We start from the raw sequence: 57,671 nt of genomic DNA, 5'->3' as shown, positions 1-57,671 counted from the left end.
TAGGTTCTGTATAACACCTTCACGACATGCCAACCGAATTTTGTCTTCACTAGGTGCGGGACCAGCACTTCCCCAGAAAAACAAACCTTATCAAACTGAGGGACCATTTGGCCGCGTCGGAATTCACCGAGATCACCGCCGCGCTTACCTGATGGGCAAGTCGAGTACTTCTTAGCTAACGCTTGAAACTTCGCGCCTTTCTTAAGTTGAGCAATAATATCTTCTGCTTGCTCTTTATGCTTTACCAAAATATGTATAGCTGCCGCTGTATTTGCCATGATTTTCTTACAATTGCTAATTTCTTAATGGTGACGATTGTAACCAACATTTCTGCGATCTTCATCATACCTTTTCACCATTATCAGATCGAAATTACACTGATTAGCCAATCTCTGATCTATTTCAACGAAAAATCAAGTATTTGCACTAACATGTGACTACAAGTATCAAATTTGGGAAAGATTGATGGCAGTAAAAAGTAAAGCGAACCAGTCACAAGGTATGTTGATGTTTAACCTAACGACAAATCAGCAATTATTTGCGATAGGAACATTGAAGGTTCGTGAAATAGTACCCTACTTGCCTATGACCCAAATCCCATATTCGCACCATCATGTTGTTGGTACAGTAACGATACGAGATTTCAATGTTCCCGTGATCGATATGCCAGCGGCGATAGGCTTTCGCCCGATACAACCGGAAGAATACTCCTCCTGCTTTCTAATCGTTACAGATTGCTTGCGCACCGTGGTGGCCTTTATGGTTCGCAGTATCGAGAAAATCATTGACTGTGATTGGCGAAATATAGAGCCGTCCCCTACAACGGCGGGAAGCAATGTCTTTGTCACCGGTATTACTCGCTACGACGAGCAAATAGTACAAATGCTCGATGTTGAGCTATTACTATCAAAAATATATCCATTATCGGAATCTGCACGTATTCCTATTTTAACCGATGTCCAAAGGGAAAGGCTAAAAGCGCTCAATATCCTTTTAGTCGATGATTCAACTATTGCCCGCAGGCAGCTAGCGAATGCACTTGATAGTATCAACATTCCTTACCAAATCTGCACCAATGGCGATGAAGCCCTTGATTGTATGCGTGAAGGCGCCTCACAAGGTAAAGGAATCGACTTGTTAGTTAGTGATATCGAAATGCCGGGGTTAGATGGTTATGAACTCGCTTTTGAAACTCAAAGTGATCCTGAACTTCGTCATGCTTATATCATTCTGCACACATCTTTATCGAGTGAGATTTGTGTCAATCGAGCAAATCAAGTAGGTGCGCATGAGGCTTTAGAAAAATTCAACGCCGGTGATCTCATCAAAGCAATGCTGCGCGGAGCGGACAAAATTGCCAAAGAAAAAGAAGTCATGAATGACTAGTTTGCAACTATGAGCGTATGTAACAGCGGTTTCAATCACAAATATAGGCATGTTGGATGAGTCTCCTCTGTACCTAGTCATTGTGATTGTTTACTGTTAGTTCACTAGTTCTAGCCTCGGTGTTAGCCACAATAACAAATACCAAGTTTACTTAACCCATGCAGATTTACTGATGCCATGACTTCATACCTGCATTTATAAAGATTGACACAGTAAAATGACAGAAGACGTTTTTAAAAAGTCGACCGCTAACTTGAAAAAAGCGGTCCCTTTAATGATGAAGAATCATGTCGCTGCGACACCAGCCAACTATGCGCTATGGTACACGTATGTCGACAATTCTATTCCAAACCTCAATCATGAACTTGAAGGCGTGATTGAAAGTTATGGTATTTGCCCTCCAACCACTGGCGATCAGCTCTATCATAAATACGTTGCCTCACAAACTGAAACCAAGCTAAGTGATCTGCGCGCAAACATTGAAATTCTAGTAACTGAAGTCGCTAGTTCAATGAGTGACACACTCAGTGATACGTCACAATTTTCTGAGATGATCGACAAAAGCTTTAAGAACTTAGAAAGAGTTGAAGATGAAAGCATGTCACTTGATGAAGTGATGGCAGTAATTCGTCAACTTGTCTCTGAATCTCGCGATATTCGCCATTCCACTAGCTTTCTTTCTAGCCAACTCTCTACCGCTAGCAGTGAAATAAGCCGTTTAAAAAATCAATTAGCTGAAGTTCAACGTGAGGCATTGTTTGACGGATTATCTGGCTTATACAATCGTCGTTCATTTGATAACGACATTCATACTCTTTGTCAAAGTGAACAAAATTTCTGCTTGATTCTCGCAGATATTGACCATTTCAAAAATTACAACGACAACTACGGGCATCTTTTCGGAGACTCTGTCATTCGTGGACTTGCCAGACGCCTACAAAGCAGTTGCCGAGATGGCATCACCGCTTATCGCTTTGGTGGCGAAGAATTTGCGCTCGTGGTGCCAAACCGTAACCTACGAGTAGCGCGTCAATTCGCTGAAAGCCTGCGACGTGCAATAGAAAAGCTTTCAATCAAAGATCGTCGAAGTGGTAAGCAAGTTGGCAATATTACCGCTTCATTTGGTGTGACAGAACGTGAAGAAGGTGAAAGCGCAGAGTCCGTTATTGAACGCACAGATCAACTATTGTATGAAGCAAAACAACTGGGACGTAACCGAGTGATGCCAATTTAAGCAGTGTTTTGAAAACTCGTCTATTCTTTAGCCGTAAAGTATTGCTGGAGATAGATAATGACAAAATTACCAATGACATTTGCTGGCACACTCTCTGTACTTGTTGGGTCAACACTCGTCGGTTGTGCCTCTGATGATTCCCCCTATAAAAAAAGCGAGTATCAAATGGCGTCAAATCCTGCCGCTGTCTATTGCGTCCAACAAGATGGCAAATTGGAAACCGTGTCGCAAGATTCTCAACGCATCACTTTCTGTGTGCTACCGGATGGAGAGCGTATCGAGCAATGGCAATTTTATCGCCAAAACCATCAAAAAAAGTAGGCACAATTCGCAGTAACATGACTTAAGCCCCTTCTGGGTCGATGCCTCTATTTAGTACGAGTAGCAGTTGGTTAAATTCAGCGAGCAAAGGTATAAGCCGATGAACCGAAATGCTGGCTGGGGTTTGCTCGATAATAGCTCTCAGCCTAAGCAATGTATTGAGGTGTTGCAGTGCAATTTCCATTGTAAGTAACTGCTCGAGAGCAACCACTGAAATCATGTATGGTTGCTCTCTTACCTCACTCAGAGATCTTCGGAATACATCCCCCGCCACTCCTTCTAAATACACCCGATAAATTGTGAGTTGATCAACCAATAAAAATGCTTCACCACACAGAGTTTTGTGTGGATATGCTGCCGTAATGTGCTGCGTAATATCGAGTGATACATTGAGTATCAATCCAACTTTTTCTGCGTTTTTCTTTAAGCCATTTAGCAAACCTTGCTCAGGCATCAATTGTTCTATTTTGATGATGCGTTCAATATGATACTCATTGGAAACTAATCTCACATTGACCGGAATATCAGTCACACACAATTTGCTTTTTATCAGTTCAGAACAAGCATTGGAGAAATTTTCCACACTCGTAGTCGATTGATCTTCGATCAAGATCTGACTGTCGATAAGACATTCAGCATCTTCTAGGAATTGCTCATCTAGATAATCAACCATCGCTTGAGCTTCAGATATATATTGATTTTCTAGCTTACCTCCGCAAAAAATCATCACTCGATTTCTGGTAGCAAGTGAAGGTAATACTTTAGCTAATACTTCAATCCTTGACCTACCTTCCTCCGTTAGATGACTATTAACCAAACGCTTTCCCAGAACAACAACGACTTCAGTCACATTCCCTATTGTTTTATTCATCAATAAATCTACTGTCACTGCCCAAAGTTCCTCACTATAGCTATAGTTTAACAAGAGATTGTTTGTTTATGACACAAGGATACCGTGATGCTGTCGATATTCGATATTTTTAAGATAGGTGTTGGACCTTCCAGCTCTCATACTAATGGTCCTATGCTCGCTGGCTTTGATTTTTCTCAAGAAATGTCTCAGAGCCAAATCCTTGATCAAGTCGCACGCCTTCAGGTAAATCTCTATGGCTCATTGTCACTGACAGGAAAAGGGCACCACACTGATCGAGCTGCCATTCTCGGTCTACTTGGCAATCGTCCAGATACCATCAAAATAAGCAGTGCCAAAGAGACCTTGAATAACGCTATTGAGCAAAACTGTCTGAGCCTTTCTGATCACCACTCAATTTCGTTTAACTATGAAACCGATATTGTTTTCCACGAGACTAATTTACCATTGCATGAAAATGGCATGTCTATCGTCGCTTATGATGCCAACGAGCAGCCAATTTTAGAACAAACCTACTACTCTATCGGTGGGGGCTTCATCGCAACAGAACAACAATTGCTGCATGGAAAATCCGAAGATTCAATCGAGGTTCCATTTCCATTTTCCAGTGCAGAGCAACTACTCGATGATGCCGATAAATCTGGGCTAAGTCTCGCGGGCTTGGTGCTACGTAATGAGATTTGCTTTCAATCGATGAGTGAAATTGATCAGCAGACCGATAAAATCTGGAAAGTAATGCAACTCTGTATGCAGAGGGGCTTTGACACTGAGGGCATCCTAGAAGGTGGTTTGAATGTTACTCGCCGCGCACCCAATTTGCAGAAAAAACTTGAATCCAACAATGAACTAGAAACAGACCCAATGGCAGTTATGGATTGGGTTAATCTATTCGCTTTTGCGATAAGCGAAGAAAACGCGTCGGGTGGTCAGGTGGTTACCTCGCCAACCAATGGCGCGGCGGGTGTGATCCCTGCGGTTTTGATGTATTACCACCAATTTATTTGCCAGCTTGATACTAAGCAGTTGAAAGATTTCATCGCAGTCGCGGGGGCTATTGGAATTTTGTACAAAATGAACGCCTCCATTTCGGGCGCTGAAGTGGGTTGCCAAGGAGAAATTGGTGTCTCTTCATCGATGGCCGCAGCAGGGTTAACCTCATTGCGCGGCGGAAGCAATGAACAAATATGCATAGCCGCAGAGATCGCGATGGAGCATTCACTCGGTATGACCTGCGACCCTATTGGCGGGCTAGTTCAAGTACCCTGTATTGAGCGAAATGCTATGGGTGCAATTAAAGCGATAAACGCTTCAAGAATGGCGCTTAAAAGAACCAGTAAATCAATAATTTCATTGGATAAAGTCATTGAAACCATGTATTTAACCGGCAAGGATATGAACCGAAAATATCGAGAAACATCGCTGGGAGGACTAGCACTAATTCATCTTGCACCACCTTGTGAATAGCTTTGTGAGCCACGAGCTTAATTTTCATTAATTAGAACCACAATGGATCTTTCCATCCTTTACTTTTAGAACCTACGCTTTACAACGTCTTGCTATTCAAGACGTCTGGCATCTTTTCCTTTAGCCCTCCCCGCAGCAAACGTTTGCCTGTCAATTCAGAAGAATCTCCTGCCGGATTGTGGGGAAACTTCGTGCATCAATTTTTTTTTCTGACATAATCGTCCGCCTTTCTGTTTCTTTGAACCAAATCACAAGAGAAAACTATGTGGAATAGGCTTAACAAGTCGATGATGTTCTGCCAAATGATGTTTGGCTTATCTTTCTACGGTGTCATGATAATCTTGACTCGCTTCTTCCTAGAGGATCTAGGCTATAGCGAAGCAGACACTATGATGGTTGTAGGGGCTTTCTCTTCAATTGGTCCGCTTTTTGCCATTGCGGGCGGCTTTATTGCTGACAAATTCTTAGGTGCTTACCGCTCATTAACCATTGCATATGCCACATTTATTATTGGCTACGTGCTGCTTGTTCTGGGCTCTTCAACAACCAACGTTCCAATGAGTTTGGTTGGTCTCGCACTGGCAAGTTATGGGCGCGGTTTGATGTCACCATCATACCCTAGCCTATATAAACGCACCTTTGCTTCTCAAGAAGACTTCGAGAATGGCTACCCTGTTAACTATTCTGTGAACAATATTGGTGCACTGTTAGGCCAATACCTATTCCCAATGTTTGTTTTAGTGATAGGCTTCCATGGCAGCTTCTCTCTTTCTGCTGTCCTGGCAACGTTAGCACTAATTACACTTATATTTTTCAAAAAACCACTTGTTGGTGTCGCCGCACAGCTCGACCAAAAGCCAGTAAGTATCGCCAACTGGGGCGCCTTCATTACGCTTTCAGTCGCTATGGTTGGCTTAGTATTCTTCATGTTTTCAAACATGGATATCGGCCAAAATATCGTATACGGCATTGGTGGTGCAGCGATCCTGTACTTCATATCTTTGATGTTTAAAACCAGTAAGTCTAACGCACTGAAAATGGGTACCATCTTGATCATGACAGTGTTAACCACTTGCTTCTTTGTCTACTACGGACAAATGATGACATCTATGACGATGGTAACCATCAACACAATGCGTGGTGACTTGTTTGGATTCATTCCAATTGCACCAGAAGGATCAATGGCGATGAACCCATTGTGGTGTATTGTCGCAGGCCCTGTGATTTCTTACACTTTCTCTTCATTAGAGAAGCGAGGCATTGCGTTCTCGACAGCAAGTAAGATTGGTATCGCATTCATTTTTACTGCAATCGCGTTTGGTATTTTAACCATGGCGGTAATGAACGTAGGTGAAGATGTCTTGATCCGTCCTGAGACCTTCTTTGTTATTCACTTCTTCCAAGCCTTCGCGGAAGTTATTGTGGGTAGCTTAGTTGTGGCGTTTATTCTTTCTGTTGCGCCAAAACGTATCGAGAACTTCTCTGTTTCGTTGTTTTATATCGCTATGGCTCTGAGTGGCATTATTGGTGCCGTTTTCTCAACGTCCATCGCACTAGAGAAAGGGCAAGAGATCACTCAAGAAGTGGTGCAAACTGTCTACGGCGATTACTTCCAGATGCTAACCATCCTCGCAGTAGTAATGGTCGTGATTGCTTTTGCCTCTTCTTTCATCATTCGCAAGATGTTAGAACGTGCTGATAGCCATGAGCAAGAACTAGTCGAGGCGGACACAACCGCATAACGAAAAAGCCCCAGACATCGTCTGGGGCTTTTTTTATTTGTCCGTAAGGGCATTCAAAATATACACGCAAAACCTTACTAAACCTTATCTAAACATTCGGTGCTAGCGAATACAGAATTAGTCACGCTCTCTTGCGCGATATTCATAACTCACTTTAATCACTGGTTGATACGCAATTGCCCCTTGGCTAGTGACAATTTCTTCAATTTGAACTTGTGAATTGAGCAATTCAAAAGAGTTAATATCTACTTGATCGTTAGTATTCCAAAATACATTACGACTTAACTCAACCGAACCCATACGATTTACATCCACGATCATCGCTTTACCAACTTCTAATGCAGCTGCTTTAGAGTCGTATGTATGACCTGTCATAGAGCTGCTTTTCATTACTGTTGCATAGGGACCGCTTAACCCTGCCATCGCGATAGAGCTGAATAGCAATACGCTGGCTACACTGGCTAATTTAATCATAATTATCTCCTTTACTTACCAAAAGTCGGACTCTCTCACTGCTGCCCGAGTACCTAAATAGTACGTTAAAGGAGACCTATTCAACTTAGAATTAATTGCACGTGTTCATCGATTTTTTTGACGTTAGATATGCTACAAAGTATTTCGTGAATTGTGTGCTAAATTGGCCTGTTTTCTGCATACCATGCAAACAAGATGATTTCTAATGGTTATTTTAATTCGTGAAGCAAACGATGATCGCGCTATGAACTTACGCTTTAGAGTAGATTGTTATATAGATCACATTAAATCTTCTTAAAAAATAACGTCAGATTGAATCTACAGCCATCAAAAAAACCAATTCTAGCCAGAGATAGACAACTCATGCAATTGAATCCATTTCCTGCTATGATCCGCGCCCAACAAAACTAGGGTGTTCACATGAACCGTAAAAAGCGCATTAACCAAATTTTAAAAACTAAGCAGAAAAAAATGAACGCCAAACTACACGGCAGTAATAAGCCACGTTACATTTCAAAGGCCGAGCGCGCCAAAATGGAATTAGAGCAACAAGAAAATGCGGTTAATGAACAAACTGAGCAAGAAGCTCAAACCGCAGACTAAATTTTTATGTAAGCCTCAACTGAGGCTTACAGCAAAATCACTGACGAGCATCGCTCTCATTAAACGAGCACGAGTCAAATCAAGACCATCGAGTGAGTAATAATTGATGATCGATAGGCGTATAATGGTCACACACTTCAATTAAATTCTGCGCGGTGAGCTCAGGTACCGAATAAACCTCAACTTTGGTGTTAAATCGTTGCTGAATTCTTTCTACCAGCACCTCAAAATCCCCATCGCCGGAAAGAAGAATCACCCTATCTACACTCGAAGCTGTTTCAAACACATCAAGTGCAATACCGACATCCCAATCCCCTTTGGCACTGCCATCACGGCGTTGAATCAAAGGCTTTAAACAAACTTTAAAGCCTATACCACGCAAAATGTGATGAAACTGACGCTGCTTAGGATCTTGGGAAGCAATCGCATAAGCGTTAGCTAAAACAATATCAAACTCCTGGCTTACCTTTGCCCAGAACTTGTTGTAATCAAAATTTGCTTGATAGCTTTGTTTCGTCGTGTAGTAAATGTTCTGAACATCTACAAAAATCGCCACTTTTTCCATGGATAAAATTCTCTTAGCTAATTCGGTTCCATAGTAACAGCCTTATAGAACGAACGCACTTTGTCCAACGGCTGAATTAAGCTCTTTACCCTTACAGTAATGGTGCCGAGGTACCAAAAACAGAATCCAGCACGACAAACCCTAAGCTATCAATCATCACCGGTACTCCCCCAACGCTCTGGTTCCGGGTATTTATGTATCACTTTCTTTAGGTAATTTTGACGACTGCGTAAGGCATCGACACATTGTGCGTCTATTTTCCCCGACAAAACCATCTTTTCTAACTCCAACAATGCTGACGTAACGGAGCAAGCCTGACGATAACTCTTATGTGTGGTCATGGAATCAAAGATATTCGCAACAGCCACAATACGAGCAGCCAAAGGCACCTCGTCTTTCTGAAAGCCGTACGGGTGACCACTGCCATCCAAATACTCATATTGAAAACGCATGATTTGGTTGAGTACAGTAATGCTAGGATGATTCGGATTGCCAACTGAAGAGACGATCTCGTCCATCATTTTTATACCGTTATCAATATGAGATCTGGCAGACATGAGTTCCTGTGAACCAAATTGCTTTGAACCGTACATCATGCTTTCTGGCAGTTGGGTTTTACCGATATCATGGATTTGAGCAAATGAGGCAATTGCCTCTACTTGCTCGTCATCAAGCCTGTAATGCTCAGCGACATATTCCGCAATGACTTTGGTGTACGCGCGCATACGACGACCATGATAATAAGAATCTCGACTGAACAGTGTGCTGCCCGTTCTCAACCGATCGGCAAAATCAACAATAGTCTTCACCACTTGGCTATGTGACTCCACCGAGAATTGCAGCATTTCAATGTAAGGCATCAAGGGTAACAATGATTTATTACTAAATATATCGGGTTCATAGGCGTTGAGAAATACAAAGCCAGAAAAACGATGATTTTGAAAACAAGGGATTGCCGCAGACGAACGATAACCTTTATCCAAAAGAAACCCAACGCGCTCACAATGAGACATGTAAGCCAGATCATCGATAACTCGAGGGATCCCCATGGCTGCCGCACGTTTTAAATGGTTTAGTTTACTCAAGCGTTTTTCATGGTGTAGTTCACTCCAAAGCTGGAATTCACTGTCCGCGTACGTAACGAGCGTGTCCGTATTGCGGTTATACTTCGCATAAGAAACTCGCGCAATTGCAGGCGCATACACATGCATCCTTTGCATCAATTGCTGTAACTGTTGATTGAGCGGTTTTGCAGTTTGAAAATAGTGGTTGTTCATCTTATCCTCCTGCACCTAGCCCACTAGGTACATTGAGCAAGAAAGCACTCTCGGTGAGAAAACTGTATTATTCCATTCGCTAATCGAATTCTTTCACATACGAGCGCCATTTGACGTCTATAACAAACATACAAAACAACCGCTGGTTTCAGCCAGTAGAAACGGTCAACTTTCACTCATCTCGTGATCGCAATCAAATAGATTGCCCCATTATGAGCGCTAATCGATCAAGTATTTAACACGACTCGAACCAATCGAGTTTTTCATGTAGCGTGGTGACGCTACCTACCACGATCAAAGCTGGACTTTGAGCTTGTTTGGCTAAAATGGCTAAATCGACCAAATCACCTCGATGAACTTTCTGCTCGCGACGTGTACCGTTCTCAATAATTGCACAAGGCATATCTTGTGATAATCCATGTGTCAGTAACTTATCGGCAATGTAACCACTTTGCTTTAAGCCCATGTAAAACACCAAGGTAGCGTTTGATTGCGCCACCGCATGCCAATCGATTTCTTGACCATCTTTTTGCACATGACCTGTAATAAACTGAACTGCTTGAGCATGCTCTCTGTGAGTGAGTGGAATACCCGCGTAGGCTGTAGCGCCTACCGCTGCAGTAATTCCAGGAACCACTTCAAAACGAATATTGTGTTCGGCTAATATTTCGAGCTCTTCACCGCCACGACCAAAAATAAACGAATCACCACCTTTTAGCCGCACAACTCGTTTACCTTCTAGGGCTTTATCGACCAATAGTTGATTGATCTGCTGTTGTGGAACGCAGTGGAAATCTAACTTCTTACCCACATAGATCATTTCAGCTTTGTCGTTCGCGAGCGCTAGTATCTCAGCAGAGACCAAGCGGTCATAAACCACCACATCCGCTTGCCCAATAACTCGGTAACCCTTAACTGTTAGCAGCTCTGCATCTCCGGGACCAGCTCCCACAAGAGAAACAAAACCGCGATTCAAAGACGTTAGATTGTTGGTCATAGTCGTGCCCGATAATAAATATTTTAGATATAACAAGTGTCAGTCTAAGTAAACTAACACTTGTTATAGCAAAGCTATTTGAAGAGTTTCACCCCACACCAATGCGTGGGGCGAGTTTGTGAGGTTACTTGGATATAAACGCGGGTACTGCGTTTACTTGTCCTTCAACGTCAACCGTTGGTGCTGTTTTTGCGTGAGTCAGGTATAACGGCACACAAGTGAACAGTAGACCACCAACAATATTGCCTAAAATAGTGGGAATCAGATTGTAGTTCAACCAAGTCGCAATGCCAAAGTCAGCACCTAGCATCATGCCTAATGGGAACAAGAACATATTTACTACTGCATGCTCAAATACCAAAGCAAAGAAAATGAAAATAGGTAGCCACATTGCGGCAATTTTTCCTGCTACTGTACGGGCAGACATATTGCCGATAACACCAAGACAGACCATCAAATTACATAGGATGCCGCGTACAAAACAGGTGATCCAGCCATCAAAACCTAGGTTTTCAAAACCAACAGTACGAGCAGTAGCCACTGCAATAAACTTTTGCCCCACAGCATTAGGGTCAACGCTAAAGTTCATGGTTAGTGATAACGCAATAAGCGCAGCTACCAAAAGTGACCCAATCAAATTACCTAAACCAACTAACCCCCAACAGCGCAGTATGCGACCCCATGTAATTCCCGGGCGGTTATCGAACTTAGCTAAAGGTGCTAAACCAAACACACCAGTCACTAAGTCGTACCCCATTAGACTTAATATGCAAAATCCAACGGGGAATACCAACGCACCAACAATACCAATCCCAGTTTGAGTAATGGTGGTAATCGCTACCACAACCGCTAATGACAAAATAATACCCGCCATGATCCCGCGTAAGATCAAATCACGCGTTGAGGTGCGCACTTTCGCTTCGCCCGTATCAATCATGGTTTGTACGAATTCCGCTGGTTTTAAATAAGACATCATGTCTCTCCAAAAAATTAAACATAAAAGTTGAAATCAAATAGTGAAAGACTCCCAACCTCTCCATATTTCTCGAGGGTAGAAGCCTTTAAGCTATTGAATCTCTGTTACTTACCCTGCAACTTCGACCACACCAGAGGTCACACGAGCTTGATAAGGTTTCACACTGAACCGCGAATCTTCCATACATGCACCAGTGGTTAAATTAAAACGTTGTTTCTTTAACGGGCTTGCCACCCAAAGCTCGCCTTGGTGCTGACAAATCAGACCACGCGATAAGACATTCGATTGAAAGAAAGGATCGGTGTTGCTAATAGCGAACACTTCTTCCGCTTCAGACGGACGAAAGATCGCGACTTGCTGATCGCTCACTAGTGCGCATACACCCGTACCCGGCACGATATCGCTGATTTGACAGATTTTCTCAAATGACATAATTATTCCCCCCTTTTAATCTGCAAGTGCCACGTGAAAAATGTCGCCTTTTGCTTCCGGGAATTTCTCCGTGAACCTTGCCGGGCGATGTTGTTCACGCTCTGGCACAAATACAACATTCTCATCACGCTTGTCTGCGTTAATAAAGTGAGCAAAGCGGTTTAGTTGGGACTCATCGTTAATGGTGGCAGTCCACTCACACTCAAACTCTTCCATCAGCTTAGCGACATCAAGTTCCAACTGCGCATTGATGCCGAGCTTGTCACTAGCGATCACTTCACGAAGGTATTCCACACCACCTTCCATATTTTCCATCCATACTGAGGTCCGCTGCAGAGGCGCGGCAGTACGAATGTAGAACATCATGAACCGGTCAATATATTGGAGTAGGGTTTCTTGATCTAAGTCGCTGGCAAATAAATCCGCATGGCGTGGTTTCATGCCTCCGTTACCACAAACGTACAAGTTCCAACCCGCATCCGTTGCGATAATGCCAATGTCTTTCCCTTGCGCTTCGGCACACTCACGAGTACAGCCTGATACACCAAACTTCATTTTGTGCGGAGTACGAATGCCTTTGTAGCGATTCTCAATCAGTGCTCCCAACCCTACTGAATCTTGTACGCCGTAACGACACCAAGTCGAGCCAACGCAAGTTTTCGCCATGCGTAGCGCTTTGGCATACGCTTGACCCGTTTCAAAACCCGCATCAATTAACTTACGCCAAATCTGGGGGAGATCATCTTTGTGAGCTCCAAACAGACCAATTCGCTGCGCTCCAGTTACTTTGGTATATAGGTTGTACTCTTCCGCGACTTTCGCCAACACCCCTAATGCTTGAGGTGTCACTTCCCCGCCTGCCATGCGTGGTATAACTGAGTAAGTACCATTTTTTTGAATGTTGCCGAGGAAGTTATCGTTGGTGTCATGCAATTTAACCAATTGCGGCTTAAGAATGTGCTCACCCCAGCAAGAAGCCAGAATTGAACCGACTAACGGCTTACAAACTTCACAGCCGTACCCTTTGCCATATTTTTCAAGCAGCTCGTCAAAGGTTTTAATCTCTTCAATACGGATCAGATGGAAAAGCTCTTGGCGCGAATAGGCAAGGTGCTCACAAACCTCATTTTTCACTTCAATGCCTGATTTAAGCAGCTCTGCATTTAGCACCGAAGTAACCAGTGGTATACAGCCACCACAGCCCGTACCGGCGCCAGTGACTGCTTTTATCTCAGCGAGGGTGTGATTTCCTTCCACTACAGCTTGTGCAATCTTACCTTTCGTCACATCAAAACAAGAACAGATCACTGCGCTTTCTGGCAGAGCATCAGCACCTAAAGTAGGTTTTTCTGCACCAGCATGAGCAGGAAGGATGAGCATGTCTGGATGCTCAGGCAAATCCATTTCATTAAGCATGAGCTGAAGCAAATCACCGTAGTCAGCGGTATCACCGACCATTACAGCACCCAGTAACTTCTTGTTGTCTGCCGAAACAATTAGGCGTTTATACACTTCTTGCTCTTCGTTTTGGTAAACGTAACTTTTACAACCTGGCGTGCGACCATTTGCATCACCAATCGAACCCACTTTGACACCCAGCAATTTCAGTTTGGCAGACATGTCTGCCCCTTCAAATTTGCTTTCGCTGTTACCAACTAAGTGATCAACTGCCACGGTCGCCATTTTGTAACCTGGAGCGACCAACCCGTAGAACACGTCGTTCCATGATGCACACTCACCAATCGCATAAATATGCTCATCAGACGTTTGGCAGTAGTCATTGATTGCAATTCCACCACGTGGCGCGATTTCAAGACCCATTTGACGAGCGAGTTTGTCTTGTGGGCGAATACCTGCGGAGAAAACAATAAAGTCAGTTTCAAGCTCTGTACCATCAGCAAAACGCATCACATTGCGTGCATACTTACCATCCGCTGTGATCTCTAACGTATTTTTCCCGGTGTGGACATTCACCCCCATACGTTCAATTTTTTGCCGCAGTTGGTTACCGCCTGCAAGATCGAGTTGTTCAGCCATTAACTTAGGTGCAAACTCAACCACATTGGTTTCCATACCTAAGGCTTTTAAAGCGCCAGCCGCTTCCAATCCAAGTAGACCGCCACCAATCACAACCCCTGATTTACTCTTTTTTGCACAAGCTTCAATCGCTTTCAGGTCTTCGATGGTTCGATAGACGAAACAATCTTTACTTTCTCTGCCTTTAATTGTCGGGACAAATGGATATGAACCAGTCGCTAAGATCAATTTATCGTATTGGATTTCACGACCCGATGAAGAATAAACAATTCGGTTTTGACGGTTAATATTAATTGCACGTTCACCGAGTAAAACTTGAATACCGTTTTTCTCATAGAACCCTTCCTTAACTAAAGAGAGTTCTTGAGCAGTGTGATGAGAGAAATAAGATGAAAGGTGAACACGGTCATAGGCGACACGTGGTTCTTCACAGAAAACAGATATTTCGCAATTCGAAATATCTGTTTTCTCAACCAAATCTTCGATATAGCGGTGCCCAACCATGCCATTACCGACGATCACTAGCTTGAGTTTGCTCATAATCCGTTCCAGTTTAAAAGTCATATCTAAACAGGATTCTTAATTATGAAGAAAAATTAATACATGATGTAAATCAATTACCAATTCAAACTACCCTAAAGGGGTAGTGATACCACTTTAGGGTAGTTTGCAATACAATTAGAGCGACATAACGTTATTAATTTTCATATTTTGTCATTAAATGACTTCAAATCTTAGTTAAGTATAAAAAAAAAGATGCTTCATCAGCATCTTTCTCTATTAGTATGTAATGTACTACTGAATGAGCAATATCGATTGTAGTTCAGATAAACACTTCACTGTGTAACTAGGAGTTATTTCATGACAGTCAGGCTGCTTGGTTGCGTTTAGCCAACAAGTATCAATACCAAAATTCACGCCACCCAATACATCAGAGTGGAGGTTATCACCCACCATCAATACTTTGCTTTTACACGGTTGCCCCATTTGTTCCATTGCGTGAGTAAAAATACCAGTATCCGGTTTAGCAACACCGACTTGTTCAGAGATAATCACGTGTTCGAACATCTCACTCAAGCCCATCTTTGCCAAACGCACTTGCTGTAGTTCCGTAAAACCATTGGTGATGATACCCAGCTTAGCTTTACCTTTGAGTGCATCCAGCAACTCACGAGCATGTGGGATCATGCTGCAAATATCAGCCATCGCATCAAGAAAGGCAGAGTTCAAAGCTGACGTTGTAGTATCGAATTTTTTTGCGTAGCCTTTGAAGCGAATATGCTTGATGTCGTCAGCGGTAATGGTGCCATTTTGATAATCAACCCATAAAGGCTTATTAAGCTTTTGATACTGTTCAAAATCGTTACGAGTGTATTCCACTCCCATACGTTCAAACATTAATTGCATACCTTTAAATGCATCAAATCTAAATAGAGTTTCGTCTGCGTCAAACAGAACCCAATCATACTTCATGCTCTACCTACCTTAAAAAAGAGAAAAGCCAAACTGGCTGAGAATGCGTGCGCATTATACCGTTTACTCGCTAGAAAACAAAAAAGGAGTTTACAATGTAAACTCCTTTTTATTCATTTAGTTACTGTTATTTGTAGAAGATTTTTCCAGTTTGCACATTTAAATAAATCTTATTTGCCAGTTTCAAACCACCGCAATAAACAAAATAAACATCTTGTTCGTACTTCACAGACTTAACCCAACCTTTTAACTCTTCAAAATCCGGTGGAAGGCAAATACCTTCTTCTATTAAGTCATCTGTTGTTTGAATAAATACATCAAAATGCAGTTTGAAATCATCAGAGTCTTCAACATAACTGCTGATGGTTTTAATTCGCTCTTTTCTAGTAATCGTCGGCGGTACTTCTAAAAGCGCTTCCATCGGGATCCACTCTGCAACTTCCGGATCGCCCTCGTTATAAACGTAATATGGTGATATTCGTCCCCAACCATCACGTTTTTCGAGTATGTGCACTTTATCTCCTCGATACAATATCGACTCGATAAAGGCACTCTTGTCCGGCATTTCTCGCACACCTAATTTCTCTGGACTAACGTAGTAATCTGTTTTTTCAACGATTGGAGTCGGCAGTGGTGTGGGTTCAGATTGACCAAGCTCGATTGGTGGTGTTGGTTTTTGTAGAGCTAGTTTTGCTGCGTCCTGCTCTGGTTTAAGATAAAACATGTAATAGCCACCTCCCGCCAAACCAATACCGACGAGTAACAATATGACCATTAATATTTTTTTCATGTACGCATCCAAGAACTTGCTTATGGGTCTCAATCTATTTTATCGGCAAGATGGCGATTTCTTTAGTGCAAACGAAAAAGTTGGAACCAAGTTAAGGTTCTATTAAGTCACACTTAGCCGCACATATGAAATCATTCTTATGTAATCCTTTGATTGAATGGCTCCACCACGTAACAGTGACCTTCCCCCACTCTAATAGAATTGCAGGATGATGGAACTCTTCCTCCGCTAATTCCGCCACTTTGTTAGCGAACGACCAAGCCGAGAGGAAGTTACGGAACTTGAATTGTTTCTCCAATTGAGGAACTCCCTCTCGCTCGATGACTTGCCAATCTTGAACCGCTGCTAACAATTCTTGTTGTTCATCATAAGTTAAAGGCAGCGCCTCTGATGTACATGCTTCACATCTTAATTCATTCAACATTTTGTGCTTCCTTTGCTACAAACATTGGGGGGAACAAGCCTGACTCAATAGCTTGGTCTATCTCTTTGATTAAATCTAGGTGGCTTAACTGGTAGAGTTGCTCAATATCCTTAAGAACATAGTAAATCGGCTGCATAATATCGATTCGATAAGGGGTGCGTAGCACTCGATTTAGTGTAAACGGCTCACGTAGTGGCTTATTCCCCTCTAACGCATGAATCGTTTCACCCGGAGAAGACAGGATCCCGCCTCCATAGATTTTTAGCTGTTCGTTTTGCTTGACTAAACCAAACTCAACAGTAAACCAATACAACCGTGCTAAGTAAGCTCTCTGCCTCGCAGGTGCGGTATAACCTAACTTTCCGTAAGTATGGGTAAAATGAGCAAATTCTGGATTGGTTAGCATAGCGCAATGACCAAAGACCTCATGGAAGAAGTCTGGCTCTTGAAGATAATCAAACTCCTCGCGACTTCTTAGAAAAGTAGCGACCGGAAAACATTTGTTCGCCAATAGCTCAAAGAAACGGTCGAAACTAATCAAGGCAGGTACTGGTACTACTTGCCACCCTGTTTCTCGTTGCAAAACTTGATTTATTTCAGGTAACTGTGGCACGCGATCGATTGGTAGATCAAGCAGCTTCAATCCATTTAAGTACTCGTGGCAAGCGCGCGTTTGTACCAGTTTTTGTTGCCTTTCAACCAAATCATGCCAAATTGCATTTTCTTCCTTGCTCCATGCAACCATTCCTTGCTTATCAACTGGATTTGAATGGTATTTCGTCATCTCGCTCCTCCCTTCCTTGTCGGTGAGCAATGGCTACGAGCAATTCAGAAAATGCTCTGCGTGACAACATCAGCGACTAAGCAGGTTATCTCTACTCCCTTAATCATATTGAGTGTTACATCAACAGGCAAAGAATAATCGAACAATAAATGCAGCAAATTTGTAACGAATATTTTACATAATGATTTCTACTTTAGTAACTATACCCAAGAAACTTGAAGGTGCAGGTAGGCGGCAAGTAAGAAAGCCCCCTGAGCATAGGTGGATTATGTGATTGGGGCGCACGAACACAGACAACATCGCTGTAACTTCAAGTATGACGGGTATAAGGTAAATAGACTTAGGCGTGAACTGAAACGAAAACAGGGCGCTTAACGCGCCCTGTTTGTATTAATCGTATTAAGTGAGTATTTATTTAACAGCCACTGCCATCATTACTTTAAATACACCTTGTTCCGTCGTTATCTCAAAAGGAACTGATGTTTCTACGTGCTTAAACCCAACCCCAGTCAAAACGCGTTCTACATGCGCAGGCTCCATCGCCATCTCTTCATCTGAGTGAGCGGCTAGCCAATCCCAATGAATAAAATGACCACCGTCTTCCAATAGTGAATACACAATATCGGAGACATCTGCGTAATTAGGTAAAAAACCACAAACAGAAGAAGCAACAACCAAATCAAATTGGTTACGAAATGCAGGGTGGATTGCAACCAAACCACGAGTGAGCGAATCGACCACCGCTTCTACATTCGGTAGTGATTTATTGTCCAATTGCTCAATCATTGCCTCAGAAAAATCTAACGCGACGATATCTTTAACCTCTGGCGACATTTTTTGACTTAACAAGCCAGTACCGCTGCCAAAGTCGAGCACGTGCTTGCCTTTGATATTGAATGTTTTAATTAGCGAAGAATATGCTTCCTCTGCATAGATAGATGTCACTTCATCAGTATCCCATGTGTCAGCATGTTCATCCCAATTGATCGTCATTGTGCTCTCCCTAAACTGCTCTCGAAGCGAAGATATGTAACTCAGTCATTATATTCTACCCTTAGCCACGTGAAAACAGACATTTAAGATAATTTACATTACCATACAACTATGTCCTAAAGCGCAGCAAAACTTTATGAACTTGTCGCAAATTGAAGCTTTCTGTACTGTCGCAGATACTGGATCTGTCTCAGAGGCAGCTCGCCAGCTCGCCTGTAACCGTACCAAACTGAGCATGTCGGTTAAAGCATTAGAAAAAGAATTATCTGTCGATCTTTTTCTTCGTTCAGGTAATCAACTTGTGCTATCCGAAGCAGGAAAAGCGATATATCGTGATTGCCAAAACTTATTAGTAACTGAATCACGCATTCGGCAAACTTGTTTGCAAGCATCTGGAGAGTTCAGTGCTGAAGTATGGATAGCACGTGATGACTCGCTGCCTGACGAACTTTGGCAAACTCTGTCTCCGCGTTTAAATAGCGACTTCCCGTCCACATCATTTAATATTATCCTCGCGTCATCTGGTGACCTAGCCAACCTAGTCGTCACTGGGCAAGTAGACTTCGCATTTGGCGTTGATTACGAAAGGACCGATGATCCCCATGTCACGTACCAGCCATTGGGTAAAATTCGCATGATGTCCGTTTGCGAAGCATCAAACCCATTGAGCAAGATGCGACGAGTAACTGACAGCGATCTGCGTAATTCAATGCAGGCCGCCATGGTTTACCTCAATGAGAAAGATAACCCTGAGTTAAAACCGCTCTCCCTTCGCCACTTTGGATTTTCAAGTTTTGACTACATGCTTCACTGTATCCTCAACGAGAATGCTTGGGGCGTGTTGCCCGAGCCACTCATTAGACATCACTTGCGTAAGCAAGAGCTTGCGGTAATCAAACATATCTATGGTCTAACTCAGGAAGATTACTGCATGTTTACCCCGGTAGGAATGCATGAACACCCTGCCATGTCTTGGCTAGCTGACAAGTTGAACGAGTATTTATTTGATTTCTAAACAATCTTTTGGACACAAATCAGTCAGCGCCAATTAAATTGGCAGCAAATATCAAAGCTAACAGTATGAAAATTAACGCTTTTAATTAAAACACCATTTAATCGGTGTGTGTTTCTGAATATGTAGTTTGTAAAAATGCTTAGAACTCTCAAGAATAGAGTTAATTCTTAGGAGATTTTTAATCATGTGTGCCCAAACCAGCTTAAACGAAAAGCGAATTTTATCCTTCTCAGCCCTTTTAGCATCGGGCTTTGCTGTTGGAGGACTCGTTGTTGGCGTTTGGATGGGTTCACTAGTTATCATCTTTGATGGTGTTTACTCACTAGTCAGCTTACTGTTAACTTTATTGTCACTTGCCGCATCACGTTACATCAGCCGCCCCTCTCAAGATCACTTCCAATTTGGTAAAGCGACCATTGAACCTATCGTAATTGCGATTAAAGGCGGCGTTATTCTTACCATTGTGCTCTATTCCTTGTACTCAGCTGTGACTGCCATGTTCAGCGGAGGTCGAGAGGTCGATACGTCTATCGCCTCATTGTTTGGTTTGGTTAATGTAATTGGTTGTGGCTACGGTTGGTGGTACATCAATAAAAAATCGAGATTGTTTTCATCAGGTCTTATCGCCGCTGAAAGCAAACAGTGGAAAATGGATACTTTGCTCAGCGTTGCCGTAACATTAGGCTTTATAACAGCGTATGGTTTAACCCTGACACCCTTTGCCCATTACAGTATTTATGCCGATCCAATGATGATGATCTTAATGTCGTTCTATTTTATTAAAGTTCCTTCAGAAATGGTCATTCAAGCGGTTCGAGAGCTACTAATGATGAAACCAGACAAAAAGATCCACGATGCCGTTGATCATGAAGTAACCGAGGTAGGCAAACAGTTTAATCAGCCCATCGAGCTCAATGGTGTTGCTAAGGTTGGTCAAGAGCTGTGGGTGAATATCGATATCCACTGTGAAACAAAGCAGTTGGAACTGGCTGAAGTTGAAAAAGCGAGTCGACTGCTAAAGCAAAAGCTATCTTCACTGAACTTAGAGCTTCAACTCACCATGAATGTCGCAATTTAATCTCCCCCCCACTAAATGGCACGTAAATCCGTGCCATTTTTGACCCCAATAAGTAAGATATAAACCTCTATTTTCATCTGTAAACTCGTTGAATTCGCCTGCTTTGTGGTTATTATGAAACTAGTGGTCTAAGCTCTACTTTATGAGCATGAATCATAACGATTTACTCATCTTTGGAGGCGAGGGTGCGAAAGATTAATACTAGCTTTTTGAAAACCATGCGTGTGCTAATCGTAGATGATTCAAGCACTGCATTGGTATTGATAAAGCAACAGCTAGTAAGCTTAGGTGTATTGCATGACAATATTGTGGCTGTCGAACGATACCAAAGCGCAATTAAAGCGATGGAAACACATCAATTTGATGTATTAATTTTGGATTACCACTTAGAGCAGCATTTAACCGGTTTTGAACTTGCGATGCTACTGTATCGGAACCGATTGATCAGTAATGCGACTGGCGTACTCATCATTTCAGGTGACGCCCGACAAGAAACGGTATTAACAGCCCTTTCCGGTAAAGTCCGACACTTTATTACCAAACCTCTCAGTAATAGCTCCCTCGCGGAAAAACTCTATACCATCCATAGAGAAAAACAAAAACTCGCACAAATTACCGAAGCACTTCAGTCTGGGCATAAGCTTTCAGCCGCAACCATGTTTGAACTGATTAACCGCTCTGGTTTTAGCATTAGCCTTGAGGCTTATCTACTCGATCACTTAATATCAAACAATCAATGGCAATTTCTCGATATCTACATCACGATATCTTCCACTCCATGCCATGCTTCCAAAATGTGTGCGATAGCCGGGTTGCTGCATAGAAATAACAATACAAAACAGGCGCTGGAAGAATTACATAGTTTTCTAACGGAAAACCCGCTTTCAATTCGTGTTATGGATTTAATTGCTGATATCTATGCTGAAAATCAGCAAATCGAAAACGCAGCATTGTGGGCAACAAAAGCATTTGAATTAACACCCAGTATCGGTGAACGAGCTGCGAAAGCCAGTAAACTAAACATGCTTGCAAATAAGCGAGCTTCATTGCTTAGAGTTGGGCATATCTACTCTCAACATATCTCACTGGCCGATATAAACTGGCTAAAAACTGTCATTGTTCACTTCCAGTCATTACAAGCCATTTACACTCTGACAGAAAGCACAGCAGCGAAAACGGATCTAATGAGGCATGCTAATAAGTTTTCCCGTTTCGCTAGTCGTAAGCTGACGCCAAAACGATTACTCCATTTACAAGCTATTGTGCAACTGTCTCAATGTCATATATTGATTCACGAAAATAATGAAATGCTAGCTCATCAAAAGTTATTAAAATCTCTTTCATGCTTTTACGATGAGCTATTTGAATGCCCAGCGATTTTACTTATTGAGTACCTACCTGCTTTAGAGTTTTTCGGCGAACGACAAATTCATTCCACAATTAGCAGTGTTATAGAATCTCGAGGTGTCAATAACTTGCCCAGCTTAGTGTCAGGCAAGCTTTCATCTAGCCATCAACCACATTCACATTTCCAAATGCCCTTAAATGAAGAGCAGAGTCACTTATTCCTTGTACATTACCCCCACTCTAGTGAGGCGAAAATTCATTTTTTGCACTGCTACAGTCAGAAACTGAACATTAATGAGAACGACAAATTACACAAAATGGTGGCTGAACTCACGGTTTTGAATCTACCGCCTAATTGGCACAATTGGCTCGTAACGGGTAAACAACACGGTTTCTCTATGGCACCACCGATTGCTTTTTCACTTGCAGCAAAGGGGCAAAAAGGCGCTTAAGGACCAAAATCAGCTTATTGCTACGTCGAGTAATGGCTAACACTGTCGGGGGAGAGTGTATGAGCAGTAATGAGAAAAAAGACATCTACAAACTGATAGGTTCACTATCAAACGATGAAAGAACGCAATTGATCGCCTATCTAAATGAAAGCATGAACACAGAGAAGACAGTACCTGTAATCACCCAAGAAGAACTCGATTTAATTTATTCCATGGCAAATCGAGGCACACGGAAATGAATCATTTGGCTATTATCAAACGACAAATCGCCTGAATTCATTCAGGCGATTTCAATATACAACTATTATGCAACTATGCTTGTTGCGCTCGTAATGCTTTGGCACTTATTATCCAGTGACGCACGGCTTGAGGAGACATTACATTAGGGTTTCCTAGCTCTTTATCTGAAACAGCAGCCAACTCTGGCGGTAAAACATCAATGATCAATTCGAGATCTTTATGTGAATCAATTTCTTTAACAAACACATCTGCCATCTCCTTACTATACTTCGCTTTACGCGCTTGAGCCGATTTAACTAGACCATCCAACAGCACATACCAAGTCGTCATCGGTCCTTGAACAACTGAAGCCGATTCTGCGGCAGAATCAATAAAAGCAAAAGGTGTTGTGGCAATAGATTGATTCATTTCCATAGCAGCAAAGATCCAATCAGTGTCAAAAGAAAAATCATAGACAGTAGGTTTTTTGAGAATTTCTTCTAGTACAGGTCTGCTATATAGCTTAAAGGCAGCTTGTGTATCTTTAATACCCTGTTCGAAGATCTGTGCCCCTATCATACGCTGCATATGACGCAATGTTTTGATCCCAACTCCCCAACGCTCTTCCTGTTTGACCAAAATAGAATCTGGGTGTTTGCGGTTGCCTAGTACCACTTGCTTTCCTTGCTCTACAAATGGCGCTAATAACAAACCTAATTGACCCAAATGCACCGAATTGTCTGCATCAGTATAAACGACCGCATCCACACCTGACGCGAGTGCACATTCACAGCCAAGGATGATCGAGCCACCTTTACGCGAGTCATCAACACTATTAAGGTTTTTTAGCGGGCCAAATTTTGCTGGTATCACCGTTGATAGTTGTAACACATGTACTCTATCACTTATTTCTCTAGGCTGTTGATTGGCAATCCGTTTGGCAATATGCGCACTATCATGGGGGCAGCCATCATCGACGCAATAAAGCTGCCAATCAACTTGCGAATCTTTTGTTACCCAGTTCAATTGACGAATTTTGGTTCTCAACGAGTCTTCGCCATTGGGATTTCCCGCGCTTTTTTCTTGTAATCGGTTATGCTCACCCCACATAGCAAATACGACTCCAACCTCAATAGGCTGAGTTATTGCTAAAATATGTCTTCGGGATTCAACCAATTTAGCGGCTAATTTGAATTCTAATGGCGCGTTGTGTTGAGCAATAACGTATTTAATCTGCTCATTTGATACGCTTTCTAATGCAAGCAGTTTATCTGCTAATTCCAGTAATCTTGTTTGGTGATCGTTGTTAGTGAGTTCGAAGTCTACACTTGAATTGTTAAGTAAATGAATTGCTAGCGAAATAGATGGATCCATACTGATACCCCAGACTGACGTAGTTATAATTCTCGTTCTTATCCAAGTCTAGTATGCAAATCGTTGAATACAAGTAAGTAAGGTGACTGATTTGAAACGGACTAATCATGGGTAATGTATCGATTAATGTCAGCGTAGAGTGGCTGATGTGAATTATTCATTTACAGCGTATATCAGGGGTAAATGAGAAATTCCTATACTCTGCTTTGTAGCGAGTTCGTTTATCGGTATCGAATTGCCCAACCCAATTCGACACACCATGATCGGCTGCCCACACATTGACCATAATGCGCATATTGGAATGGTCCGCATTAGGGATAGGATCATATCGACTATTGTGTACTTTCAATACTGACTTGCCGTCAATAAACCATTCAAGAGAATCCTTTCCCCAATAAATGCCATATCGGTGAAAGCGCTTTGAAGCATCAAACCCGAGGAAGATTAACGTTTCATGACTATTGCCATAATCATCATCGTCCGTCCAAAAATTCAGTTGAACCATGTTGGTGTTATAACCTAAAAATTCGATATCGATTTCATTATGTAGACCACTACCATTGTCAGGTTTGTCATATGGACCAGCAAATAGAAAAAATGATGTCACGACTCCTGGAGCTTTGATTGGCTTCATATCTATTTCGTAACAACCAAACGCATAAAAATCATGGCTGCGCAACTCACCCGAAAAAAAAGTTCGTTTCCCTTGTTCATCCAACACTCGATCTGGAGCCAATTCAATACTCATGCCTTTTCGACTAAAACTGATCGCTTTTGATTCCCAACGATTAGCAAACGGATAACCATTTTCCCAACCGTCGGCTAACTGCCAGCGACTGGCATCATAATGATTCAACGCATCATTGAATGCCTCTGCATGACTATTTGAAATCACAGGGAAAAAATTAGCGCAAGCTATACACACTGCACATAGAGGGAGATGTCTAAGCATAGTCTTTAATCGGCAATCTATTTAATATGGATAGTTTAAGCGTAATGCAATTTATACACTTTGCACGCAGCTAAACGACTTAATCACCTAATCACTAGTCTCAGGGGAAAAACTTCTTCTTTGTGTAGCAGTGATACCTTTACCACTTTCTGCACCAAGATTTGCTCGAAATTTACCGGTCTCATCAAGAGCATCGTTAGATTTTTTTTCTTCGGCTTCAAAGGTGGGACTTTGAGAACTTTTAGCATCTTGTTCTATGATTTCTCGACCAATAACTATTGGTGTAGTAACAACAATAGGCTCAGGAACCCCCTTAGCTTGTTCAGGCTGTTTTACCAATGCTGCTTGTGGAATATTTGTTGATATTGATGTCGCTGCTCTCTGTATTAGAAAACTTTGTTTTCCTTTGTCCTCAGCCTCTGGTCTAAATGTTTGCTTAGATTGAAATCCAGCATTAATTTTCAATTTACTGTTAGGAGAATACTGCCGCAACTGCGAGCCATTTGAAGTCACATTTCGGCGATCGTTACGTTGTGATTGCAAAACCTGATCCGCGAGTTCGGATGAGGGAGAGCGATAGGTAAAGTAACCCAACTTCTCTTGCCATACTTCCACCAGCGAAAATAATTCAAGCCAAGCATTACCAACTGACACGCCCGAATCTCCCGGAGACATATTAACTTGCAAGCGACTACTTGATTGCTCAAATTCTAGATGAAGTTTCGACTGTAATTCTTCCCAGCTACTGCCCGACATCAAAAAATAGCGTACGCTATTTGCCCAATACTCATAGGCGATTGGGTCTTTGTCTTTTTCTGCTGCAATCGCAGCAAGCCCGTCTGCTAGCCCCGCAGCTTGCCACATCGCTTTGCTACCCAGTTTTCTCTCAAGTGTTAACGCATAGTTGCTTTGACTATGAAAGCTGTCAGCCGCTTGCGCATAACGTCCTTGCCCTAAGATTAAAGTTGGGGCAACTAATATATCGATGGCTGGTTTTTCCAGTGCGCTTTGGGCAAAGGTTATTGTTGAAAACAAAATGAGGACAAGAACAACCAACAGGCTTTTTTTCATCGAAAAGTCTCCACTAAACAGTTGCCTGGGTGGCTAAAACGTGAATTAAATTTCACGTCTCGATACTCTTTTTCTTCTGTGTTTTGATATAGTTTTCCGCCTTGCTTGTAAAGTAGAGCCTCTAACACCCCTGCATTGGTTTTTAGGCTGATGCTTTTTTCGTACGCACTGGTCATTTCAAAACGCCCTTCATACCATCCCCTCTGAGGATCATACAGCTCCTTTACTAAGGTCATTAAGCGATCGGTATAATCAGTTTTCCATAGCGCCCACATTTGAAAGGCAACACGAGTTGAAACCAGAGCTAAGTGATCATGAGAGGAGCCATCTTCAGCGAGTGTTATCCATGGTGTGCCCAATCCATATATCGCGTCATAAACAAAAAAGGGCTCACCTGAGACCACATGCTCGCCTCTAGCGGTATATATTCGCTCATTTTCCCACCGCAGTTCTTGGATCTGATAGATAGCATCTGCCATCGCGGAAAGGGTCCCGTTGCTGTGGTTGGCATCATTTGAGCTATCATCACCAATATCATCCCAATTAAATTCAAGTCCCATCCACAGATAAGGGGTGCTATAGACCGGTCTTAACACATTGAAAATTCGCGGGTCTCGCCCATCAAATATTAAGTCGATGCCATAGATAGTTGCCACATCATACGGCTCTATATTAAATGCTTTTTCAGGTAATATGTGCCAATCCAAATAACCATAAGATGTATATTCTTCAACACCCAAGCGCCCTTCTTTGTAACGATGAACTTGTCCATCACTGACTGCGGCACCATAAAGCTCACCATCTTCACTCACCAGTTCACAGAAATTCCAGCGTAATACTGCCTTATCGATATACTCTGAAAACTCAGGAGAATGGCGCTTTACTATCGCCAATACAATTAATAGCCGCCCCATATCTAATGAAGACCAACCGATATCTTGTGGTTGATTACCATAGTTGACCATTTGACCATGCTGAGTGCTATAAACTTTGTTGGGGGCTTGCCCTTGACTAAGCGGCATTTTATTAAGGAAGCTAAGTACTAGGGATAAGCGCTCGTCATACTCCTTGTTGGAGATAAATTCGAATTCTTTCGCTGCAAGTAACGCCACAAGATAGTCAGCAATGCCTGACATGTTAGTGGTTGGATAATTATCAAGGTTGTTGACTAAACCTGTAGAGATCTGAGTATTATTGCTGACGTACTTCCAAGCCGTTGTCGCCCAAGCCAGTTCTTGCTCTGTCAATTGACCATAGCGACCTTGCCGTAATACCTGCGATTGGCTTATCGCATCAATACCATTATTCACGCCTTGGTATAAAACACCACAAGCTGCTAACAAATAAAGGCACGCTAAAACCGCTACACTCTTTAGCATATCGCGCCTCTCTATTCTACGGGTTCAATCTTCTTACGTGGTAAGCATTGCCCTTCGTATCCAAATGGCGATTCTAGCGCTTTCTCCCACAGGCTAGGGACCGAATCTTCCTTATAAGTCAGTAGCTTACCTTGTTTCTTATAAAGCAATATTTCGAGGGTGATACCATTGTTGTTCGAGGTAAATGTGTTAATTAAACCGGTACCATTTTCAAATATACCTTCATAAAACCCTTTTTCTCTATCATATGCGGTGGAGACATGATCAAACAACAAATCTGTGTAATCGGTATCCCACAACACCCACATGCCCATCGCACCTTTTACCGCGACCGCGGAATATTGAGGCAGAAAGTCACCAACTTCTGAAATCGTGTTCCATGCAAAACCATCGGTGTAGATAGTGTCATAAACAAAATATGGAGCGCCGGCTAATTGGTGCTCAGTTCTTGCGGTGATGATACCCGTTTGTTTATAACGTTCTTCCTGAACGCGATAAATCTGTAGTGCAAATTCCGCTACCCAATCATGGGTGTAAAAATCATCATGCGCCGATCTGTCTGCAACCACATCCCAACCCAATTCAATGCCATCCAACACATAGCTCTCCGTTACAACGTAACTATGTGCTTTAAGCTTACGTGGGTCACGGGTGTCATAAGGCACATCATAACCAAATAGGTTAATCGTAGAATAAGGTTCAGGCATAATAGCCTGCGTTACGTCAAAGCCCCACAATTCAAAGCCTTTCGCGGCATATTCCTCATAGCCCAATCGACCTTCTTGTAGGTATTGCACCTCTTTACCCGGTTCTAGAAGTGCACCAAACATGGTGCCATTCTCATCCACTACGTTACAGAAATTCCAACGAAGAACCACCGAATCAATACTTGTCGCAAACTCAGGGTAGCGATTTTTGACGATGTGAAACCAAATCAGCAGGCGCCCCAAATCAAGCGCTGAATAACCGATTTCTCCCGGCTGATTGGCGTAATCTACTTTCGCCGCATTCTGCGTGTTATATGCCTTATTCGGCAACTCTCCTCGAAAAAGATCTAGCTTATTCAAAGTCGCAAGAAAGCGAGTTAAGCGAGAGTCCATCTCTTCTTTTTCAATAATTCCCAATTCATACGCACTGACCATACCCGCGAGATAAGAGGAGGCATCCCACCATGTTACCGATGGGTAATCATTTACCGCATTTACCAAACCTGTCGATTCTTGGTAGTTATTTTCGAAGTAAGTCCATGCTATTCGAGCCATGTCCATTTCTTTCTCAGTTAACTCTCCCGAACGAGGCTGGGGAATGTCCCAGTGGGATTTTCTATCTATAATGTCATCTGAAAAATGGTTGTACTTATTACCACAACCAATCAGAGCAACCGTGATTAAGCCTAAACAAATGCCGCGCATACAACCTTCCTTACTTATTGTTATTATTTTTCACCTATCGTTAATAACGGCCCATTTTCGATATAAGCTAATGACTCCAAAATAATCCCGTTGGTATTGGCTGTAATTGCTTTGTTAGTTCGACCATCTACCTCATAGCGCCCCGAATACCAACCTTTATTGCTGGAGTAAAGTTGCCCAGCTTCCTCAATCAACAATTCGGTGTAGTCTGAATCGTATAATGCATACCAACCAAACGCGGCTTTTGTGGAAAGCGTTTTCAAATGTGATTGATCTTTGCCATCATCTGAAATAGCGTTCCAATTTTTACCGTTAGAAAATACCGTGTTATAAACAAAATAAGGTGCTTCATCGACATTGTCTTCGCTCACTGCCGTGACAATGCCTGTTTCTTCATAGCGTCGCTGTTGCGCTTCGTAAACTCGATGAGCGAAAATTTTAGACACGCTGTCAGCTCCAAACTCAATACCGTCCAAAATATAAGATTCGCTCACCACATAGTTGTGAGCATGGAACTGAGCCGGATCACGCTTATCTGTCGGAATTTCAATGCCGTACACATCCACCATCTGTAAAAAATCAATGTATTTCATTGAATTGAACACATCTCGCCCCATTAGAGCAAGGGACTTTGAAGCGTACTCTTCATATCCAATACGCCCTTCTTGCACCAATTCCATCTGCTTATCATTTGGGGTTGGGCGAGCACCGAACATATAGCCGTCAATCAACATGTCACTGACACTCCAATGACTCAGCACATTGTTAACCTGTTTATTAAAATGGGGATATTGCCAAATCAGAATGTTCATTGGCACCAAAATTCTTCCGATATCAATCGCTGACCAACCAATACCATTCTCTTTAGGGTTATTTTCATAATCCACCATTTGCAAGGTTTGCGTATTGTAGGCTTTGTTCGGCAACTGACCGTTCACCAAGGGTAATCTAGCCAATGTGATTAACGCTTTTTCCATGCGAATATCGAAAACATCTTTAGTTATTACATTGAGTTTTTCAGCAGCGATCAATCCCATTAGATAAGAAGCCGTATCCCACATAGTCGTTGAAGGATAACCATCAACTGAATTGACTAAACCAGTATTTTCTTGGTAGTTATTTTCAAAATATTGCCATGCTACACTCGCCCATTCATACTCTTGTGCGGTTAAAACACGGCTCTCTTTTAGCGGAATCGACTCTGGGGCATCAAAGGTTATATTACCTAATACCTGCCCATTCTCACGAGTTTCAATACTAAAGGCGATCGCCAAAGCAGTGACTAAACCTAAAATGAAAACCACGTGATGACGTGCATTTACCAATGCTTTCTTAAACTCCATATTTAAACTCCTCCGCATCCGATATCTCTTCTTGACCTTCATCAGTTGAAGGTGGGGCCCAGAAGGCTGCAGCCATCATCCCCCACATCGCCATCATATTATTGATAATCCAAAATGTATTAAGTACTAAACCACCGAAAGAGTAGTTGCCCCACATGCCTGTTTGATGACCAACCCATGCATACATCAACGCAAACAAACTAACAAAGAAAACGATGGCTTGCGGAATAACCAGCTTGAAGAAAGTGCCCGTTTGACGCTCTTTAGGTGTAGTAGGGAAACTTATTTTCCGACCACGCAACACAGTCCACAAAGCTCGAAGATTCACAGGGAAAAAGGACAAGAAATTGGTTTTTCCTTTATAGCCTGCCACTCCCCATGTCCCTATCATCATGGCAAGTTCAGCAGTCAAAACAAAAGGCAAGAAGTGCATATAGAAAGTCACGTCATAGGCACTCACCGGAGCGATAGACGTAAGGAAATACACTATCGGGCACGCCAAGAAAATAATATTCCAAATCGCGGATAAATTTGACCAAAAACTCGCGCCGTACATGAGCTTTTGTTTTAAATTCAACCCTTTTCTCAATATAGGGTTGTCATTCATGAAGATGTCGATTGCGCCACCTGAATATTTGAAACGCTGCACCGTCCAAGTTTGTAAGTCTTGTGGGGATAACATTTTGCTTTCCACTCTAGGATGCTGAACTGAGCGCCAATTTCTCTCACTATCAGAATGGAGCACAATCGATGTATACAGATCTTCCGAGACGTGGAATTTATAAGGGGTAAACTCAGTATCAAATAAAATTTCATCACGTAGATTATCTGAAATGTCTTTATCTACTTGTTTCTCTTTAGTTAAGCGACGTATCTGATATTCGACTTCATCCTGCTCTTTAGTAATCTGCTCCGCATAGGCTCTTAACGCTGCCTCCATTACCGCTTCTCGACGATGAATGGAGCCAGCTCCACAACAAAATGAAGCGTTAACCCAATTCCTACGGCGTTGGATAACGTCATAGAACATTTGCGGATCATTAACGAAAGGATCCTCTCCAAGCGTCACCGGACCATAAATCTTTTCAAAACCTGCCCCAATTGACGCCATCCATTTGCCAAATTTTCGTTGCAAAAATTTCGGCAGGCGCTCGCCTTCTGGTAAGTCGAAAAACCATTGCGGTGTTTGCACCCAAGCAACCGTTGGATCGCGAAAATAACCTAGCGTGTTTTCTAGAATCGTCGGGAAAGGGCGAGTATCTGCATCACAGATAACGACAAAATCGCCATAAGTTTGTTCCATCGCGTTGCGTAAATTACCCGCTTTAAAGCCAATATTACCATCGCGGGTGATGTAGCCTATGCCCATCTCTTCAGCCATGGCTTTCATTTCTGGGCGATTGCCATCATCAAGAATGTAGATGTTTATATCGATAGCGTGTGGATAGCGAATATTTTTAGCATCAAGAATACTGAGCTTTACTAGCTCTGTCTCTTCATCATAACTAGGGAAAAAGACATCAACACTGATGGGACGATCTTCATCGGTTTCTCGTAAACACTCCGCCAACTTAAAAGGAGGTTCGCGGACAGGCTCATCTTTTACTTTCCACAGATTATAGGTAAATAAGATGGAACCGATAAATGCACAAGATTCAGCAAAGGCGAGAGGAAGAGAAAACCACAGAGCTTCATAATTCAATGCGAATGTCCAACGCCACCATAAATACCAAATGCCTAACGTCAAATTACAGGTTGCCAAATATTGATATAGCAACTCGCGAGGAATGCTATGAGGTACAGGCTCTGGCGGGACACGATGTTCGAAACGCTTAAAATAGTGATCCATCCTTGTTCTCCCTATTGTAATTATTTTTCTCTAGCCAATCTGTTTTTGTGATATTCACGTTAGGGGTTGATGAGCAACTCTTTCACCATTACAAACGTGTTTTTGTCGCCATCGTTTATTAGTGCAATCGAATCCATCAAGCTTGATACGATAATGAATCCCCTTCCCGAAGTGGTCCATGTTTCCTCATCGTCAGGATCCGCTTCAATAAAGCTGTTGTTTAACTTCTTGTCCAACTCTTGCTGCGACATGCAGCTTCCATAGTCAGAGATATTTAACATCAACTTTTTGGGATGGGTTGAACAAACCTCGCAAAGCAAATCGATTGGTAAGCCTTCTTCCTCTTGGTATGCATGAATAAAGGCGTTATTTACCATTTCAACAACACACAACTCGACTTGCGAAGATAACGATGGGTCTATCTCCACCGTCAGCCAAAAGTCGTTAAGTTCCTTACATGCCTCGCGTGAAGCATCTAAAGAACTAGAGTAAGTACTGACAAAACGCCTCGTATGGCCATTGGTCATCCTTATCTCCCTTATGTAATTAGATCAATCGACAATTAGATCGATTTGAGCGCATCTGAAACTCTTCCTCTAGGGCTAGAACGCATATGCTTCCACCGTAAGTCGCCACATGGTTTACCATCATGACCGATACAGTAATCGCCAAAGATTGTTTGCTGATCGACGAATGTGCCGTCATTAATATTGATGTTGTCAAAAATAAGCGATTCCTGAACATGACAACCTTTATCCAGTATGCAGTTAGCGCCGATCAATGCAGGACCGACTATGGTCGCACTATCATCAATCTGGCAACCGCTACCTATTACAACAGGTGGTTGGATATTACATTTATCTAAATCCACGACTGTATTAATTCCCAGCCAAATACCCGCTTTAACCTGCGTACCGGGAATACGGTAGCCGGGAACTTTTCCATCGAGAATGTCTTTAGTAACGCCCCAAATATCGTGAATATTGCCGACATCAAGCCACTGGAACCTCAAATCAACGGCATAAAATGGCACATGTTTTTCAACAAGAAGTGGGAAAAGTTCGCTACCAATATCGAACTCATGATCTTTGGGGATATAATCAAAAATCGCTGGTTCAAAAATATAGATACCGGTATTAATTTGCGTAGATAACGCTTCTTCTTTCGACGGTTTTTCTTGAAAGCTGGTTACCTTTCCGCGAGCATCGGTAACAACCACACCATATTTTTCTACCTCATCCGCGATAACATTCTTAGTAATGATAGTGGCAATACCGCCCAGTTTTTTATGCTGGCGAACAGCATCAGTTAGATCAAGATCTATCCACGCATCGCCACACACCACAACAAATGTTTCATCAAAAAAACCCGAAAATTCTTGGATTTTTTTCATTCCTCCAGCAGAGCCAAGCGCTTTATTAACGTATTCGCCATTCACTAACTCCCCTTCATAGGAATAAGACAGCTGCACACCAAAATGATGACCATCGCCAAAGTAGCCTTCAATAACTTCAGCTAAATGACTGGTGTTGATCATGATTTTGCTAACGTTATGCTGCGCGAATAGCTCAATCATTGACTCCATAACTGGTTTACCTAGAATAGGAATCATAGGTTTCGGGATTGACTGCGTAATCGGACGAACTCGAGTCCCTTTACCTGCAGCTAAAATCATTCCTTTCATTACCTTCTCCCTTACGCCGTCGTTTTTAGCGCTGAATCGACACTATCGTAGGTTTTAATTAGACGATCCATTCGGGTTAGCTTGAATAAATCTTGTACTGATTTTTGTGGGTTAGCGACACTGATTTTTTTCTCTCGTAATAACTTGTACACCCCCATTACCGCCCCAAGACCACTGCTATCCATAAATTTCACTGAAGCAATATCCAATACCAGATGAGGTGAGATTTCACTCATTAGATTTTCAATTTGAGCTCGAAACTCTGGTGCAAGTTTGGCATCAAAACGTTCTTCATTTATTTGAAGAATTGTACTGTTTCCTTTTTCACTAATCTCATATCGCATTGGTTCTCTCCTTCAATAAATCCTTTCCATTCAGCGACTAACAAACTGACATCATCATCAAAATTATCTGACTGACGCCAATTCTGTACTGATTTAACAACTAGAGCACTTTGTTGCTGAGTTGGGTGTTCGTTAAGGTTTTCTATCGTGGTACACAAGCCATTTTCTGAGAACTGGTTAACCCCATCATCTGCTTCAGTGATGCCATCGGAGTAAAACCAAACTTTGTCACCCGGCTCGAGTTGAATAGTGGAAGACTGATAATCCACATCATCAAATGCGCCAACAACAAAATTGTCATGCCCAACCAGTTCGGCGGTACCTTGTCTTTCTCTAAACCAAACGAGAGGCGGATGACCTGCGCAGCAGTAAGACAGCAAACCACTTTTGGTATTTAGAACGGCATAAATCATGGTGAAGTACAAAACACTGCTTTCACCGCTCATATAAATTTGATTAAGTTTTTCAACGACGTGTTCAGGCGAGACTATCTCTTTTTCATTGTCGATTGAGCGCATGACAATTGAAGAATCACCACTGACAACCGATAAGCTTTGTTGTACAGAAAACGACATTAAGGCAGATGACACGCCATGCCCCGCTACATCAAACAGGTAAAACGCGACATTTTCAGGGTCTAGCTGCATGTAACCCAACATATCGCCGCCTATCTGTGCGCTTGGGATCGATATATAACTGAGCTCTAAACAAGGGAAATGTTTTTGTTTTGGTAGAATTTGTTTAATTAACTCGCCCGCAGATTCTAGATCTCGCTTAATGGTTCCATACGCTCGATCTAGCTCATTATTTTTTTCGACTACATCGTTGTGGAGTGCCAGCGTTCTAAAACCCGCATGTATACGAGCTTCAAGCTCCTCAACTGAGGTTTTTTTGTCGACAAAATCGTCAGCACCAGCATCAATACCAACGACTATCGATTCTTGATCATTTTTTGAAGAAAGGAGAACAAAGAAGATATAGCGCCCAAAATTACGGCACTTTAGGGTTTGGCAAAGCTCAATTCCGCTCATGCCTGGCATTAACCAATCCGACAATACAAATTGAATACCATCTTGTTCAGCAAGCACTCTCAATGCTTCTTCACCGCTTATCGCAGTGAAAACGTTAAACCCTCGAGCTTTCAGCACTGAACTCATATAAATCAGAATGGTTCGGCTGTCATCCACCAGCAGAATTTCTTTCATTCCTAGCCTTATAATTATTTGTTTTGTTATATTTCTTATCTAAATTTAATTTTCAATCTAAATAACAAATGGTTAAGCCTGTCACCATTTGCGTCTTTATTTAGCAAGCCATATAACTTTAGGTTAGACTCAATTAGTGGCAATGCAAATAATTTGATATATTTTTCTACACCTTATCTGATTGATCACCATTCACTTTATTACCATTAACAGCTCAAGGTACGGTATATTGACTCATTGGAATACGTGGCAGTGGATTATTATTGCGTACGTCGCAAGCACCAATACCTCATTCGCAGATCAATACCATGCGAACACTAGCCCTTATGCCGTAAAGCCATCGCAACACGTATTAACGCAATCAAGTGCTAAGCCTAAGAAAGCCGAAGGTCCTGATGAAATAGATGAAATTTGGAATGGTGTAAGCTCCTCTTTTGAGTTCCCGGTAAAACAATGGCAAAACCGAACTTTTCTTGACGGTCTAAGTGGTAACATTGGCTATCATCATCCACTCGCGGAAACCGAGTCTGCAAATCTACCTGCAGGGGCGACAAATGGACCAACTAACACAAACAAGACCTCGACACTCTCTCTGAAGTATTCCATTGCGGGAGCATGGTTTATGTCGGGAACGGTTTACTATTATTGGGACCAAGAACAGCAACAAGCATGGAATCCCGATTACACCTATGTATTTGGTTACAGCGACTGGCGTCCGTACACACTTAGCCTTGTCTATTCAAACTATGGCGGTAATCGTTTTAATCCCAGTGGCGAAGAGAAAACGACCAACTTCAAACAAGGAACGTGGTCGCTCGGCTGGAAGTTCCCAATAACTTCACCATTTAAGGATTGGATAACCTTTACGCCTGATGGCGCAATCGGTTGCCAGCTCGACTTCAACTATACGCCCGAATACTTCGACCTAGCGTCGATTTCATATAAAGACGCTCACCAAACACTTAGTCTAGGCTGTAAATACTCGATTTATGGTAACTGGTACGTCAACGCGACCGCGTTTTACTATTTTGACAAAACGCAGCAGCAGCCTTGGAACCCTGATTATACCTACGGTTTTGGGTATTTTGATTGGCGACCGGGCACCATTACTTTGCAATATAACAATTATTCTGGGAATCGATGGCGCTCTTCAGAACGCGGTGAAGATACCGGAAGATTCAAAGATGGCTCAATAACACTCGCCTATAGCTTCGCTTTTTAATATTGATTTCATTAAGAAAATAAACTTTCGTGGCAATTCTCTCGTCGACGTCTAATCTTTTCTATATAAGAAAATATGAACTTGGTATCACATTTGCTTGGTTCAAGTTTCATGTCAATTGGCTAGGAGAAGGCTTATGGAAGGTACCAAACACGACGATGTAATCATTGGCACCGCTGAAGACGATATGGTTAATAGTCGTTCTGGTAATGATGAAATATCGACATTGGCTGGTGACGATTTTGTCGCCGCTGGTGAAGGTAGCGACACCATCTTAGCGGGTGATGGTGCTGATACCATTTTCGGTGATATTGAATATGAACTAAGTGAAGAAGAACCCACTCAAAGCACAAATGATGACTCATGGGGTACGGCGGCTACTGTCTACGAGTATGATGCTGAGGAAGGCGAAAAGTCCAGCCATGCACTAAAACTCGACGGGTTTGCTGTCAATCAAGCTGTGCAAACATCAACCAGCGCGAGTGGTTTCACCAACAACTCTGATGTGACGATTGAGATCACTGACGAGCAAGGTAATGTAATCGCGACAGAATTAGTGACAGTGTCTGAAAATGGCACCATTAATGTTGATATCAATCTTGCCGAAAGCAACCTTCCTGACGATGGCAGTGTCATTCTCACTTTCCTTGATGAGCAAAATAATCCAATAACTCACATCAACGATATGGATGTGCAAGTCAGAAACATCTACAACGACACTATTGATGGTGGTGCTGGCGACGACATTCTTAAGGGCCAGCAAGGTGACGACACTATTTATGGCGGTGAAGGTAACGACTTCCTTGATGGCGATATAAATGACGATTTACTTTATGGCGGCGACGGCGATGATGTATTGGTCGGCGGTTCAGGCGATGATGTACTTCATGGTGATTCAGGGCAAGATACCCTACTCGGCTCTGATGGAGACGATACCATTTATGGTGGTGACGGTGATGATCTTCTTATGGGGGAGTTGGGGAATGACATTCTTGAAGGTGGGCTCGGTCACGATACCTTAATTGGCGATGATGGCGAGGATACCCTCATCGGTGGCGAAGGTAATGACAAACTGTTTGGCGGTAAAGATGCCGACAGTTTAGACGGAAGTGCCGGTAACGACGAACTGCATGGGCAAGAAGGCGACGACACCATCACTGGTGGAGAAGGCAACGACTTCGTACTTGGCGGTGAAGGTGATGACACCATAACTGGCGACGCAGGTGAAGATTTACTACTCGGTGGTGATGGTGACGACGAAATTACTGGCGGGGACGGACATGACGTCTTGGTGGGTGAACTAGGTAATGACAAGCTATCTGGTGGTGACGGACAAGACGTTCTTTATGGTGACGCAGGTAACGACACCTTAAGCGGTGGTCTTGGCAACGACCTTTTATTTGGCGGTGAAGGCGACGATTCTATTGATGGCGGCGACGGTGATGACGTTATCCACGCGAATGAAGGCACAGATACTATCGACAGCGGATCCGGCGATGATCAAATATTTGCCGGTAGCGGCGATGATATCATTTCAACTGGTGATGGTAGCGATACGATCTATGGAGAGACCGGTCACAACACCATTGATTCAGGTAGTGGTGACGACACCATTTATGCCGACACAGGCGATGACATCATCCAATCAGGCGAAGGACACGACACAATCTATGCTGGTGATGGCGACAACACACTCATCACCGGGGAAGGTGATGACCTAATGTACACAGGTTCTGGCGCTGACAACATCACCACACAAGCCGGTGATGATACGATTTTTGCTGGCGATGGCGACAACACCATTGAATCTGGTACCGATCATGACACTGTCTATTCAGGCAGCGGAAGTGACACTATCTCTCTTGGGTCTGGCAATGATCGAGCCTTCGCTGGTGATGGTGAAGACGCCATCCACGCAGGAGAAGGTAACGACCAAGTGTTTGCTGGCGCTGGTAATGACCAATTATTCGGTGAACAAGGCAATAACCACCTCTTCGGCGAAGCCGGGAATGACCAAATTAACGCTGGGTTAAACGCCAGTGAGTTGTATGGCGGCGCAGGTCAGGACACCCTCACGGGCTCTGAAGAGGACGACAAGCTATACGGTGGTGCGGACAACGATACCATTGCCGCAAATGCTGGTGACGACATTATCGAAGGTAATGATGGCGATGACCAAATCACTGCTGGTAGCGGACATGATACCGTATCTGGTGGTGAGGGCGATGATTACATTATCGGCGAACAAGGTAATGATACTTTAGTCGGCGATGCTGGTGATGACACACTGCTCGGCGGTGAAGGCGATGACGTCTTAGTCGGCGGTAAAGGTTCCGATACCCTCGATGGCGGTGAAGGCCGCAGTGAAATCTACGGCGAAGACGGCAATGACACGCTAATAAGTGCCGATCAAGACGATTTACTTTCAGGAGGATCTGGGGACGATACCATTACTTCTGGCTTAGGTGACGACACGATTTTTGCAGGTTCAGGAACCGATGTTATCGATTCAGGCGAAGGTAACGATACGGTATATGGTGAATCAGGCATTAACTCTATTAACACTGGCTTAGGTGACGACCTTATCTATGGCGGAACAGATGCAGACACGATAAATAGTGGCGTAGGTGCGGACCAAATATTCTCAGGCAGCGGTGCAGATATCATCGATGCTGGTGATGGTAATGACCACATTGATGCTGGTGACGGCGCTGACGTAGTCCAAGGCGGCGCAGGTGATGATGCCCTATTTGGTGGCGCTGGTAACGATGAACTAATTGGTGGCGAAGGCTACGACTTTATTGCTGGCGGTGCGGGCAATGATACGATCCGAGATGATGGTCAAGATACCATTCATGGTGAACAAGGTGACGACACACTCTATGCGGCAGAAACGGGTAGCCACAATATCTTTGGTGGTGAAGGCGACGATACACTAATAGGTAGCGATGTTTCAGATACCCTCTATGGTGGTGAAGATGACGATACCATCACAGGTGCGGGCGGTAACGATACTCTCTATGCCGGAGACGGTGCCGATACCGTTGATGCTGGTATGGGTAATGATACCGTTTATGGCGAAGCCGGCGATAACACCATCACTCTAGGAGAAGGCAACGATACCTTATACGGCGGCTCAGGCGCTGACACCGCAAGTGGTGGTCTTGGCGACGACACTCTTTCAGGCGGCACTGGAAACGACGTGTTAAGTGGTAACGAAGGTGAAGACTTAATTGATGCAGGTGAAGGCAATGACACTGTCTACGGCGGTGATGCTAATGACTTACTCTTCGGTGGTGAAGGCCATGATACCTTACACGGGGATCTTGGCGACGACCAACTCTATTCAGGCACCGGAAACGATGAACTCTTTGGTGGTGATGGTGAAGATAAACTCGTTGCCGAAGGAGGTACTAACACCTTATCGGGCGACGCTGGCGACGATACCTTGCTTGGCGGTAGTGGCGCAGATCACTTGATTGGTGGTAAAGGTGATGACTACTTAGAAGACGAATCCGATAGCAACACAGTGCAAGGTGGCGAGGGTCAAGATACGGTCAAACTTGCTGGTGCAAACAACATTGTCTCTGGTGGTATAGGTGATGACATCATTGAATCTACTGGAGCGGGCTCTAACCAAATTGACGGAGGGGATGGTGATGATCTCATCAAAGTTTCCGGGGATAGCAATATCGTCACGGGTGGTGACGGTCGCGATACTATTCAACTCTCTGGCTCAGGTTACAACCAAATCGATGGCGGAATCGGTGACGACACCATTAGCGCAGAAGGTGGAACCAATAGCATTGATGGTGGCGTGGGCAATGACACTATTACCGTCGCAAGTGGGACCAATACGATTATAGGTGGTGATGGCGATGATAGTGTAACCACTGGAGGCGGCGTAGACGAACTACACGGTGATGCTGGTCAAGACACACTCAATGCTGGAGGCGGTGCTGATACCCTTTATGGTGGGGCTGACAACGACAAGTTGTACGGTGGTTCCGGCGATGACACCTTACAAGGTGGCGATGGCGATGACTCTATGTGGGGGCAAAATGACCATGATACTCTAACTGGTGGGCTGGGTAACGATTATGTATCTGGCGGTTCTGGTAATGATACGCTTTATGGGAATGAAGGTAACGATACCCTTCGCGGTGATTCCGGTAGTGACACGTTATGGGGTGGCGCTGGCAACGATAACTTAGCTGGTGGGGGTTCAGCCGATACACTTTACGGCGAAGATGGCAACGATACTCTTTCCGGTAATGGAGGTAATGACATGGTTTATGGTGAGCAAGGCGACGATAAACTTACTGGTGGTAGTGGAGATGATTACATCTCTGGTGGCGAAGGCAACGATACCCTTAGTGGCAATGACAATGCTGATACATTAGACGGGGGCGTTGGCAACGACCACCTAGCCGGTAATTCAGGCGATGATAAGCTATATGGTCAAACTGGGGACGATCTACTTGATGGAGGATCCGGTGTCGACCAATTATTTGGTGGCTCTGGTAATGACACACTGGTATTCGACTCTAGCGAACTCGAAAGCGGTGAAGGCAATATGGTTCATTTCAGCGGTGGCGCCGATTTCGACGTGCTTTTAGTCGGTAACGACAACCAAAGTAACATGATTGATATGAGCCACAGTGCATTCCAGGAGCTCGAAGGTGTACATATCAATTCTAGTGATACCGAACTAGGGCTTGCCTTAGACAAAATTGCAACAAACAACACCGCAGGTGATACCTCAGGGCAATTCGTTTGTACGGGTGCGAGTAGCATCGAATTGAGCGGTTGGGGCTGGCAGCTAACAGAAAGTAATTTAGAGATGAGCGACTCGCTGCAAAACATCTATCAAGCAAGCGACATTGATACTAGTTCTTTGTACGGTTACAGATTCGAAAACGAATCCGGGCAAGAAGTGGTGTTGTGGAGTGACTTAGATAGTAATGACATCAACTTCCCTGAAACAACGGATGTTTAATCTACTAGCAAGCTATTGTTAATCAGACTGTTGTTAATCAGACTGTTGTTAATCAGACTGTTGTTAATCAGAAAGCCCATATAGATGGGCTTTCTTTCAATTCATATTCCGTGAAAAATCAGTCAAAACGTTTCGATCAAAAAGGTTTATCCCCTCCAAAACTTCTCTATACCCAAGAAACTTGAAGGTGCAGGTAGGCGGCAAGTAAGAAAGTCCCCTGAGCATAGGTGAACTATGTGATTGGGGCGCACGAACACAGCCAACACCGCTGCAACTTCAAGTATGACGGGTATAAGATATTTCACACCAATTGCTTATAGCATTTTTTCTCACAGCTAGGGCAATGATAGGCGTGTCTATCCACTTTCGTCGCACAATGTGGGCAATACCCATGACGGCGATCTTGGCTACAAAGCAACAGAATTAATCCGATAGGTCCAAGTACGTAACCCAGTAATACACCCGCGACGGTGATTTTTTTGTGATAACCCACCAAGGTTGTAGCGACCATAAAGAAACCATAGAAGCCAAGCCAGAACATCATCTCACTGCTCATCAAACCTCCCTCATCGCTTTCTCAGTACCACTTAATATTGGACTGACGAGATAGTCCCATAATGTACGCTCCTCCCCTAAGATCAACACTTCAGTCAGCATGCCTGGGTATAGCTCAACACCGTGATTTTTAATCAAATCATCTATCGCTAACGCATCAAAACGAATCTTAACCAAATACCCTTGAGTAGCTTGATCATTACCATCTTGCACCACTCTGTCAGCAGAGACATGTAGCACTTTTCCTTGTACCGGAGGGATAATTCGCGCGCTATACGCAGTTAAACGAACTCTTGCATTTAACCCTTGCCTTACCACATCAATATCCTTTGGCGAGACAACCGCTTCTACTATCAGTTCATCACTATCTGGCACAATCTCCATCAGAACTTGCCCCGACTTGATCACGCCCCCGATACTCGCGATGTTCATGCCCACCACTCTACCTGCAAATTCACTACGGATAAGTATTCGCTCTCGAATATCCAATGCGGTTTTAATCAGCTGCTGCACATCTCTCAATTCATCGTTTACCGCTTTTAACTGCGTTGAGTACTCACGCTTTAGTTCGAGCATTTGATTTTGATGACTTTGATGAAGAGAATCTAGCTCTCGTGTAGTAACGTCAATTGTAAGCGTAATCTCCGCTAATTCCGCGTTGATGCGCGCCTTGTGACGAAGTAATTCCAACATTCGAGTTTTTGAGACAAATCCCTTTTCGACCAAACCTTCTGTCATCGATACTTCTTGTTGGATCAAATCTCTCTGAGTTGAAATTGCGCGCTTTTGAAACTGATTACCTTTCACCTTTTCTTTGAATAAAGACACCCTTTGTTGATATTGGGAATCAAGAAGTTGGCGCCTCAGCTTAGCTTGTTCAAACTGCACGTTCTCACTACGAAGCAACGCCTCAACCACCAAACTATCATCACTCTCATTCAAACCGTCTGACCACACAATACGATCTTGCTCTCGTGTTAAAGCCTTGAGCCTAGCCTGCTGAGCAAGCAACGAATAATTGCGGTATAAAAACCGGCGGTAATCCGCTTCAGCCTTGATATCGGAAAGTTCAATTAAAGGCTGGCCGACCTCGACTTGCTGCCCTTCTATAACAAAGACTTGTTTTACCCAACCACCTTGCAAGTGTTGAATTTGCTTACGTTTACTTTCCACCACCAAACTTCCGTAAGCGACGGATGCAGAGCTCAACGCCATACTCATCGACCATGTGATAAATCCGCCAACCGTAACCAGTAGAACAACCAACCCTGTGATGGTCAGACGCCTTGTACTAAATCGCTCTATCATAACGCCTCCTTAAGCTGCTTTGCATGACGAGCTTCGTTCTGTTCTGGCTCAATGTGCAGCCCCAAAAACTGCTCGCAAGTCCCCGCTTTTTCAACCTTTCCATCTTTGAGTTTTATCACCCAATCCATTTGGCGCAAAAAACCTGGGCGGTGACTTATCATGATCACAGTGATTAGATGCTCTTTGCAGTGCTGCAACACAATCGCTAATGCGGTTTCCCCTTCCGGATCTAGGTTTGAATTTGGCTCATCAAGCACAAGTACTTTGGGGTTAGAATAGATAGATCGTGCTAAGCCAATTCGTTGCTTCTGCCCACCAGAAAGCAACACACCCCCTTCACCAATATATGTGTCATACCCTTCTGGTAGCCCCATAATCAGCTCATGAATACAGGCTAATTTAGCCGCACCAACGACCGCTTCATCATCCCCTTTAGTAAAACGACATATATTCTGTTTAACGGTGCCGGCTAACAAACCTACGTGCTGAGGCAGATAACCGATATATTGACCAAACTGGTTGAGATCCCATTTATCGATACTGACGCCATCGACCATAATTTCACCCACCGTAGCAGGATAAATACCCATCAGTAGCCCAGCCAATGTTGATTTTCCGGAGCCTGAATTACCCATAACGGCGAGTGCATTGCCAGCCCCTAATTTAAAGCTGATCCCCTGAATAGTAGGCTTAGCTGTATTAGGGAATTTAAGCCCAACATTGGTAAATTGAATATCTCCCTTCGGTTCTGGAAGAAGAGTTTTCTTTGTTTGAGCATCTTCAGTCACGGTTTTATTGAGCGCTTGCCACGCTTTAAAAGCGCTGTACCAAACTTTCCAACCGCTCACTGCGCTTTCGAATGGACTTAGAACTCGACCAATCAAAATGGAACTGGCAATCACCGCACCAATACCAATATGCTGACCCAATGCCAAGTAAACACCACACGTTAAAACCGCCACTTGCAACAAAGTACGAAAGTAACGGCTTATTGCTAATAATAGCCCTGCACGAGAATTAACCAGCCACTGCAAGTGCAATACTTTGGCGTTGGTTTCTTGCCAAGAGCTACCTACATTTTCGCTCATTCCCATCGCTTTGAGTGTTGGTGCATTTCTTAAATAATCATTAAGTTCCATACTCACTTTGGCGGTAGTTTCTTGAGCCTCTGCAGTCATTTTTCGACCACCGAGCATCATAAATAGAGCAAGGAATGCAAAAACTAACACTCCCGTAAGTGCAACCATGCCAATGTAAGGATGGAAAGCAAATAGCAGTAGCAAAAACAAAGGTGTGAAAGGAAGATCTAAAATTGAACCAGTCGACGGTGAAACAAGAAAGTTGCGCAAAGTTGTTAGATTTTGCAGTGAGTTCTTTTCTATTCGATTCGCTTTCGAAGACGCCGCTATACTTTTCGCCAGTAAATCCCCACTGAGGGTTGAATCCAACTTTAATGCTGAACGTTGCATCAGCAATGTCCGTATATGCTCCAGAAGTGCCTGAGAAGTCACAAGAAACAGCGTTATAGCAAGCAGTGCAACCAAGGTTTCTAGGCTGGCACTACTCATCACCCTATCAAACAATTGCAAACTATATACAGGTACTGCAAGTACAAGGAAATTGATCCCAAAACTAAAAGCCATCGCAGCCCAAAGCTCTTTCCGCACAGCATTAAACGGATTTTTTACAGAATGATTCATAGCTCAACCAACTTTGTTGCATATAGGTATATGATTGAGTATAGGCCGAGTATCTTAACTTGGCGCTTAAACCCATTGATACTTCACACAAATTCCATAGCTAATGGCTTACGTATTTTTCGAAGACATATACGATAAATGAAGCGGCAAAATAGCATATGGCAAATCTTGTATTATCATTACCTTAGGATTGCGAGCGAATGGAATTGCATACTAGATGATTGCCTCACACCCTTGGTTACTATTAGTGGGAATATGCTCCTTCTCGCCCACGACTGTTGTGGCGAGTGAAGAGAGTGTGGCTGAAGACATCAGCTTTTATGGACAAAGAAGCGTTTCAAAACCAAGTACTCAAAAGCCAAAAGCCACCCTGTTCCATAGACGAGTTATTGCCCCGCCAATCAAAGCCAAAACAACCACTGAGGTAGCTAAAGAACTGATACCCCATCACTCTTCTGAACCTAAATATCAATTAACACGTAATGAGCGACTACTCGCTAAGAAAGCGCATTTCTATTTTCAACATAATCGCCGAAAAAACACCGGCTTATGGGACTCGGTGCAAGGCTACGCACACACAACCATGTGGGATATCGCGAGTGGAATAGCCGCAACATTAGCCTTAGAAGCTTTAGAACTAAAAACGACAGAGCAATCACACCAAGAACTGAGCCAGACCTTGCGCACATTGCAACATATGCCACTGTATAAGGGTTGGTTGCCTAATCGAGAATACAGTACTAAAACAGGCACCCCCTCAGGAAGGCTCAGTAACAGCAGCATGAATGGTAACGGATGGTCAGCGTTAGACATAGGTCGGTTACTGATATGGCTTAAGATCATGTGCCAACAACATCCAGAATTCGAAAGAGACGTAGCTAAACTGCTAGATGATTGGCAACTAGGCAAAGCTATTCATAATGGTACCCTCTACGGAGCCAATTTCTATAAAGGCAAAGAGTATTATCGACAAGAAGGTCGTCATGGTTATCTACAATATGCCGCGATGGGTTTTAAGATGTTTAACTACACATTGCCGCACCCTAAGTTAGACCACTATCTATCGCCCGTAGAGATGTTCGGTTCAACTCTTTATGTCGATACCCGTAATGTGCCGTTCTTGACTAGCGATCCTTATGTACTAGCCAGCATTGAATTTGGTCAAAATGATGATTGGAATCAAATCAACACCATCTATTCATTACATAAATCAATATCCAAAAAGAAGGGCAAGTTATTCAGTTATGCAGAAGATGCGATGAATAAAAATCCCTGGTTCGCATACAACAATTTGTATTACTACGGAAAACCATGGACCAGCGTAAGCCCAAGCGGCAAAGTGATCGAGAACCCACAAATTTTCAGCCACAAAGTAGCATATGGATTCAGCGTGCTATTTAATGACGAATTCAGCAAACAACTATTTAGTTCTGTGCTCAACAACAGCCTTCATACGAGAAGTATCCCAACAGGACAATATGCAAACGGCGGAGCTAATACATCATTCAACATCAACACTAATTCACTGATCCTCGTCGCGCTTTGGTACAAGCAAAATGGCAGCAAACCAATCTATCAGTTCGCAAACTTCGATGAAGAACGCAGCAGCCACCTAAATATCGACTAGGCTTTGAATATCAACAATAAAAATAGTTAAAACGTCATGGCTAAAATCACACAATCCATTCGTCTACAAATGCTAATAGCGAGTCTATTAATAATTGGCTTGGTACTTGCATTTGCTGCTCTCAATCACCATAACAAAGAGTTGGAGGGGGAATTAAGAGAGTTACAAAGCTCAATCTCTCATTCTGAATATCTAATGTTAGACGCTCGCAGACAAGAGAAAGACTTCCTTAGCCGTGTCGATACGGCATATATCGAAAAAAACCATCAGCAATTAGTGGCTCTTAAGCAGAGCATCAATAGAATTGATGGTTTTTTCCAAAACTACCAATTTGAATTTCAGTTCTCAACTGATGAAATCATACAATCAATTGACAATTACATCGCGACCTTCGAACAATTAGCAGCTCAAAAGCTACTGATCGAAGGCAACAATACAACAGGTCTTATCGAGGAATTCAAAGTGGCATGGTTTGGTCTTGAGAAAGCCATGCTAGTGAACGCTGACGAACGTTATCATCAGACAATTATCGAATTACAAGAAAGTACCTATTACTTTTTTCGAACCTTTAATCCCGAGTACCTGCTTAATTCACAGAACCTAATGTTCAAATTGTCGTTTCTTTCATCTGGCGATAATGATGAAGTTAAGCAGGCAATCTTTGTCTATCAACAAGCCTTTAGTCAGTTACAGTTGGCATATCAAACGTTAGGTTATGATCACACATCAGGGTTACATGGATCTTTACGCAGAGAAATACACGATGTCGAATCCAAACTTGCTACTATACATAAGCTGATTCCCGAACAAATACAAACTAAGCTAAACAAAATCGATCATGATAGTCACTTAGTTATGCTCTTTCTCGTTGCCAGTCTAATCGTAATTCTAGGCTACGCTACTTGGTCAATCGCGAGGTTGGAACGAAGGCTTGTGGGGTCTGAAGCGCAAGCAAAATTATCAAACAAAGCCAAAAGTACCTTTTTAGCCAACATGTCTCATGAAATCCGCACCCCATTAAATGGCATTATAGGCATGTCTCAAATCATTGCAGATACTACATTGACACCTAACCAGCGTGATTACCTGCACGCTATCGATACCTCGTCACAAACCCTTTTAATGCTTATTAACGACATACTCGATCTATCTAAAATTGAGTCTGGGCATATCGAAATTACGCCTTATCCGTCAGATGTAAGGGACGCAGTTTACGACACGGCGGCAATGATCGCGGTCAAAGCAACCGAAAAAAACATTGTTCTTGATGTCCAGATTAACAACAATATCCCATACAACGTCAAATTAGACGAACACAGATTACGCCAAATACTGATGAACTTGGTCTCAAATGCCGTGAAGTTCACCAGTCACGGCACAGTAACTCTGGCTGTTGAAACGCAAATGACCGGAGGCGAGTGTGTACTCACCTTCTCTGTTCGTGACACTGGTATAGGTATCGACAACAACAAGCTAAATGACATCTTCTCTCCATTCAAACAAGAAGATAGCTCAATTACACGAAATTTCGGCGGTACTGGACTTGGGCTAAGTATTAGTAGTCAATTGACTAAGTTATTAGGCGGGCAATTACAGGTAGAATCAGAGAAAGGAATTGGTAGTCGATTCTACTTCTCTCTTCCAACTGAAGTGTTAGAGCGAATTCCTCGTAAACAAAGCTCTGTTGCAGAACATGCATGTCTTGTTTGTGACAACGAAGACTTAGCGAATGATATAGAAGAATCACTGTTGTTTTATGGTATCCCTAAAGTTACTCGGGTGAATAATGTCTCGCACAGCGTTGATTCAGATGTATTCTTATTGCTCCATGGCGATAGTAATAACACGCAAGAAAACATAGAACAGTTACACAAACTATCTCCTTCAACGCCAATTATCATTATTCAGACTTTTAACTCGGTAGGTTTCGAATATGAAGAGCAAGTTGACGGGATTATCAAGCATCCAATATTAGGCTCGCGATTAATAAGCTCAATTACGCAATCGAAGGAAGCTCTGCGCGAGAGAATGCTACACCACAGTTCTAAAGTACAAAACCCACCGATAGAAACGAAACATAATGGTAAAATTTTGATTGTTGAAGATAATAGCGTCAATCAACAAGTAGTCTCTCTCTTCCTCAAAAAAGCGAGTTATGAATATGATATCGCCAATAATGGTCTAGAGGCACTCAATAAGATCAAACAAGGACATCGTTACCAAATATTACTAATGGATTGTATGATGCCGGAAATGGACGGTTTTACCGCAACGTTAGAAATCCGAAATCACGAAAAGCAAAACAACCTGCCATCCACCCCTATTGTTGCCCTAACGGCCAGTGTGCTCGATCAAGATATTAAGAGATGTATAGAAGTAGGTATGGACGATTATCTAGCAAAGCCATTGCGCAAAGATAAGCTCTATTCGATATTAGAAAAGTACATATAGCCATCATTAAGGGCTAAAATGCGACTAATACTAAAGGATTATAAAAGTGTAATGCACACCAACATTTAAATGGTGACATTCAGCACAATTTAAATGTAAGAATTATTACAAATACTTACTAGATATCGAGACTTTGATCTCTTTTAAATTCTTTTTGATAGTAAAATAAAACCAAATAAGCTTTCAGGTTTTACAGCGATGAATTTGGGTAGTAGGTTTAAAGCATACAAATAAAAAGAACCTTCGTTTGCCATCTGGAATTCCGAGATTTTTGCTTGAACCTCGGATATAAAAAGAGCCGCTTTATGCGGCTCTTTTTTTATCTTAAGCTATTGCTTTTTTAGCTCGTTTTGATTTAGGTCGAGGTTCATCCATCAGACCTTTGATCAATGATACTGTCGCAACCAGCAAGACAATAGTAAATGGTAAGCCAGTAGTTACAGCCATTGCTTGTGCTGCAGCCAAACCACCACCAAGAAGCAGAGCAATTGCCACCAAACCTTCAAACGTACACCAGAAAATACGTTGTGGTGTTGGAGCGTCTACTTTACCGCCTGCTGCAATAGTATCAATTACCAATGAGCCAGAGTCAGCAGAGGTAATAAAGAATACCACCACTAACACAATACCAACTAAAGATGTAATTTCAGCCATTGGCATCACATCCAGCATTGCGAACAATTTAAGTGGTAATTCTGCATCAAATACCGATTGGTAACCTTCATTGACATATTGGCTGATCGCTGTACCGCCAAATGCAGTCATCCAAAGTACGCATACTGTTGATGGAATAAGAATTACACAAACAATAAACTCTCGAACTGAACGACCACGAGACACACGCGCAATAAACATACCGACGAATGGTGACCATGAAATCCACCAAGACCAGTAAAATGCAGTCCAGCCTTGAGAATAATTGACATCTTCACGACCAAAAGGCATCGACAACTCAGGGATATTAACTACATAGGCGACAATATTGTCAAAGAAACCAGTAAAGATTGCGAGCGTAGGACCTGCGATAATTACAAAAAGTAGTAATAGTGCAGCTAAGCCCATGTTGATCTCAGATAGACGTTTAACACCGCTATCAAGACCAGCGACTACAGAAACCAATGCCAACGCTGTAATCACAATAATAAGAATGATCTGAGTCATTTCTGTCATTGGTATACCAAACAGGTAGTTCAAACCTGTCGCAGCCTGAGAGGCGCCGTAACCCAATGAAGTTGCAAGACCAAATACCGTCGCTACCACCGCAAGAATATCAATGATATGACCGACCCAACCCCATACTCGCTCACCGAATAATGGATAAAAAATCGAACGAATCGTTAGCGGCAAGCCTTTGTTGAATGAAAAGATTGCCAGACCTAATGCAAGTAGCGCATAAATAGACCACGGGTGAAGAGCCCAGTGGAAAATAGTTGCAGCCATACCTAAAGCTGTTGCGGCCTCCGTATTACCAATCGCTCCACCCAGTGGTGACCAGTCAGTACGAACACCATTTTCGACGTTAACACCGCCCAACGCAGCACTAAAGTGAGACATTGGCTCGGATACACCGAAGAACACAAGACCAATACCCATACCCGCAGCGAATAGCATCGCTAACCAACCTGCGTAGGTATAATCCGGCTTTGCTTCAGTACCACCAATTCGTACCCTGCCAAGCGGGGTAACAACAAGTACTAAACAGACGACAACAAAAACGTTGCCAGAGGCAAGGAAGAACCAATCAAGGTTAGAAGTTAACCAGCCGCGTAATCCCGCAAAAAAAGGTTCTACTTGTTCTCTGAATGCAAGCGTAAGTACAACAAACAGCACTATCGCCAAACCAGAAATTGCGAAAACTCGGTTGTGAATGTCTAAACCGAACGGACCTACTTTAAGGGCAACGTTATCTTGACCAATTTGGTAATCAGTATCGATCGCGTTAACTTTACCGTCGGGACGTTGGATCCCGCCATTATTTTCAGTGCTCACGAATTATCTCCTTAAAAACGTGACCATGGAGGAAGTTTTATTATTCTTATAATCGAGAAAAATGATTTTTCTGATCCAATCACTCAGAACATAATGAAACTATATGTATATGCGTCATTTATAAGACGGCGGTGATAGTAAGCCTTACCGCCGAATATTGCACTTTATTTTTATGCAGAAATAACAGAATTCATTGCAAAATTGATGATAACGGCATCTCATATTGTGAATGATATTGGAGTTGAGCTTGCAGTAACTCAGCTGTCGCCAACGCATCCGTCAGCGCATGGTGTGGTTGATACGCTGGCAAGCCATAGCGTTCACGAGACTGCCCTAAACGCACAGAACCTGGCTTTTTTCGTTTGAACCAATTCACCAGACCTTTGATCTTTTCTCGCTGAATCGCGTATTCAATATCAAGCGTGTCTACTACCGGGAATTCAATGCCCTCACCAATGCAATTAAACAAAGCTTGATTGAAAAACTGACGCTCAATGTTCTTGTAATGCACGACGACAATTTTCCCCGCCAAAGCTTGCAGTACAGGTTTGAGTATGGCTTCCAGTTGGGGCGCATTTTTCACATCAGAATCAGTAATACCATGAATGATTACAGATTCTTCGTTAAGATCTCGATTTGGATTAACCACCCAATGAGCCGAACCATTGCAATAAATCCGCCCTAAAGTGAAGGGAACTAATCCTATGGTTAAAATGGCATCTTCCTGTGCATTCAGACCTGTTGTCTCAAAGTCCAATGCCACAAACGGAACATCCTTCAAAGGGGTATTTGCATCAACCACCCCTTGAGAATAATACTCTTTTAATCGTATATCTTTCGCAGTATGTGTGAGTTGTTCAAAACGCTTTGACCAATCAGGTGTGGCAGACGTATCAATTTGCATTTGTGCTCCTTATCAACGCGCAAACATCATCATTTTCCGCTTCTTTGGTAGCGGAACTTAATAAAGCTTTGTGCATTGCTCAGAATTTGAAACGCAGCCTTTAGGTTGCGACGTTCGAAGTCAGACATATGTTCCGGCTCAATATTATTGTCAGGCTCATCGCCATTTTCAATATCTAACGCTTGATGACGAATCCGTACCATACTGATCAGTTCCATCGCGTCCTTTAAGTCCATCCCACGACCTTTTGGTAAAATGCCAGCGTCGTTAATATCATCCAACCGTTCAAACGAATTCTGTGCACGAGAGCCAATCGCGAGAGCATGAACACGGATCAGATCTGCCATTGGCGCTGTGCCTCTGCGCTTTAGATTAATGGAGTTATGGTGACCACCATCTTTTTCCATCACAAAGTCTTTAAAAAAGCCCAGTGGTGGTGTGCGACGAATCGCGTTGTATGCCATCGCGGCTAAGAAGCGATTGTTGCGTTTAGCACGGCGTCCAATAAAGCTGCTCAACTGCTCCGCCCACTTAACACGCCCATAAACGCCCAATAAATCGAAAAATATTGAGCTGTTCAGTAATCTTTCTGGGTTTGGATTATCTATCCAGCTTGCGAAGCACTCTTCCCACTCAGTACGCGTTTTCCGCCACTCAGGGTTCGTTGCCATTATGTCACCAGTGCAGTAGGTATAACCGCACGCAGCTAAACCATCACAAATAAATTTGGAAAATTTCGCAAAGTACTCACCATGCATCTTTTCATCATAGCTGTTATCGAGAATTAGCGCGTTGTCCTGATCGGTAACAATCAACTGCTCATCTCGCGCCATTGAACCCATTGCAACTAAGCAATAAGCAATAGGCGCAGGACCTAATTCCATTTCTGCCAATTCAGCTAAGCGTTGCTTAAAGCTACTGCCAATTACTGACATTGCTCTACCCACCATATGGGCGTTGGCATCTTCGCTCACCATTCGTACAAAGCAATCTTTCACTTGCCCAGCAAGGAGTTTGAGATCTTCTACTGTTGTCTGTTGGAAAATAGAGCTGACTAACAGTAAGCTATTTTGAGACTCATAACGAACAATGTCCGTCATGCCAATCACGCCAACCGGTTTCTTGTCTTTTAAGATCGGAAGATGGTGGATGTTGTAGCGAAGCATAGTAAGCATCGCTTCAAAGACATACGCATTGAAATCCAGCGATACCACGTCGGTACTCATCACTTCACCAACGGTTAAATTGGTTTCTATACCTTGCGCTATAACTCGGATGCAAAGATCTCGGTCCGTAAGAATACCCAATAGTTGATCATCGTCTTCTTCGGTGATTTCTTCGGCAGGGCGAACAATCAAAAGCGCCGTCACATTCTCGGCAGCCATCAGATTTGCCGCGTCTTGAATGGTAGCCGTCGCATCTAATGTAACCGGATCCCGGCTAAGTATTTTACGCGCTTTCGCTGTCGTGAAGTCGTTGCCTTCTGCGGCACTCGACACTGCGGTTCTTAAACGCGCGCTATCTTCCAACTCCATAAAGTCGGCAAAGTTTTCCGACTCATCACAAAGCTCGTTAAAAATTCGTTCAGGGATGCAATAAACCAAGGTATCTGAAATAGCTTTAACTGGCATTCGCACGCGATTGTTCATCAGCAATCCCATTTGACCAAACAGACAACCTGCATCAATGCGGTTATACAGTTCCCCCTTACGACGGAATACTTCTACGACCCCACTACGCACCATGTAGAGATCACGAATAGTATCGCCAAACTTCAAAATGTCGCTACCTTCACGGTAGTAAGCAACCTCGACGTTAATAGCGAGCTCTTTCAATCGCTCTTCAGAGAGGTCATCAAAAGGGGGGTATTGGCTTATGAAATTGAGTACTTCTAATTGCTCAGCTTCCATTCTAATTATTCCATGATTAGCCTATATTTTAGTGATAAATATCATCATGCTTGCGATGAGGCAATAACAATTTGGAGAACTCACTCTAATATGTCGTCCCACTTAGCAATCAAGACGTGCTATTTGTTAACAAGATTGATTCTTAGCTTCATTCCGCATTGCACTTATCCGCACTTACATCTACGTTTAACTAATGTGATTCAACAGAACAAGGCGAGAAATAAATGTTAGATTTCAATGTCATTAGAGCACTTATAGACGACGATAACGATGTAATGGTGGCTTTGTTAAGCAGTTACTCAGACGATTATGGCGACGCAGCGCAAAAAATAGTGACGCTCTACCAATCTCAAGACTGGTCTGAATTGTATATGCTCAGCCATAGCTTAAAGGGTACGTTAAAAATATTGGGTGAAGAGAGTGCAGCACACATATTGGAACGTATCGAACACGACACACGTGATGAAAGCCCGCCGATCCAAGAGGATATTGATGCTGCGAAAAATGAACTGTCTGCTATTCAATCTCAAGTTCAAGATTACCTAACCATCGGAGTTTGAGCAAATTACCCAACCATTGGAAGTGCTAAATGAAGTTGGGAACAACTGCGACAACAATCATCGTCAGTTGTGTTTATTCCGTGTCACCGCATCTATTAACTCTTAGCATTTTCACAGTATTAACTAAGGCGTGATTTCTGCCATTGCGCTTTACATCATATAGAGCTGAATCAGCCCTTTCCAAAGCATGCTTTATTGTATCTTGGTTGTTCTCTACTGCTGCAATACCAATGCTCACAGTTACTTTCATCTGCACAAAAAAGCATTCAACCTCACGACATATTCGATTTGCAATGGCTAAGCTAACTCTTTCAGTTGTATTGGGCAAAAGAATGGCAAATTCTTCTCCACCAATCCTGCCAAATAGATCACTTTTCCGCAGTTTCTCTTTGGTGATCGACGCGAAATTCTGCAGAATTTCATCGCCTTTACTATGTCCGTAAAGATCATTAACCTGCTTAAACTCGTCAAGATCTAGCACAAGAAGGCAAAATGGCAGTTTTTCAAGCCTGAACTTATCCATGTGCATATCGGCTAGATGCAAAAAATAATGCCTTGTATATACACCGGTCAAACCGTCGAAATAGGCAAGATTTTCAAGCTCTGATTCTCGGCGCTTATGCATTGAAATATCGGAAATACTCCAAATAATCACATCTTCATTTGAATTATTTCCCCTCACCTTAGTAGCAGAAAGCTCACACCATCCCTCTAGTGTCGGTCCGTGAAATTGACAATCAAGACACAACTGCTTACTTGAACTTAAATATTGGGAAAATGTGACCATGTGAATTTTTGATACTTCATCAAACAGTTCCGTTAATGAACTCCCCAGCAGTGTCCGTAAACGTAGGATACGATGGGCTGCTTCATTGGCATCAATAATTTTTAAGCGCTTATCGGTGATAACAATTCCCGAAGGGCAAAGATCAAACACATCTTTGAAACCTAAATCTTCCATAACAAATACTCAATTATGTGTGTTCCAAAAGAGTCGTATCTATCAAAGCCTCAGGCCTAACCTTTGAACCTGCATGCATATTTTTTACCAATGAAATAGCATCTCTCCGACAACGAACATTGATCTTGCGATACAACTTATAGACATGAGTTTTTACCGTGCTTTCTGTTACAAATAATTTGTCTGCTATTTGCTGATTGGAATACCCATTGACTAAATGTTTTAGTATCTGCTGCTCACGTCTAGTCAAAAGATCCAATACACCATTAGGAGGAGTTGAAATAAGCAGAAAATTCTTAAGCATAGATACCATCAACTTTCGAGGTAGCCACATATCCCCCCGACATACATGCTCAACACACTGAATTAAATGCTCTTTGGATGATTTAATATAAAGTACGCCTTTTAGATTAGGCAACTTGGTTAATTGCACTTCTGAAACCTCATCGGGGGTATTATATATAATAAGGCTAACCCCCAAAGACATACGATTAAACTTATTTATATCCTTGAATTCCAATAACAATACATCGATATTAACTTTTTCAAGTGTGGTGCTCATGTCATTAAACTGTTTTAAATAAACAGTCACACCTTGTACTTCTCGCAATGCATCATAAACAACTCTGTTCTGTATATTTAGACTACCTAGCAATACTAAATTTGTTTTAGTCGAATTCATAAATTATCACCTATAAGCCAATAGACTTGATAAGCTTAGAACGTCTTCATCTATATTCAATACATTACTTACAAAAAATTATGACTAATTTCACAAAAATAATTAGCCACTAACTTTCATAAACTTATAACCAATCAAACACCAAGAAACAGTAAAATATTATCTAATCCTTACAAAACACACTAATTTCCGATACCACTATAAACGCCCTAACACTGCCAACTAATATTTAACTCAATAAAACCATGGACTTATATAACACTAGATCATCCTTAAAAGAATAATGCAGTAAAAATTCAATATTTACATATTTATTTAAAAATTAACCTAGGTTACCAATCTACTACTTTAGGCTTAGTTATATTTATAACAATAAAACTAAATTAAAACTTCTAATCTTTATTTTGTCTTTATTATCTTTATGTCTTTCATATGACTGATACAAACTTGATAATCGATAAAGGGACTAATTATGAAAAAAGTAGCAATCGCAGCCGCTATCCTAGCTGTTACAGGAAGTTCTGTCGTAAACGCCAACGTTACTGGTGCTTCAACCACACTAACCAAAAATATCACTCAGGAATGTAATATTGGCTTATGGGCGGTAGGCAACGATGGCTCTGTTGGCGGAGATGTCAGTAGCGAATTGGGTAGTGATTATGTGCATAGTGAGCTAAATGATCTGAAAGTTAGCGGTCAATACATCACAGGTCGAGCAAAGTGTAATGCCTCTGGCGGTTACGACGTTCATGTAACTGCGACTAATGGAGAGTTGGACAACAAAGACTCCAGCATCGCCCAAACTGTTGATTACACTCTAGAGAAAGTGAGTTCGAATAATTTCACCATAGATCCTGCGTTCAATAGCCCGTTAGATCTGGCTGCTGACAGCCCTGTTCTTGTTGGCAGTGGCGTAAATACACTACTGGCTGAATTCAGGCTCAAAATGAAACTCAAAGCTGGTGAAGATTTCACTTACGCCGGACAGTACACAGAAACCTTAACGTTTGATCTCACTCCTTTATAACTCTAATCATTAGGGGGCTTAGCCCCCCTATATTGATTCGAGTCGCCGCATCTCAAGGAGGATTTATGCGTTGGGTTACCGCTCTACTACTCTTTTATATTGGCTCAGTTCAAGCCAACTTTAATATATCGCCACTTTCACAAAGTATCAGTACCAAGCAAAAATCGGCTAGCTATACCTTAGAAAACCTCACTAACCAAAAAGCAGCT

The 57,671-nt window shown here is 42.7% G+C and carries 50 protein-coding genes (2 of these 50 cut by a window edge); 17 read left to right on the top strand and 33 right to left on the bottom strand.

The genetic code is table 11. From position 1 onward, the window contains the following. Positions 1-278: the 5' portion of a peptidylprolyl isomerase PpiC gene (ppiC, locus tag L4C38_RS15455; RefSeq protein ID WP_428798457.1), read on the bottom strand. 1 nt of this gene lie to the left of the window's left edge; the window shows 278 of its 279 coding nt (coding positions 1-278); it begins with the start codon at positions 276-278; its stop codon straddles the left edge of the window (only 2 of its three bases are visible, at positions 1-2). Between the two features lie 184 nt (positions 279-462). Here ppiC and L4C38_RS15450 point away from each other — a divergent pair, with 184 nt between their 5' ends. The 3 genes from L4C38_RS15450 to L4C38_RS15440 all read left to right on the top strand — a co-directional run bounded on the left by L4C38_RS15450 (position 463) and on the right by L4C38_RS15440 (position 2,941). Then, a complete protein-coding gene (locus L4C38_RS15450) occupies positions 463-1,386 on the top strand; it encodes a chemotaxis protein (protein WP_428798456.1) in 924 nt (307 codons plus the stop codon). 217 nt (positions 1,387-1,603) lie between these two features. After that, on the top strand, positions 1,604-2,620 hold the full coding sequence (locus L4C38_RS15445; RefSeq protein ID WP_428798455.1) for a GGDEF domain-containing protein: 1,017 nt from the start codon (positions 1,604-1,606) through the stop codon (positions 2,618-2,620). A gap of 57 nt (positions 2,621-2,677) precedes the next feature. Next, positions 2,678-2,941, top strand: coding sequence for a putative hemolysin (locus L4C38_RS15440; RefSeq protein ID WP_428798454.1), 264 nt, complete (start codon positions 2,678-2,680; stop codon positions 2,939-2,941). Between the two features lie 22 nt (positions 2,942-2,963). On the opposite strand, the gene L4C38_RS15435 is transcribed toward L4C38_RS15440, so the two are convergent. Continuing rightward, on the bottom strand, positions 2,964-3,830 hold the full coding sequence (locus tag L4C38_RS15435; protein ID WP_428798453.1) for a YdcF family protein: 867 nt from the start codon (positions 3,828-3,830) through the stop codon (positions 2,964-2,966). A 69-nt stretch (positions 3,831-3,899) separates the two neighbouring features. Between L4C38_RS15435 and L4C38_RS15430 the strand changes: the two genes are divergently transcribed. Further along, positions 3,900-5,276: an L-serine ammonia-lyase gene (locus tag L4C38_RS15430; protein WP_428798452.1), complete on the top strand. Its 1,377-nt coding sequence runs from the start codon at positions 3,900-3,902 to the stop codon at positions 5,274-5,276. A 263-nt stretch (positions 5,277-5,539) separates the two neighbouring features. Beyond that, complete coding sequence (locus L4C38_RS15425) at positions 5,540-7,018, top strand: peptide MFS transporter (protein WP_428798451.1); 1,479 nt, start codon at positions 5,540-5,542, stop codon at positions 7,016-7,018. Positions 7,019-7,135: 117 nt separating this feature from the next. On the opposite strand, the gene L4C38_RS15420 is transcribed toward L4C38_RS15425, so the two are convergent. Then, entirely contained in the window at positions 7,136-7,492 is a 357-nt protein-coding gene (locus L4C38_RS15420; RefSeq protein WP_428798450.1) for a DUF3316 domain-containing protein, read from the bottom strand. Between the two features lie 420 nt (positions 7,493-7,912). Here L4C38_RS15420 and L4C38_RS15415 point away from each other — a divergent pair, with 420 nt between their 5' ends. Next, entirely contained in the window at positions 7,913-8,095 is a 183-nt protein-coding gene (locus tag L4C38_RS15415) for a DUF2986 domain-containing protein (protein WP_428798449.1), read from the top strand. Positions 8,096-8,174: 79 nt separating this feature from the next. On the opposite strand, the gene L4C38_RS15410 is transcribed toward L4C38_RS15415, so the two are convergent. The 11 genes from L4C38_RS15410 to L4C38_RS15360 form a co-directional block, all read right to left on the bottom strand. Next, the gene (locus L4C38_RS15410; RefSeq protein ID WP_428798448.1) at positions 8,175-8,660 is read right to left on the bottom strand and encodes a LabA-like NYN domain-containing protein; all 486 of its coding nucleotides are present in this window, start codon (positions 8,658-8,660) and stop codon (positions 8,175-8,177) included. A 149-nt stretch (positions 8,661-8,809) separates the two neighbouring features. Beyond that, positions 8,810-9,937: an HD-GYP domain-containing protein gene (locus tag L4C38_RS15405; RefSeq protein WP_428798447.1), complete on the bottom strand. Its 1,128-nt coding sequence runs from the start codon at positions 9,935-9,937 to the stop codon at positions 8,810-8,812. Between the two features lie 235 nt (positions 9,938-10,172). Beyond that, positions 10,173-10,934 (bottom strand): uroporphyrinogen-III C-methyltransferase, encoded by a 762-nt coding sequence (gene cobA, locus L4C38_RS15400; protein ID WP_428798446.1) that lies wholly within the window; start codon positions 10,932-10,934, stop codon positions 10,173-10,175. Positions 10,935-11,058: 124 nt separating this feature from the next. Then, positions 11,059-11,907 carry a formate/nitrite transporter family protein gene (locus tag L4C38_RS15395; protein WP_428798445.1) on the bottom strand — a complete coding sequence of 283 codons (849 nt, stop codon included), beginning with the start codon at positions 11,905-11,907 and terminating at the stop codon, positions 11,059-11,061. A 111-nt stretch (positions 11,908-12,018) separates the two neighbouring features. Beyond that, the gene (nirD, locus tag L4C38_RS15390) at positions 12,019-12,342 is read right to left on the bottom strand and encodes a nitrite reductase small subunit NirD (protein WP_428798444.1); all 324 of its coding nucleotides are present in this window, start codon (positions 12,340-12,342) and stop codon (positions 12,019-12,021) included. A gap of 15 nt (positions 12,343-12,357) precedes the next feature. Next, positions 12,358-14,919 carry a nitrite reductase large subunit NirB gene (nirB, locus tag L4C38_RS15385; protein ID WP_428798443.1) on the bottom strand — a complete coding sequence of 854 codons (2,562 nt, stop codon included), beginning with the start codon at positions 14,917-14,919 and terminating at the stop codon, positions 12,358-12,360. Positions 14,920-15,174: 255 nt separating this feature from the next. Continuing rightward, on the bottom strand, positions 15,175-15,852 hold the full coding sequence (gene yjjG / locus L4C38_RS15380; RefSeq protein ID WP_428798442.1) for a pyrimidine 5'-nucleotidase: 678 nt from the start codon (positions 15,850-15,852) through the stop codon (positions 15,175-15,177). 127 nt (positions 15,853-15,979) lie between these two features. Continuing rightward, entirely contained in the window at positions 15,980-16,642 is a 663-nt protein-coding gene (locus L4C38_RS15375) for a hypothetical protein (protein ID WP_428798441.1), read from the bottom strand. Between the two features lie 91 nt (positions 16,643-16,733). Continuing rightward, the gene (locus L4C38_RS15370) at positions 16,734-17,066 is read right to left on the bottom strand and encodes a 4a-hydroxytetrahydrobiopterin dehydratase (RefSeq protein WP_428798440.1); all 333 of its coding nucleotides are present in this window, start codon (positions 17,064-17,066) and stop codon (positions 16,734-16,736) included. Then, positions 17,056-17,850: a phenylalanine 4-monooxygenase gene (phhA, locus tag L4C38_RS15365; RefSeq protein ID WP_428798439.1), complete on the bottom strand. Its 795-nt coding sequence runs from the start codon at positions 17,848-17,850 to the stop codon at positions 17,056-17,058. The genes L4C38_RS15370 and phhA overlap by 11 nt, the downstream gene beginning before the upstream one ends. Positions 17,851-18,261: 411 nt before the next feature. Further along, positions 18,262-18,843: a class I SAM-dependent DNA methyltransferase gene (locus tag L4C38_RS15360; protein WP_428798438.1), complete on the bottom strand. Its 582-nt coding sequence runs from the start codon at positions 18,841-18,843 to the stop codon at positions 18,262-18,264. A 136-nt stretch (positions 18,844-18,979) separates the two neighbouring features. On the opposite strand from L4C38_RS15360, the gene L4C38_RS15355 reads away from it, so the two are divergent. From L4C38_RS15355 to L4C38_RS15340, 4 genes are all read left to right on the top strand, one after another. Next, complete coding sequence (locus tag L4C38_RS15355; RefSeq protein WP_428798437.1) at positions 18,980-19,858, top strand: LysR family transcriptional regulator; 879 nt, start codon at positions 18,980-18,982, stop codon at positions 19,856-19,858. A 184-nt stretch (positions 19,859-20,042) separates the two neighbouring features. Continuing rightward, the gene (locus L4C38_RS15350; RefSeq protein WP_428798436.1) at positions 20,043-20,936 is read left to right on the top strand and encodes a cation diffusion facilitator family transporter; all 894 of its coding nucleotides are present in this window, start codon (positions 20,043-20,045) and stop codon (positions 20,934-20,936) included. A gap of 185 nt (positions 20,937-21,121) precedes the next feature. Continuing rightward, on the top strand, positions 21,122-22,735 hold the full coding sequence (locus tag L4C38_RS15345; protein WP_428798435.1) for a response regulator: 1,614 nt from the start codon (positions 21,122-21,124) through the stop codon (positions 22,733-22,735). 59 nt (positions 22,736-22,794) lie between these two features. Next, on the top strand, positions 22,795-22,974 hold the full coding sequence (locus tag L4C38_RS15340; RefSeq protein WP_428798434.1) for a hypothetical protein: 180 nt from the start codon (positions 22,795-22,797) through the stop codon (positions 22,972-22,974). Positions 22,975-23,047: 73 nt separating this feature from the next. On the opposite strand, the gene L4C38_RS15335 is transcribed toward L4C38_RS15340, so the two are convergent. The 11 genes from L4C38_RS15335 to L4C38_RS15285 form a co-directional block, all read right to left on the bottom strand. Further along, on the bottom strand, positions 23,048-24,328 hold the full coding sequence (locus tag L4C38_RS15335; protein ID WP_428798433.1) for a glycosyltransferase family 2 protein: 1,281 nt from the start codon (positions 24,326-24,328) through the stop codon (positions 23,048-23,050). A gap of 157 nt (positions 24,329-24,485) precedes the next feature. Continuing rightward, complete coding sequence (locus tag L4C38_RS15330; protein WP_428798432.1) at positions 24,486-25,223, bottom strand: family 16 glycosylhydrolase; 738 nt, start codon at positions 25,221-25,223, stop codon at positions 24,486-24,488. A 144-nt stretch (positions 25,224-25,367) separates the two neighbouring features. Then, a complete protein-coding gene (locus tag L4C38_RS15325) occupies positions 25,368-26,351 on the bottom strand; it encodes a hypothetical protein (RefSeq protein WP_428798431.1) in 984 nt (327 codons plus the stop codon). After that, on the bottom strand, positions 26,348-27,730 hold the full coding sequence (locus tag L4C38_RS15320) for a DUF3131 domain-containing protein (RefSeq protein ID WP_428798430.1): 1,383 nt from the start codon (positions 27,728-27,730) through the stop codon (positions 26,348-26,350). Before L4C38_RS15320 ends, L4C38_RS15325 begins: the two co-directional genes overlap by 4 nt. Positions 27,731-27,741: 11 nt before the next feature. Continuing rightward, the gene (locus L4C38_RS15315; protein WP_428798429.1) at positions 27,742-29,142 is read right to left on the bottom strand and encodes a DUF3131 domain-containing protein; all 1,401 of its coding nucleotides are present in this window, start codon (positions 29,140-29,142) and stop codon (positions 27,742-27,744) included. A gap of 23 nt (positions 29,143-29,165) precedes the next feature. Then, positions 29,166-30,485, bottom strand: a complete 1,320-nt coding sequence (locus L4C38_RS15310) for a DUF3131 domain-containing protein (protein ID WP_428798428.1) — start codon at positions 30,483-30,485, stop codon at positions 29,166-29,168. Then, entirely contained in the window at positions 30,475-32,334 is a 1,860-nt protein-coding gene (locus tag L4C38_RS15305; protein ID WP_428798427.1) for a glycosyltransferase family 2 protein, read from the bottom strand. Before L4C38_RS15305 ends, L4C38_RS15310 begins: the two co-directional genes overlap by 11 nt. Positions 32,335-32,393: 59 nt before the next feature. Next, positions 32,394-32,861, bottom strand: a complete 468-nt coding sequence (locus L4C38_RS15300) for an ATP-binding protein (protein ID WP_428798426.1) — start codon at positions 32,859-32,861, stop codon at positions 32,394-32,396. 35 nt (positions 32,862-32,896) lie between these two features. Continuing rightward, positions 32,897-34,018, bottom strand: a complete 1,122-nt coding sequence (locus L4C38_RS15295) for a nucleotidyltransferase family protein (protein ID WP_428798425.1) — start codon at positions 34,016-34,018, stop codon at positions 32,897-32,899. Between the two features lie 11 nt (positions 34,019-34,029). Then, positions 34,030-34,362: an STAS domain-containing protein gene (locus tag L4C38_RS15290; protein WP_428798424.1), complete on the bottom strand. Its 333-nt coding sequence runs from the start codon at positions 34,360-34,362 to the stop codon at positions 34,030-34,032. Beyond that, entirely contained in the window at positions 34,314-35,567 is a 1,254-nt protein-coding gene (locus L4C38_RS15285) for a PP2C family protein-serine/threonine phosphatase (protein WP_428798423.1), read from the bottom strand. Before L4C38_RS15285 ends, L4C38_RS15290 begins: the two co-directional genes overlap by 49 nt. A gap of 229 nt (positions 35,568-35,796) precedes the next feature. Here L4C38_RS15285 and L4C38_RS15280 point away from each other — a divergent pair, with 229 nt between their 5' ends. Next, positions 35,797-36,789 carry a hypothetical protein gene (locus L4C38_RS15280; protein ID WP_428798422.1) on the top strand — a complete coding sequence of 331 codons (993 nt, stop codon included), beginning with the start codon at positions 35,797-35,799 and terminating at the stop codon, positions 36,787-36,789. A 136-nt stretch (positions 36,790-36,925) separates the two neighbouring features. After that, entirely contained in the window at positions 36,926-41,788 is a 4,863-nt protein-coding gene (locus L4C38_RS15275; protein ID WP_428798421.1) for a beta strand repeat-containing protein, read from the top strand. Positions 41,789-42,089: 301 nt separating this feature from the next. Here L4C38_RS15275 and L4C38_RS15270 read toward each other — a convergent pair whose 3' ends face one another. Genes L4C38_RS15270 through L4C38_RS15260 form a run of 3 tightly spaced genes read right to left on the bottom strand, consistent with a single transcriptional unit; the run spans position 42,090 to position 45,351 of the window. After that, positions 42,090-42,344 carry a hypothetical protein gene (locus tag L4C38_RS15270; RefSeq protein WP_428798420.1) on the bottom strand — a complete coding sequence of 85 codons (255 nt, stop codon included), beginning with the start codon at positions 42,342-42,344 and terminating at the stop codon, positions 42,090-42,092. Further along, positions 42,344-43,651 (bottom strand): HlyD family type I secretion periplasmic adaptor subunit, encoded by a 1,308-nt coding sequence (locus L4C38_RS15265; RefSeq protein WP_428798419.1) that lies wholly within the window; start codon positions 43,649-43,651, stop codon positions 42,344-42,346. Before L4C38_RS15265 ends, L4C38_RS15270 begins: the two co-directional genes overlap by 1 nt. After that, entirely contained in the window at positions 43,648-45,351 is a 1,704-nt protein-coding gene (locus tag L4C38_RS15260) for a type I secretion system permease/ATPase (protein ID WP_428798418.1), read from the bottom strand. The genes L4C38_RS15265 and L4C38_RS15260 overlap by 4 nt, the downstream gene beginning before the upstream one ends. 217 nt (positions 45,352-45,568) lie before the next feature. Here L4C38_RS15260 and L4C38_RS15255 point away from each other — a divergent pair, with 217 nt between their 5' ends. Together L4C38_RS15255 and L4C38_RS15250 are read left to right on the top strand one after the other, a co-directional pair. After that, the gene (locus tag L4C38_RS15255; protein ID WP_428798417.1) at positions 45,569-46,978 is read left to right on the top strand and encodes a DUF3131 domain-containing protein; all 1,410 of its coding nucleotides are present in this window, start codon (positions 45,569-45,571) and stop codon (positions 46,976-46,978) included. A gap of 36 nt (positions 46,979-47,014) precedes the next feature. After that, a complete protein-coding gene (locus L4C38_RS15250) occupies positions 47,015-49,429 on the top strand; it encodes a hybrid sensor histidine kinase/response regulator (protein ID WP_428798416.1) in 2,415 nt (804 codons plus the stop codon). A gap of 324 nt (positions 49,430-49,753) precedes the next feature. Here L4C38_RS15250 and L4C38_RS15245 read toward each other — a convergent pair whose 3' ends face one another. From L4C38_RS15245 to L4C38_RS15235, 3 genes are all read right to left on the bottom strand, one after another. After that, the gene (locus tag L4C38_RS15245) at positions 49,754-51,418 is read right to left on the bottom strand and encodes a BCCT family transporter (protein ID WP_428798415.1); all 1,665 of its coding nucleotides are present in this window, start codon (positions 51,416-51,418) and stop codon (positions 49,754-49,756) included. 190 nt (positions 51,419-51,608) lie between these two features. Beyond that, on the bottom strand, positions 51,609-52,322 hold the full coding sequence (locus L4C38_RS15240; protein WP_428798414.1) for a 3'-5' exonuclease: 714 nt from the start codon (positions 52,320-52,322) through the stop codon (positions 51,609-51,611). Positions 52,323-52,351: 29 nt separating this feature from the next. Beyond that, on the bottom strand, positions 52,352-54,232 hold the full coding sequence (locus L4C38_RS15235; RefSeq protein ID WP_428798413.1) for a DUF294 nucleotidyltransferase-like domain-containing protein: 1,881 nt from the start codon (positions 54,230-54,232) through the stop codon (positions 52,352-52,354). 224 nt (positions 54,233-54,456) lie between these two features. Between L4C38_RS15235 and L4C38_RS15230 the strand changes: the two genes are divergently transcribed. Beyond that, entirely contained in the window at positions 54,457-54,792 is a 336-nt protein-coding gene (locus tag L4C38_RS15230) for an Hpt domain-containing protein (RefSeq protein ID WP_428798412.1), read from the top strand. A 73-nt stretch (positions 54,793-54,865) separates the two neighbouring features. Here the strand turns inward: L4C38_RS15230 and L4C38_RS15225 are convergent, their stop codons facing one another. Beyond that, entirely contained in the window at positions 54,866-55,753 is an 888-nt protein-coding gene (locus L4C38_RS15225) for a GGDEF domain-containing protein (protein ID WP_428798411.1), read from the bottom strand. Between the two features lie 13 nt (positions 55,754-55,766). After that, complete coding sequence (locus tag L4C38_RS15220) at positions 55,767-56,435, bottom strand: LuxR C-terminal-related transcriptional regulator (RefSeq protein WP_428798410.1); 669 nt, start codon at positions 56,433-56,435, stop codon at positions 55,767-55,769. Between the two features lie 472 nt (positions 56,436-56,907). Here L4C38_RS15220 and L4C38_RS15215 point away from each other — a divergent pair, with 472 nt between their 5' ends. Both L4C38_RS15215 and L4C38_RS15210 read left to right on the top strand, forming a co-directional pair. After that, positions 56,908-57,462, top strand: a complete 555-nt coding sequence (locus L4C38_RS15215) for a hypothetical protein (RefSeq protein WP_428798409.1) — start codon at positions 56,908-56,910, stop codon at positions 57,460-57,462. A gap of 65 nt (positions 57,463-57,527) precedes the next feature. After that, on the top strand, positions 57,528-57,671 hold the start of the coding sequence (locus tag L4C38_RS15210; protein ID WP_428798408.1) for a fimbria/pilus periplasmic chaperone. Its footprint extends 519 nt past the window's final position; the window shows 144 of its 663 coding nt (coding positions 1-144); the start codon lies at positions 57,528-57,530; its stop codon lies beyond the right edge, outside the window.

It is taken from the genome of Vibrio kasasachensis (assembly GCF_050337565.1).
Taxonomy (GTDB): Bacteria; Pseudomonadota; Gammaproteobacteria; order Enterobacterales; family Vibrionaceae; genus Vibrio; species Vibrio kasasachensis.
The sequence above is the reverse complement of the archived record's forward strand: the minus strand, read 5'-3'. Positions and strand labels throughout refer to the sequence as shown.

What these genes read in the sequence shown, in the direction of transcription:
- L4C38_RS15445 (WP_428798455.1), top strand. Translation starts at nt 1,604, where the DNA reads ATGACAGAAGACGTTTTTAAAAAGTCGACCGCTAACTTGAAAAAAGCG.
- L4C38_RS15440 (WP_428798454.1), top strand. Translation starts at nt 2,678, where the DNA reads ATGACAAAATTACCAATGACATTTGCTGGCACACTCTCTGTACTTGTT.
- L4C38_RS15430 (WP_428798452.1), top strand. Translation starts at nt 3,900, where the DNA reads ATGCTGTCGATATTCGATATTTTTAAGATAGGTGTTGGACCTTCCAGC.
- L4C38_RS15425 (WP_428798451.1), top strand. Translation starts at nt 5,540, where the DNA reads ATGTGGAATAGGCTTAACAAGTCGATGATGTTCTGCCAAATGATGTTT.
- L4C38_RS15420 (WP_428798450.1), bottom strand. Translation starts at nt 7,492, where the DNA reads ATGATTAAATTAGCCAGTGTAGCCAGCGTATTGCTATTCAGCTCTATC.
- L4C38_RS15415 (WP_428798449.1), top strand. Translation starts at nt 7,913, where the DNA reads ATGAACCGTAAAAAGCGCATTAACCAAATTTTAAAAACTAAGCAGAAA.
- L4C38_RS15410 (WP_428798448.1), bottom strand. Translation starts at nt 8,660, where the DNA reads ATGGAAAAAGTGGCGATTTTTGTAGATGTTCAGAACATTTACTACACG.
- L4C38_RS15405 (WP_428798447.1), bottom strand. Translation starts at nt 9,937, where the DNA reads ATGAACAACCACTATTTTCAAACTGCAAAACCGCTCAATCAACAGTTA.
- cobA (WP_428798446.1), bottom strand. Translation starts at nt 10,934, where the DNA reads ATGACCAACAATCTAACGTCTTTGAATCGCGGTTTTGTTTCTCTTGTG.
- L4C38_RS15395 (WP_428798445.1), bottom strand. Translation starts at nt 11,907, where the DNA reads ATGTCTTATTTAAAACCAGCGGAATTCGTACAAACCATGATTGATACG.
- nirD (WP_428798444.1), bottom strand. Translation starts at nt 12,342, where the DNA reads ATGTCATTTGAGAAAATCTGTCAAATCAGCGATATCGTGCCGGGTACG.
- nirB (WP_428798443.1), bottom strand. Translation starts at nt 14,919, where the DNA reads ATGAGCAAACTCAAGCTAGTGATCGTCGGTAATGGCATGGTTGGGCAC.
- yjjG (WP_428798442.1), bottom strand. Translation starts at nt 15,852, where the DNA reads ATGAAGTATGATTGGGTTCTGTTTGACGCAGACGAAACTCTATTTAGA.
- L4C38_RS15375 (WP_428798441.1), bottom strand. Translation starts at nt 16,642, where the DNA reads ATGAAAAAAATATTAATGGTCATATTGTTACTCGTCGGTATTGGTTTG.
- L4C38_RS15370 (WP_428798440.1), bottom strand. Translation starts at nt 17,066, where the DNA reads ATGTTGAATGAATTAAGATGTGAAGCATGTACATCAGAGGCGCTGCCT.
- phhA (WP_428798439.1), bottom strand. Translation starts at nt 17,850, where the DNA reads ATGACGAAATACCATTCAAATCCAGTTGATAAGCAAGGAATGGTTGCA.
- L4C38_RS15360 (WP_428798438.1), bottom strand. Translation starts at nt 18,843, where the DNA reads ATGACGATCAATTGGGATGAACATGCTGACACATGGGATACTGATGAA.
- L4C38_RS15355 (WP_428798437.1), top strand. Translation starts at nt 18,980, where the DNA reads ATGAACTTGTCGCAAATTGAAGCTTTCTGTACTGTCGCAGATACTGGA.
- L4C38_RS15350 (WP_428798436.1), top strand. Translation starts at nt 20,043, where the DNA reads ATGTGTGCCCAAACCAGCTTAAACGAAAAGCGAATTTTATCCTTCTCA.
- L4C38_RS15340 (WP_428798434.1), top strand. Translation starts at nt 22,795, where the DNA reads ATGAGCAGTAATGAGAAAAAAGACATCTACAAACTGATAGGTTCACTA.
- L4C38_RS15335 (WP_428798433.1), bottom strand. Translation starts at nt 24,328, where the DNA reads ATGGATCCATCTATTTCGCTAGCAATTCATTTACTTAACAATTCAAGT.
- L4C38_RS15325 (WP_428798431.1), bottom strand. Translation starts at nt 26,351, where the DNA reads ATGAAAAAAAGCCTGTTGGTTGTTCTTGTCCTCATTTTGTTTTCAACA.
- L4C38_RS15320 (WP_428798430.1), bottom strand. Translation starts at nt 27,730, where the DNA reads ATGCTAAAGAGTGTAGCGGTTTTAGCGTGCCTTTATTTGTTAGCAGCT.
- L4C38_RS15315 (WP_428798429.1), bottom strand. Translation starts at nt 29,142, where the DNA reads ATGCGCGGCATTTGTTTAGGCTTAATCACGGTTGCTCTGATTGGTTGT.
- L4C38_RS15310 (WP_428798428.1), bottom strand. Translation starts at nt 30,485, where the DNA reads ATGGAGTTTAAGAAAGCATTGGTAAATGCACGTCATCACGTGGTTTTC.
- L4C38_RS15305 (WP_428798427.1), bottom strand. Translation starts at nt 32,334, where the DNA reads ATGGATCACTATTTTAAGCGTTTCGAACATCGTGTCCCGCCAGAGCCT.
- L4C38_RS15300 (WP_428798426.1), bottom strand. Translation starts at nt 32,861, where the DNA reads ATGACCAATGGCCATACGAGGCGTTTTGTCAGTACTTACTCTAGTTCT.
- L4C38_RS15295 (WP_428798425.1), bottom strand. Translation starts at nt 34,018, where the DNA reads ATGAAAGGAATGATTTTAGCTGCAGGTAAAGGGACTCGAGTTCGTCCG.
- L4C38_RS15290 (WP_428798424.1), bottom strand. Translation starts at nt 34,362, where the DNA reads ATGCGATATGAGATTAGTGAAAAAGGAAACAGTACAATTCTTCAAATA.
- L4C38_RS15285 (WP_428798423.1), bottom strand. Translation starts at nt 35,567, where the DNA reads ATGAAAGAAATTCTGCTGGTGGATGACAGCCGAACCATTCTGATTTAT.
- L4C38_RS15275 (WP_428798421.1), top strand. Translation starts at nt 36,926, where the DNA reads ATGGAAGGTACCAAACACGACGATGTAATCATTGGCACCGCTGAAGAC.
- L4C38_RS15270 (WP_428798420.1), bottom strand. Translation starts at nt 42,344, where the DNA reads ATGAGCAGTGAGATGATGTTCTGGCTTGGCTTCTATGGTTTCTTTATG.
- L4C38_RS15265 (WP_428798419.1), bottom strand. Translation starts at nt 43,651, where the DNA reads ATGATAGAGCGATTTAGTACAAGGCGTCTGACCATCACAGGGTTGGTT.
- L4C38_RS15260 (WP_428798418.1), bottom strand. Translation starts at nt 45,351, where the DNA reads ATGAATCATTCTGTAAAAAATCCGTTTAATGCTGTGCGGAAAGAGCTT.
- L4C38_RS15255 (WP_428798417.1), top strand. Translation starts at nt 45,569, where the DNA reads ATGATTGCCTCACACCCTTGGTTACTATTAGTGGGAATATGCTCCTTC.
- L4C38_RS15250 (WP_428798416.1), top strand. Translation starts at nt 47,015, where the DNA reads ATGGCTAAAATCACACAATCCATTCGTCTACAAATGCTAATAGCGAGT.
- L4C38_RS15240 (WP_428798414.1), bottom strand. Translation starts at nt 52,322, where the DNA reads ATGCAAATTGATACGTCTGCCACACCTGATTGGTCAAAGCGTTTTGAA.
- L4C38_RS15235 (WP_428798413.1), bottom strand. Translation starts at nt 54,232, where the DNA reads ATGGAAGCTGAGCAATTAGAAGTACTCAATTTCATAAGCCAATACCCC.
- L4C38_RS15230 (WP_428798412.1), top strand. Translation starts at nt 54,457, where the DNA reads ATGTTAGATTTCAATGTCATTAGAGCACTTATAGACGACGATAACGAT.
- L4C38_RS15225 (WP_428798411.1), bottom strand. Translation starts at nt 55,753, where the DNA reads ATGGAAGATTTAGGTTTCAAAGATGTGTTTGATCTTTGCCCTTCGGGA.
- L4C38_RS15220 (WP_428798410.1), bottom strand. Translation starts at nt 56,435, where the DNA reads ATGAATTCGACTAAAACAAATTTAGTATTGCTAGGTAGTCTAAATATA.
- L4C38_RS15215 (WP_428798409.1), top strand. Translation starts at nt 56,908, where the DNA reads ATGAAAAAAGTAGCAATCGCAGCCGCTATCCTAGCTGTTACAGGAAGT.